At 60.2% G+C, this 54,253-nt stretch carries 65 protein-coding genes (1 of these 65 cut by a window edge); 32 read left to right on the top strand and 33 right to left on the bottom strand.

Annotated elements, in window-relative coordinates:
* The 12 genes from J2S73_RS21180 to J2S73_RS21125 all read left to right on the top strand — a co-directional run.
* Positions 1-561 carry the end of a bifunctional DNA primase/polymerase gene (locus J2S73_RS21180; protein ID WP_306887702.1) on the top strand. It extends 1,908 nt beyond the left edge of the window, so the window shows 561 of its 2,469 coding nt (coding positions 1,909-2,469); the start codon falls outside the window, past its left edge; it ends in the stop codon at positions 559-561.
* A gap of 23 nt (positions 562-584) precedes the next feature.
* Positions 585-1,256: a hypothetical protein gene (locus tag J2S73_RS21175; protein WP_306887700.1), complete on the top strand. Its 672-nt coding sequence runs from the start codon at positions 585-587 to the stop codon at positions 1,254-1,256.
* Positions 1,257-3,177: 1,921 nt separating this feature from the next.
* On the top strand, positions 3,178-3,306 hold the full coding sequence (locus J2S73_RS21170; protein ID WP_306887699.1) for a hypothetical protein: 129 nt from the start codon (positions 3,178-3,180) through the stop codon (positions 3,304-3,306).
* A 17-nt stretch (positions 3,307-3,323) separates the two neighbouring features.
* On the top strand, positions 3,324-3,605 hold the full coding sequence (locus J2S73_RS21165) for a hypothetical protein (protein WP_306887698.1): 282 nt from the start codon (positions 3,324-3,326) through the stop codon (positions 3,603-3,605).
* A 23-nt stretch (positions 3,606-3,628) separates the two neighbouring features.
* A complete protein-coding gene (locus J2S73_RS21160; RefSeq protein WP_306887697.1) occupies positions 3,629-3,961 on the top strand; it encodes a CCDC90 family protein in 333 nt (110 codons plus the stop codon).
* A 104-nt stretch (positions 3,962-4,065) separates the two neighbouring features.
* Positions 4,066-4,239: a hypothetical protein gene (locus J2S73_RS21155; protein ID WP_306887696.1), complete on the top strand. Its 174-nt coding sequence runs from the start codon at positions 4,066-4,068 to the stop codon at positions 4,237-4,239.
* A gap of 13 nt (positions 4,240-4,252) precedes the next feature.
* On the top strand, positions 4,253-4,714 hold the full coding sequence (locus J2S73_RS21150; protein ID WP_306887695.1) for a hypothetical protein: 462 nt from the start codon (positions 4,253-4,255) through the stop codon (positions 4,712-4,714).
* Positions 4,715-4,753: 39 nt separating this feature from the next.
* Positions 4,754-5,539 carry a hypothetical protein gene (locus tag J2S73_RS21145; RefSeq protein ID WP_306887694.1) on the top strand — a complete coding sequence of 262 codons (786 nt, stop codon included), beginning with the start codon at positions 4,754-4,756 and terminating at the stop codon, positions 5,537-5,539.
* A gap of 46 nt (positions 5,540-5,585) precedes the next feature.
* Entirely contained in the window at positions 5,586-6,242 is a 657-nt protein-coding gene (locus J2S73_RS21140) for an antirestriction protein ArdA (RefSeq protein ID WP_306887693.1), read from the top strand.
* Between the two features lie 37 nt (positions 6,243-6,279).
* Entirely contained in the window at positions 6,280-6,558 is a 279-nt protein-coding gene (locus J2S73_RS21135; RefSeq protein ID WP_306887692.1) for a hypothetical protein, read from the top strand.
* A 46-nt stretch (positions 6,559-6,604) separates the two neighbouring features.
* On the top strand, positions 6,605-7,432 hold the full coding sequence (locus tag J2S73_RS21130; RefSeq protein WP_306887691.1) for a hypothetical protein: 828 nt from the start codon (positions 6,605-6,607) through the stop codon (positions 7,430-7,432).
* A complete protein-coding gene (locus tag J2S73_RS21125) occupies positions 7,432-7,563 on the top strand; it encodes a hypothetical protein (RefSeq protein ID WP_306887690.1) in 132 nt (43 codons plus the stop codon). Before J2S73_RS21130 ends, J2S73_RS21125 begins: the two co-directional genes overlap by 1 nt.
* Before the next feature lie 79 nt (positions 7,564-7,642).
* On the opposite strand, the gene J2S73_RS21120 is transcribed toward J2S73_RS21125, so the two are convergent.
* A complete protein-coding gene (locus J2S73_RS21120; protein WP_306887689.1) occupies positions 7,643-8,167 on the bottom strand; it encodes a hypothetical protein in 525 nt (174 codons plus the stop codon).
* Between the two features lie 564 nt (positions 8,168-8,731).
* Positions 8,732-10,456: a flagellar hook-basal body complex protein gene (locus J2S73_RS21115; RefSeq protein WP_306887688.1), complete on the bottom strand. Its 1,725-nt coding sequence runs from the start codon at positions 10,454-10,456 to the stop codon at positions 8,732-8,734.
* 520 nt (positions 10,457-10,976) lie between these two features.
* On the opposite strand from J2S73_RS21115, the gene J2S73_RS21110 reads away from it, so the two are divergent.
* From J2S73_RS21110 to J2S73_RS21015, 20 genes are all read left to right on the top strand, one after another.
* Entirely contained in the window at positions 10,977-11,489 is a 513-nt protein-coding gene (locus tag J2S73_RS21110; RefSeq protein WP_306887687.1) for a nucleoside triphosphate pyrophosphohydrolase family protein, read from the top strand.
* Entirely contained in the window at positions 11,489-11,965 is a 477-nt protein-coding gene (locus J2S73_RS21105; protein WP_306887686.1) for a hypothetical protein, read from the top strand. Before J2S73_RS21110 ends, J2S73_RS21105 begins: the two co-directional genes overlap by 1 nt.
* Complete coding sequence (locus J2S73_RS21100; protein WP_306887685.1) at positions 11,966-12,190, top strand: hypothetical protein; 225 nt, start codon at positions 11,966-11,968, stop codon at positions 12,188-12,190.
* Positions 12,187-12,633, top strand: coding sequence for a hypothetical protein (locus tag J2S73_RS21095; protein WP_306887684.1), 447 nt, complete (start codon positions 12,187-12,189; stop codon positions 12,631-12,633). The genes J2S73_RS21100 and J2S73_RS21095 overlap by 4 nt, the downstream gene beginning before the upstream one ends.
* Positions 12,630-13,418: a hypothetical protein gene (locus tag J2S73_RS21090; RefSeq protein ID WP_306887683.1), complete on the top strand. Its 789-nt coding sequence runs from the start codon at positions 12,630-12,632 to the stop codon at positions 13,416-13,418. The genes J2S73_RS21095 and J2S73_RS21090 overlap by 4 nt, the downstream gene beginning before the upstream one ends.
* Positions 13,411-13,788: a hypothetical protein gene (locus tag J2S73_RS21085; protein ID WP_306887682.1), complete on the top strand. Its 378-nt coding sequence runs from the start codon at positions 13,411-13,413 to the stop codon at positions 13,786-13,788. Before J2S73_RS21090 ends, J2S73_RS21085 begins: the two co-directional genes overlap by 8 nt.
* 39 nt (positions 13,789-13,827) lie before the next feature.
* On the top strand, positions 13,828-14,685 hold the full coding sequence (locus J2S73_RS21080) for a hypothetical protein (protein ID WP_306887681.1): 858 nt from the start codon (positions 13,828-13,830) through the stop codon (positions 14,683-14,685).
* Positions 14,685-14,972 carry a hypothetical protein gene (locus J2S73_RS21075; RefSeq protein WP_306887680.1) on the top strand — a complete coding sequence of 96 codons (288 nt, stop codon included), beginning with the start codon at positions 14,685-14,687 and terminating at the stop codon, positions 14,970-14,972. Before J2S73_RS21080 ends, J2S73_RS21075 begins: the two co-directional genes overlap by 1 nt.
* On the top strand, positions 14,969-15,154 hold the full coding sequence (locus J2S73_RS21070; RefSeq protein WP_306887679.1) for a hypothetical protein: 186 nt from the start codon (positions 14,969-14,971) through the stop codon (positions 15,152-15,154). The genes J2S73_RS21075 and J2S73_RS21070 overlap by 4 nt, the downstream gene beginning before the upstream one ends.
* Positions 15,155-15,447: 293 nt before the next feature.
* Entirely contained in the window at positions 15,448-16,146 is a 699-nt protein-coding gene (locus J2S73_RS21065; RefSeq protein WP_306887678.1) for a DUF2786 domain-containing protein, read from the top strand.
* Positions 16,147-16,211: 65 nt separating this feature from the next.
* Positions 16,212-17,165 (top strand): ParB/RepB/Spo0J family partition protein, encoded by a 954-nt coding sequence (locus J2S73_RS21060; RefSeq protein ID WP_306887677.1) that lies wholly within the window; start codon positions 16,212-16,214, stop codon positions 17,163-17,165.
* A 54-nt stretch (positions 17,166-17,219) separates the two neighbouring features.
* The gene (locus J2S73_RS21055) at positions 17,220-17,423 is read left to right on the top strand and encodes a hypothetical protein (protein ID WP_306887676.1); all 204 of its coding nucleotides are present in this window, start codon (positions 17,220-17,222) and stop codon (positions 17,421-17,423) included.
* Entirely contained in the window at positions 17,420-17,911 is a 492-nt protein-coding gene (locus J2S73_RS21050) for a DUF3310 domain-containing protein (protein ID WP_306887675.1), read from the top strand. Before J2S73_RS21055 ends, J2S73_RS21050 begins: the two co-directional genes overlap by 4 nt.
* Positions 17,912-17,923: 12 nt before the next feature.
* Entirely contained in the window at positions 17,924-18,223 is a 300-nt protein-coding gene (locus J2S73_RS21045; protein ID WP_306887674.1) for a DUF2312 domain-containing protein, read from the top strand.
* A gap of 47 nt (positions 18,224-18,270) precedes the next feature.
* On the top strand, positions 18,271-18,420 hold the full coding sequence (locus J2S73_RS21040; protein ID WP_306887673.1) for a hypothetical protein: 150 nt from the start codon (positions 18,271-18,273) through the stop codon (positions 18,418-18,420).
* Complete coding sequence (locus J2S73_RS21035; protein WP_306887672.1) at positions 18,420-18,761, top strand: DUF7768 domain-containing protein; 342 nt, start codon at positions 18,420-18,422, stop codon at positions 18,759-18,761. The genes J2S73_RS21040 and J2S73_RS21035 overlap by 1 nt, the downstream gene beginning before the upstream one ends.
* Positions 18,758-18,979, top strand: coding sequence for a hypothetical protein (locus tag J2S73_RS21030; RefSeq protein WP_306887671.1), 222 nt, complete (start codon positions 18,758-18,760; stop codon positions 18,977-18,979). Before J2S73_RS21035 ends, J2S73_RS21030 begins: the two co-directional genes overlap by 4 nt.
* Entirely contained in the window at positions 18,963-19,268 is a 306-nt protein-coding gene (locus tag J2S73_RS21025; RefSeq protein WP_306887670.1) for a hypothetical protein, read from the top strand. The genes J2S73_RS21030 and J2S73_RS21025 overlap by 17 nt, the downstream gene beginning before the upstream one ends.
* 251 nt (positions 19,269-19,519) lie before the next feature.
* Positions 19,520-20,521 (top strand): DNA-methyltransferase, encoded by a 1,002-nt coding sequence (locus tag J2S73_RS21020; protein WP_306887669.1) that lies wholly within the window; start codon positions 19,520-19,522, stop codon positions 20,519-20,521.
* 23 nt (positions 20,522-20,544) lie between these two features.
* Positions 20,545-20,853 carry a hypothetical protein gene (locus tag J2S73_RS21015; protein ID WP_306887668.1) on the top strand — a complete coding sequence of 103 codons (309 nt, stop codon included), beginning with the start codon at positions 20,545-20,547 and terminating at the stop codon, positions 20,851-20,853.
* Here the strand turns inward: J2S73_RS21015 and J2S73_RS21010 are convergent.
* From J2S73_RS21010 to J2S73_RS20865, 31 genes are all read right to left on the bottom strand, one after another.
* Positions 20,831-21,217 (bottom strand): DUF1515 family protein, encoded by a 387-nt coding sequence (locus tag J2S73_RS21010; RefSeq protein ID WP_306887667.1) that lies wholly within the window; start codon positions 21,215-21,217, stop codon positions 20,831-20,833. The two genes, J2S73_RS21015 and J2S73_RS21010, sit on opposite strands and share 23 nt — an antisense overlap.
* A 159-nt stretch (positions 21,218-21,376) precedes the next feature.
* Complete coding sequence (locus tag J2S73_RS21005) at positions 21,377-21,673, bottom strand: hypothetical protein (RefSeq protein ID WP_306887666.1); 297 nt, start codon at positions 21,671-21,673, stop codon at positions 21,377-21,379.
* Positions 21,670-22,521: a glycoside hydrolase family 108 protein gene (locus tag J2S73_RS21000; protein WP_306887665.1), complete on the bottom strand. Its 852-nt coding sequence runs from the start codon at positions 22,519-22,521 to the stop codon at positions 21,670-21,672. The genes J2S73_RS21005 and J2S73_RS21000 overlap by 4 nt, the downstream gene beginning before the upstream one ends.
* A gap of 94 nt (positions 22,522-22,615) precedes the next feature.
* On the bottom strand, positions 22,616-22,891 hold the full coding sequence (locus J2S73_RS20995; RefSeq protein ID WP_306887664.1) for a hypothetical protein: 276 nt from the start codon (positions 22,889-22,891) through the stop codon (positions 22,616-22,618).
* Positions 22,891-25,086, bottom strand: a complete 2,196-nt coding sequence (locus tag J2S73_RS20990) for a TolB family protein (RefSeq protein ID WP_306887663.1) — start codon at positions 25,084-25,086, stop codon at positions 22,891-22,893. Before J2S73_RS20990 ends, J2S73_RS20995 begins: the two co-directional genes overlap by 1 nt.
* Positions 25,087-25,094: 8 nt before the next feature.
* Complete coding sequence (locus J2S73_RS20985) at positions 25,095-26,564, bottom strand: WD40 repeat domain-containing protein (RefSeq protein WP_306887662.1); 1,470 nt, start codon at positions 26,562-26,564, stop codon at positions 25,095-25,097.
* Between the two features lie 11 nt (positions 26,565-26,575).
* Positions 26,576-27,007, bottom strand: a complete 432-nt coding sequence (locus J2S73_RS20980) for a hypothetical protein (RefSeq protein ID WP_306887661.1) — start codon at positions 27,005-27,007, stop codon at positions 26,576-26,578.
* Between the two features lie 61 nt (positions 27,008-27,068).
* The gene (locus J2S73_RS20975; protein ID WP_306887660.1) at positions 27,069-30,143 is read right to left on the bottom strand and encodes a WD40 repeat domain-containing protein; all 3,075 of its coding nucleotides are present in this window, start codon (positions 30,141-30,143) and stop codon (positions 27,069-27,071) included.
* On the bottom strand, positions 30,140-30,940 hold the full coding sequence (locus J2S73_RS20970) for a hypothetical protein (protein ID WP_306887659.1): 801 nt from the start codon (positions 30,938-30,940) through the stop codon (positions 30,140-30,142). Before J2S73_RS20970 ends, J2S73_RS20975 begins: the two co-directional genes overlap by 4 nt.
* Before the next feature lie 7 nt (positions 30,941-30,947).
* The gene (locus J2S73_RS20965) at positions 30,948-31,649 is read right to left on the bottom strand and encodes a hypothetical protein (protein WP_306887658.1); all 702 of its coding nucleotides are present in this window, start codon (positions 31,647-31,649) and stop codon (positions 30,948-30,950) included.
* A gap of 3 nt (positions 31,650-31,652) precedes the next feature.
* Positions 31,653-34,043 carry a phage tail protein gene (locus J2S73_RS20960; RefSeq protein ID WP_306887657.1) on the bottom strand — a complete coding sequence of 797 codons (2,391 nt, stop codon included), beginning with the start codon at positions 34,041-34,043 and terminating at the stop codon, positions 31,653-31,655.
* 195 nt (positions 34,044-34,238) lie between these two features.
* On the bottom strand, positions 34,239-34,475 hold the full coding sequence (locus J2S73_RS20955) for a hypothetical protein (RefSeq protein ID WP_306887656.1): 237 nt from the start codon (positions 34,473-34,475) through the stop codon (positions 34,239-34,241).
* Positions 34,476-34,481: 6 nt separating this feature from the next.
* A complete protein-coding gene (locus J2S73_RS20950; RefSeq protein ID WP_306887655.1) occupies positions 34,482-35,297 on the bottom strand; it encodes a phage BR0599 family protein in 816 nt (271 codons plus the stop codon).
* A complete protein-coding gene (locus J2S73_RS20945) occupies positions 35,294-36,568 on the bottom strand; it encodes a hypothetical protein (protein WP_306887654.1) in 1,275 nt (424 codons plus the stop codon). The genes J2S73_RS20950 and J2S73_RS20945 overlap by 4 nt, the downstream gene beginning before the upstream one ends.
* Positions 36,568-41,361, bottom strand: coding sequence for a glycoside hydrolase family protein (locus J2S73_RS20940; RefSeq protein WP_306887653.1), 4,794 nt, complete (start codon positions 41,359-41,361; stop codon positions 36,568-36,570). The genes J2S73_RS20945 and J2S73_RS20940 overlap by 1 nt, the downstream gene beginning before the upstream one ends.
* A 264-nt stretch (positions 41,362-41,625) precedes the next feature.
* Complete coding sequence (locus tag J2S73_RS20935) at positions 41,626-42,129, bottom strand: phage pre-tape measure protein (protein ID WP_306887652.1); 504 nt, start codon at positions 42,127-42,129, stop codon at positions 41,626-41,628.
* A 24-nt stretch (positions 42,130-42,153) separates the two neighbouring features.
* Positions 42,154-42,945 carry a phage tail tube protein gene (locus J2S73_RS20930; RefSeq protein WP_306887651.1) on the bottom strand — a complete coding sequence of 264 codons (792 nt, stop codon included), beginning with the start codon at positions 42,943-42,945 and terminating at the stop codon, positions 42,154-42,156.
* A gap of 67 nt (positions 42,946-43,012) precedes the next feature.
* The gene (locus J2S73_RS20925) at positions 43,013-43,528 is read right to left on the bottom strand and encodes a hypothetical protein (RefSeq protein WP_306887650.1); all 516 of its coding nucleotides are present in this window, start codon (positions 43,526-43,528) and stop codon (positions 43,013-43,015) included.
* An 8-nt stretch (positions 43,529-43,536) separates the two neighbouring features.
* On the bottom strand, positions 43,537-44,112 hold the full coding sequence (locus J2S73_RS20920) for a hypothetical protein (protein WP_306887649.1): 576 nt from the start codon (positions 44,110-44,112) through the stop codon (positions 43,537-43,539).
* Entirely contained in the window at positions 44,109-44,537 is a 429-nt protein-coding gene (locus J2S73_RS20915) for a hypothetical protein (RefSeq protein WP_306887648.1), read from the bottom strand. The genes J2S73_RS20920 and J2S73_RS20915 overlap by 4 nt, the downstream gene beginning before the upstream one ends.
* The gene (locus tag J2S73_RS20910; protein ID WP_306887647.1) at positions 44,537-44,836 is read right to left on the bottom strand and encodes a hypothetical protein; all 300 of its coding nucleotides are present in this window, start codon (positions 44,834-44,836) and stop codon (positions 44,537-44,539) included. The genes J2S73_RS20915 and J2S73_RS20910 overlap by 1 nt, the downstream gene beginning before the upstream one ends.
* An 83-nt stretch (positions 44,837-44,919) precedes the next feature.
* On the bottom strand, positions 44,920-46,008 hold the full coding sequence (locus J2S73_RS20905) for a major capsid protein (RefSeq protein ID WP_306887646.1): 1,089 nt from the start codon (positions 46,006-46,008) through the stop codon (positions 44,920-44,922).
* A gap of 31 nt (positions 46,009-46,039) precedes the next feature.
* Positions 46,040-46,447 carry a hypothetical protein gene (locus J2S73_RS20900; RefSeq protein ID WP_306887645.1) on the bottom strand — a complete coding sequence of 136 codons (408 nt, stop codon included), beginning with the start codon at positions 46,445-46,447 and terminating at the stop codon, positions 46,040-46,042.
* A gap of 54 nt (positions 46,448-46,501) precedes the next feature.
* A complete protein-coding gene (locus J2S73_RS20895) occupies positions 46,502-47,821 on the bottom strand; it encodes a S49 family peptidase (protein ID WP_306887644.1) in 1,320 nt (439 codons plus the stop codon).
* The gene (locus J2S73_RS20890; RefSeq protein ID WP_306887643.1) at positions 47,821-49,500 is read right to left on the bottom strand and encodes a phage portal protein; all 1,680 of its coding nucleotides are present in this window, start codon (positions 49,498-49,500) and stop codon (positions 47,821-47,823) included. Before J2S73_RS20890 ends, J2S73_RS20895 begins: the two co-directional genes overlap by 1 nt.
* Positions 49,500-49,742 carry a gpW family head-tail joining protein gene (gpW, locus tag J2S73_RS20885; protein ID WP_306887642.1) on the bottom strand — a complete coding sequence of 81 codons (243 nt, stop codon included), beginning with the start codon at positions 49,740-49,742 and terminating at the stop codon, positions 49,500-49,502. The genes J2S73_RS20890 and gpW overlap by 1 nt, the downstream gene beginning before the upstream one ends.
* 64 nt (positions 49,743-49,806) lie before the next feature.
* Positions 49,807-51,885, bottom strand: coding sequence for a phage terminase large subunit family protein (locus J2S73_RS20880; RefSeq protein WP_306887641.1), 2,079 nt, complete (start codon positions 51,883-51,885; stop codon positions 49,807-49,809).
* Positions 51,882-52,490, bottom strand: coding sequence for a DUF1441 family protein (locus J2S73_RS20875; RefSeq protein WP_306887640.1), 609 nt, complete (start codon positions 52,488-52,490; stop codon positions 51,882-51,884). The genes J2S73_RS20880 and J2S73_RS20875 overlap by 4 nt, the downstream gene beginning before the upstream one ends.
* Positions 52,491-52,507: 17 nt before the next feature.
* The gene (locus tag J2S73_RS21675) at positions 52,508-52,753 is read right to left on the bottom strand and encodes a helix-turn-helix transcriptional regulator (RefSeq protein WP_370874483.1); all 246 of its coding nucleotides are present in this window, start codon (positions 52,751-52,753) and stop codon (positions 52,508-52,510) included.
* A gap of 73 nt (positions 52,754-52,826) precedes the next feature.
* Positions 52,827-54,014 carry a tyrosine-type recombinase/integrase gene (locus tag J2S73_RS20870; protein WP_306887639.1) on the bottom strand — a complete coding sequence of 396 codons (1,188 nt, stop codon included), beginning with the start codon at positions 54,012-54,014 and terminating at the stop codon, positions 52,827-52,829.
* Positions 54,015-54,045: 31 nt separating this feature from the next.
* Positions 54,046-54,253: hypothetical protein (locus tag J2S73_RS20865; protein WP_306887638.1), on the bottom strand; the 208-nt coding region annotated here is incomplete at its 5' end.

Here is a 54,253-nt window from a genome sequence, read left to right as displayed (position 1 = left end):
ATCGACTTCACGCTCCTGAACGACCCCACCACGGCGCCCGAGCCCAATGTGATCCCGTTCAGTGATGAGTGTCAGCTACTCCTCGACGAGATGGATGACGAGGTCAATGAGCGGATGGATCGGTTGGAAGCAAGCGGCATGGATGCTCTCTATGCCCGCACCCGCGAGATCGCGATGCGCGTGGCCGTGATCGTCGCGATTAGCTGCGAAAGCGACCAGATCGAGCTGGAGCACCTGAAGTGGGCGAGGGATTACGTCTTCTTCTACCACGATCGCATGGCGAAGCTGTTCATCGACAATCTCGGCAAGGACGCGACCGAGCGAGCCGGCGACTCCGTCGTGCACTACCTGGAAAAGAAGGGTGATGAGGGGGCGCCTGAGCACAAGATCAGGGACGCTCTACGACCGTACTTCAGTGGCATGAACCTCCAGCAGCGCCGGGAGGTCTTCGATCGGCTTATAGCCGATCGACGGATCAGACCCGTCGAGAAGACAGGCTCCAGGGGAAAGAAGGGCAACCGGTTCGCGATCATACGAAGGCCGGGTCAAAAACGCACGTAGATCATCAACCAAGGAGAAATCTGATGAATAAGCTGCAAGATTGGGCCAAAAACATCAATCTAACGAAAGAGATCAAACGGATCTTGAAATATTGGATCTCTGACGGAACGATCGATTGGCGTGAGTACCCGAACACTCTTCGAAAAACTGCAACCCTCGATAAGCGCGGCCTCATTTTTATCGATTTTCGTATGCATTTCGATAGGGAGTATCAGCCGAGCGAAGAATTCGAGCCCGATGTTTTCGGCAAGATCTACGGGGGTTTCGAGATAACCCATGATGAGTCCGAGGATTATATCCGCGGCGGCTTCGAGTGGTTCGCGCATCCGGAAAAGAAGGTCATGTTGTCCCTCCATACACTCTCACTGGAGTACGCAAGGCCGCTTGCTGACTGCAAGATGGTGCGCAGTATGACGGGCGCTGATGAAGTTGATCCGGAAATGATCGCGCGCGTAAAGGCGACTGGCGATGAAGTGGTGAAATACCTTCATCAGAAGGGCAGCGACGCTTCCCGCGGGGAGATCAAGAGAGCCCTTAGATCCTTCTTTTTTGTGAACCTGCCCTACTCAAAGCACGAAGAAGTTTTCGGTCGGCTGATTGTGGACCGCCGCATCAAGGAAACCGGGCGGGATTCATCGGACGGTCGCCACTACGCTCTCGGGGAAATGGAAGACGCCGCCCTCGTCGACGCGTGACCAACCCGACAATCTGACCTGACCGAAGAGCCCCGCCATTGAGCGGGGCTTTTCTTTTGTGGGCCACACAGGAGCCTACTGAGCGCCTTTGAGGGTTGAGGGCTCTCTGATGCCGGATTGCCGCTGAAGCTCACAGGTGGGCTCCCCTGCGCCGGGAAACGGCATTCTAGGCTGCCGGGTGTCCCGTGGCGCGCAGATACCTCGCCAACACCCCCTCAGATCAACACAGAGGCCCGTGTGTGGCCATCGCGGGCGCCGGGCGACCGGTGACGGGTCCGAGGCTCGACGCGCCTGGGCGGCCTCCCTGTGATGGAGGCGAGAACTGGAGGGGTGCGGTTCCAGCGACCGGTGGCAGGGGTGAGAGGCAAGCGTGCGATCGCCGGAACCGCAGTGGGTCAAGAGCACAGCCTAGCGGCCGGTGTCAAAATCCCGGTGGGGTCTACACGACAGGGGGCGACCGGCTGCGGCCCTGCTATCTGAAGAACGGGGGCGCGCGGTTCATCTTGGCTGACAATCGCGCGGCCCCGTCGCCCGCTCCGCCCCGAAGGCTGACGCCTCTGAAGGTCCGATGGACCATCTTCGCGAGCCAGTATCCAAGGGTGCGGTCCCGGTAAGCCGGGGCTGCGTGGGGCTGTGGCAACTACCGGGACCGCGGGTAGTGAAGTGCACAAACCGACAATTTCAGCCAATTTATAATCAGCTAATCGACGTTCTGTGCCCCTAAACGGTCGTTCAGTCGGATCAAGATGTCAATCTCGGCGCCGCGCGACGGGCTGACGATTAATTCGGCGGCCCGCATTTAATTTTCGAGCGCATTTTCCGGAAATTCGGTTGATCTGCGAGTGATTAAATCGGTGAGACGAACTGGGACTACGACCAACGATTTCTGCGATTTCGGCCTGTTTTCACCCCCGAATTGGCTTCACCCGGCAATTACCCGGGGTACCCGGCAGTTTACCCGGCAATTTACCCGGCAATTTTAGAGGGTTAAGTTATTGAAATCGTTGAGTTATTAGAGAAATTGCCGGGCGTTTTTGCGCACCCCCCGTTCCCCTGGGGGGAGTGAACCCCTCACGACGAGAGGGACCCGGTAATATGATACCGTTTCACCACAGGGTCTCCGAAGTTACCCGGCAATTACAGATAAGAGATAGAAAACTCTTTATATTCATATACTTAACTCTCGAAAATTGCCGGGTAAATTGCCGGGTAAATTGCCGGGTAATTGCCGGGTGGCGCCCGGCAATTTCGCCCATCGAAAATCATCGGAATTTTTTCTGAAAACTCTCAAGCTCCGGGGTCGGTGCTCCCCCGCGGTACACCCGAATCCCAGGAAGGACCCCGAGCCACCCGGTCACCCGGCACATCCGAACGCCCATCCAATGCCAACCCGTGCCGCCCGGTCCCGCTGCGTCCCACCTAATCCCGCCACGTCTCAGCCGCGCACCTGATCCAACGCGATGGTCATGTCCCGACCCGTCCGCATTACTCCCGGACAGTCCCGTCCCGTGCCACCCGATGACTGCAACAACCTGCACACCGGCCACCGCTATGCACGGTTGAATATAGCGGTGAGCGGAGCAATTCCCGCCGCATCCCGTACCGTCCTGTTTCGTGTCACCTAAAGCCAAGCCGTGCCAGCCAACAGAGCGCCGACCGGTATGCACGCTCGAATATAGCGCTCGATACAAGGCGCTATGCGCGCTCGAATATAGCGGTTTTCCCGACTAGTCCCGTCAGATCCCGCCACGTCTCGACCGCTCGACCGATGCGACGCGCTGACCGGGTCCCGTCAGATCCCGCTAGATTTCAGGTGGTCCCGATCCGTCGCTTTTCTTCGTAAAAAGACTCTTTTTGGTTGCTAAGACTCGCAAAAAGAGTCTATAAAGTAATGGTCAAGACGAGATGAGGGATTGAGCAAATGACGCACCTCACCAAATCAGCCGCGCGGGCGCTCTTGAGTGACCTTAACGAGGTCAAGCGCCATTCGGAATTGCAGGCGCTCAAGTCGGCCGGTGTGCGCGTCGTGCGCATGTCTGACATAAAGTAGCTTTCGAGGGTAGGGCGATGAAAATCGGCAGCGTCGAAATCACGCCAACGTCTAAAGGCTGGACGATTCACGGCATCGGCGGACGGACCATCGCCAACTTCCGGCATGATCGCACGCTAGAAAGAGCGGTCGCCCTGTCGTCGAATGGTTGGGACTTCGTCACGGTCGACCCGTCAGACGACTTGTTCGCCGCTATCGAGACACGCGGGCGCGCGTTGCTCCGGCATTCAAAGTCGCTTTCGAGGGGAACGACGAGGGCCTACGCGCTCGAACCATTCGCCGCGTTCCTCCGGCATTGAAAGTAACTTTCGAGGGTATGACGATGGTTTACGCATTCGACTCGCTGTCCTACGCAAGGCGCCTTGAAGCGTCCGGCATTCCGCGCGACACTGCAAACGCCCATGCTGAAGCGGTGCGCGATTACATCATGTCGGACCTTGTCACCAAGTCGGACCTAAACGCCACGGCGGACATGTTGCGTCGGGATATGGATCAATTGCGCCTCGACATGGTTGCAGCAACAGACCGCTTGCGCGCCGACGTGGCTCACAAGTCCGACAAGCTCGCCCTGCAACTGACGGTCCGCCTTGGCGGGATGATCATTGCCGGGGTTGCGGCTTTGGGCTTCGTGCTCGCCTACCTCGATAAGGTCTGACCGGGCCGACTTTCTAAGCCGATATGCCACTTTATAGTTGTCATTCGGCCGGTCATGTGAGACATTCACACTTAGAAAGTGACTTACACCTAAGAGGTAAGGCAATGGGCAATTTCACGATTGGCGACAGTGTCCAGGTTGATCCGGGGACGGATCTATGGATGAGCGGCGACCGGTTCGGCGACGTGGTCAAAATCGGCCGCAAATGGGTTCACGTCCGGATGTATTGGAGCGGCCGAACGCTCCGGATCGCACCCGACTTGCTGACGCTGAATTAAGAGGGCCGAACCGATGCCGAAATATACTGTCACCATTGGCGCGGATCTTCGCTGCTATCACGAGACCGAAGTTAAAGCGGACTCCCCTGAAGCGGCTAAGACTGCGGCTATCATGGAAATGCAAGACGAAGGGGATTTAGCCGCGACCAATTGGAATTGGAGTCCGGAATGCGTTCAAGGCGAGATTTCGCTGTCTGTTGATGATGGCGATTTCGTCGACGTGCCAAGCTGGCATGGTCCCGGCTTCAATGACCTTATCGCCTTGGTCCGTGAACTCGCGAAGGCCAGCACCACGGCAGACGAATTCGAAGCGGCGCGCAAGGCATCTTCTGACGGCATTGCGTGGATTAATGGCGTCGGCTGCGAAGATCTGGACGGCTACCGCTCCGAAATCGGCGACGAACGGCTAGGCGCGGCGCTTGCCGAATTCGAGACCATGATTCAGCGCGCCCGCGACTTGGTCGCGGATCGCTAAGCACCTTTCCGGTGCAAGTAACTTTCGGAGATTGGGAAAATGGGCGTTGACCTGAAAACCACTTACGGCTGGCACCGTCAGAACGGCAAAGCCGCTCGTGAGGCTATCGAGCGCGCACGGCGGGACGTTATCGACGGCGCGTCGCGTTATCCGTCACGGGGTGGCGTGATCAACCCGCCGTTCAAGCTTGGATCGCGGACTCTCCGATGGATCGAAAAGCCAAGCGCGGCGGGATTGCGGTTTGTCGGGTATGCCGACGACGTTTGCCGCTCAATCCGGCATACCGGATGGTTCACGGATAACGACCAATCGGAAACCGTCCGGGGCGTGGTCTACCGGATACCGGCTCGCAATGGCGTTGAGTGCTTCGTTGCCGGCTATGACAACGACATCAACGGCAGCGCGGACGCGGACGGTCCCGCCTGTATCGAGTTTGACGTTACAGACGAGGAATACACCGCCGCGCGATGGGCTGACGGTCTGGCGGAGATGATCGCCGAACGTGAGCGGGATCATAGCTCCGCCTGGAGCGCTGGCTTGCGTGTTGCGGAAAACCGCGCCGAAATCGCCGACATGCGCGAGACCGTCAAGGCACTGCTGGCCGAACGTCGCGAGATCCGCGCGACCGTCGACCCGGTCAAGGTCCCGACCATTTGCGCGAGCCTGAAAGAGCGCGTTTCGCGGTTGCTCGACGATATTCGGGACAAGCGGGAAGAAAACGAGCGGCTGGCCGATGGTGACCACGTCGACGACGGTTGCCCCGGCTTCTATTCCGGAGACGAAAGCTTGCGCGCATCGTTCGCCGAAGGACTCGGCGCGTCTTAATCAGCGACGCACCTTTGCAGTGAAAATAACTTTAGAGGCTAAACCAATGCGCATTTATGTTGCCGATCTTGCGGCCTACAACAACGGAATCCTGCACGGCAAATGGATCAACGCGACAGACGATGTTGCGGACATGTCGCGGGAAATTTCCGACATGCTCAAGGCGTCGCCCTGCCCGAACGTCATGCGGGAAGATTGGATTTGCGACGATTGCGGCGAGACCAAGCGGCGCACCCTGTCAGACTTCGGCCCTAACCCGGTTCCGGAATGTCCGGAGTGCGGCGACCCGATGCGCCTTGTCGAGCGCTTCCGGTCGGCTGAGGAATACGCGATTCACGATCACGAGGGACTCGGCAAGCTTGGCGAATATGCCGGGCTCGACGAAGTCGCGCGACGCGCCACGATCGCCGAAGCGGCCGAAGATGCGCGGATTCCGGTTTCCGTCCTTATCGAGGCAATGAACGATTATGCCGATGATGATGAAGACGCGGAAGATTTCATAAGCGACCGTTACCGCGGTTGTTTCGATAGCTGGCGCGACATGGCGCAAGAATTCACCGAGGAAACGCACGATATGTCGGAGATTCCGGAATGGCTTCAAGGCCATATTGATTGGGACTCGGTCGCGCGTGACTTCCAGTGCGCTGGCGACGTCGTGGCCTATGTCGATGATTATCATCATTATTTCTTCTGGACGCATTGACACCTAAAAGGTGCAAGTAACTTTCGGAGCAAGCGCAATGTCGCAAGGCTACTTTATCCCGGATCTGGAGCCGGGCGAGCCGTCAGACGGACCACGGAATCCCGGTGAGCCGTGGCACCCCGGACTCATGGTCACCCGGAAACGCGCCGCGCGCGTCGCCGCGAAATTGTTTCCGACCGATATGGCAGACGGCACCGATTGCCGCGCTGAAGAGGGGCGGGAAGGTGAGCCTTGCCGGATCTGCGAACACAATAATGAGCAATGGGCGCAACGGGTTCGGCAGGTGCGCCGCGCCATGCTGACCGCGTTTTCCTGATCAATTAAGCACCTAAAAGGTGCAAGTAACTTTCGGAGTTATGGCAATGTCCGACTCGCTTATCGTCAAAATCCCGTTCTCCGGCTTTTATGAGTCGCTCTGGTCTGGCGAAATCGATTTGCAAGAGGAACAATTCGCCGAATACGAAGCAGAGTCCGACGACAGGCAAGAGGGGATCGCGCCTGAGTTGCGGCTTGACGCTGAGGAAATCGCCGAAATCTTGCTGAGGGTGACCGGTTATCCCGCCGCATTCGACGCGCTCGCAAAAGACTATGTGACCGCATTCGACGCATGGGCGGGTGATCAAATCGGCATGACCAAGCCAGCGACGCGGCAGCGCTATAATTGGGAAACGCGGGAATTCGAGACGGAAGATTATCGCGCCGACTCGCTTGGTCTGACCTTCGAGTCCATGTCGTCGCCGCAATTCTACAATTTCGAGACTGATCGGATTTTCTGTCACGTTCCCACCGACACCGTGAAAGCGCTCTTTCTCTTGAGCAAACGGGACGGCCACGAAAAGCTAAAGGCGACGATTGAGGAACGGTGCACGAGCCGGAGCGGCTTTATCTCGTTCTATTCGAGTGACCTTGCCGACTGGCTGGCAAAGCCGGTCGAGCAATGGGACCATAACGAATTGAGCATTTTGCTTGTCGCGGTGTGTGGCGAGCCGGACGATATGGACATTTATCACATGCTGCCCGACGAGGCGGGTTATCACGCATGGGAATCCGCCGTCGATTGGGTGGAATATGACCTGCGCGTTGCGGCGATCCGTGAGGAAAAGATTGCCAAGCTTCGCGAAAGCAACCCGGAATATGATCCACCTTATCGTTGTCCGGCAACTCCGGATCTTTTCGAGGGTGCACGCTAATGGAACGCTTCGTTATTATCGGCGTGTCGCTCGTGTTCTATGTGATACCAGAGATGATCCGCGATTTTTCGGTCGGCCCGCTTGTCGTGTATGCGGTCGGCATGTGGTTTATCTGGCCATGGTTCCGCTAACCGGCTGACCGGCTGAAACGAAATAACCCCGCTCTAGCGTTAGAGCGGGGTTTTCTGTGTCTGGAGTATCGCGGCGACCCTATGCGGCTTCTAGGGCGCGCTCCAGTGCCTCGATGCGCGCCACGCAACCGGCCAGCACGTCGACCAGCGCGGCGGGTTGATCGGCGAACCGGGAAAGGAATTTCCGCGTTTCGTCGAATGTCTCCAGATAAGCGGTGTCGAGGTTGACCGGCTCACGTTCCGGCTTGCGGCGACGGTGCGCCTTGACCTCGACAAGCTGGCCGCGCCGATAGGCAATGAACACGTCCACAATGGCTTTGCGGATTTGCGCGGCGCGGTCGGTGCGCGAAAGAGCGGCGATCACGAGCGCTTGCCCCTCGTTCAGATAGTAGGATTTTCCGGGCCGTCCGCGCCTGCCGGTATTTTGCTGCGTCGTGCAGCAAATTCCGCCATGTAACTCTAGCTCTGCCAGATTGCGCGCGATCAGCGTCCGGATTTCACGCGGGCGGGACCACTGGAGCCGGTCGGCAAGGTCGAGATCGCGGATTCGCGGCTCGCCTTCCACTTCGGCGACGGCAGAAACGGGAATGCGGATATCAGTCATTTGGGGATGTTCCTTGGTTGATGCGCCACGCTGCTAATCGTGGCGGTTCGGCAACGGCGGGTTAGCAGACCGCAAGGAACAAAGCGGCAAGCCGTGAGGCTTCCCGCCGCGCCGAACCATAGGGAACGCGATTGCGTCCTTAGTCCCCATAGCATGACGCGCCTTTATCTTTCGAGCGGTCATCAACCCGCGACGCATCAAGAGCGATGCGACGACTCGCAATGTGCCGAAGATAAAACGCGCGGTCAATCAGTAACACAAAGAAAATATAACGCAACAGAAAAGTGCAATCGGCTAATATCGCACTTTTTATCAAATTATTTCCGAATATTCGGAAGTATTAATGTTTTCGCATCGTTCGAGGTTGCTTTTTTTTGCCAGGATTGGCCGGCTTTGTCAATCTCCATATCCCGATAATGACAGATCTGTTACCTCAAAACTTGAGAATCAAAACTGGCATTCCCGTTACCTCAGGACTCCAGAATCAAAACGCGGAAATCAATTACCTTGGATCTTGAGAATCAAAACCGATCGCCGCGTTACCTTCGAACTCCAGAATCAATTCTATCGTTTGAGGTTCATCAGGACTTCCAGCAACTCGTTTCCGGTCTGAAAGACCTTCGAGTTGCTGGTGTAGCTCCGCTGGGCGACGATCATCTCCGTGAACTCGGTCGCGAGGTCGACGTTGGACTGTTCCAGGGCGCCCGAGATGATCTCGCCGTTGCTCCCCTCGGTCGGAAAGCCGACCATGATGTCGCCCGAGTTGAGCGTCGTCTGGAACACGTTGCCAGCCATCTGTTCGAGCTTGTCGGGGCTCGGCACGTCGGCGAGCGGGATGCGATAGACCGGGATCTTCGAGCCGTTGTCGTAGACGGCCTGGACGGTGCCGTCAGCACCGATCTCGACGTCAGAGACGGTGCTGGCCGCGTTGCCGTTCACATCGGCCTCCAGGGGCGTGTAGTCGCTCTTGAGCTGCGTGAGGTCCGCGATGTCGAGCGTCATCGGTTGCCCGCCAGGGATCGGGAGCGTCATCGTGGTCGCGGGCGATGTCAGGCCGGTGTTCGGGTCGATGTCACCGGTCAACTCGCCCGTTGTCGCATCGAACGTCACCGTCTGCGTGGCGAGCGGATCGGTAGAGTAGGGAAAGCCTCCGGTCACCGGGTCGGCGTCGGCCTTGTTGAAGGTGGTGATCTCCCATTGCTCCTCGGTCACCTTCGTCATGTAGACGTCGACGAGCACCGTGCCGCCCAGATTGTCGTAGGTCTCGATCGAGGATTTCGTCGTGTAGGCCGAGTTGATGGCGTTGTTGCTCGGCAGGTTGCCGTTAATCTCCGCCGACAGTGCCGTGGTTGGATCGGCGGTCTGCGTGATTCCAGTGATGTCGAACTCGACGACCTGCTCAACAGCTCCGGCATTGTAGAACTCAAAGCCAATGAAATCCGGTGAGTTCAGGTCCCCTGTCACCGGATCAAAGCTGAGAATCACGTTGTCCAGATGATCGGGGTCACCGGGAGCGAGCTTGTCGGCACGTGTATATGGGAAACCGCCTGCCGTACCATCGGCGTCGTTGAACGTGGTCATTTCCCAGGTATTGGGGCCGAGTTTGTTGAAGTAGATATCCAAAGTAATCGGATTGCCGAGGTTGTCCTCGATCGTTACGGAGGTGGTGGAATTGTAGGTCGAGGCGGCTGAGTTGGCGCTTGCGGTGACGCCGGCCATTATTGGCTCGCCCCCACTGAGGTTCCCGATCAAAGAGGCCAGGGACGGCTTACGGGCGTCGAGGTTCGCGGTGAACGTGCCCTCTGTCGTCGGCGTTGCCTGCATATTCATGGCCGTCAGGTCGACTGGGACCATGTTGGCAAAGCCGTTTAGGACCGCGTTTGGGTTCTGCCCGCCGCTCACGTCGTAACCCATGAGGGTGAAGCCGGCTTGGTTCTTCAGAAGGCCGGTCGCACCGTCGACCTGGAAACCACCAGCGCGGGTCATGAAGGGCTGCCCCGAGGGGTCCTGGACAACGAAGAAACCGCTGCCGTTGATCGCGAGGTCGGTCGGCGACGTGGTGTAGATCCGCGGCCCTTCTTGGTTGATGGCGTAGCGGACATTGGTGACGACCGAGCCCGAGTTGTAGCTAGTCTTTGAGTTCTGCATCAGCAGGGAAGAGAATTCGGTCGAGGCGCGTTTGTATCCGGTGGTGTCGGCGTTGGCGATGTTGTCGCCGACCGTCGAGAGTTTCGTGGACTGCGCGTTCATCCCCGACACGCCTGTCCGCAGCATCCCGTATAGGCTCATAATAGGCTCCCGCTTATTCCCTGGGGAGTAAGCTCCCCGGGGCTTGCGCGGGGCTGGCCTTTAGCCGTCTAGCTCTTACCTTAGAACTTTATAATCAATTGAAATCAGGCGGCTTTTCCACCTGGGATTAACCGGAGGCCGCCACCGGGTGGCAGGTCTGGCGGCCTTGGCCCAACCACGTCGGGGAAGTGAGCCCCACATCCTTCGCCCTGGCGAGCTTTGCGTTTCACTGCGGGGTCGCGCCAGGGGCAGTCACGCGCCAGCGCCTCCAGGAGCCGATCGAGCGGGATATCCGAGCCGTGCTTATCGGCAAGGCGCGCGAGGCGGTATGACCCGTGCCGCCGACAGACGTGGCACGAGACCCGGACAACGACATACGGGTATTCCCAGAGGCGCATCTCCATGCTGTGGAGAAAGAGAACAAAAGCAGAATATGGTCAAGGGTCACGATTTTCACTTTTTCAGTTTGCATAGCACTTAAAAAGTGGTATTGACCGCATAATTGATTGGAGGACAGGCCATGCACACAGATGAGATGACGGATCAGGAGTTCTTGGCATACCGCGGGCTCCAGGCCGCCCAGAACCTCGCTCACGATACGGCCGTTGAAGCTGGGTGGTATCAGGACCCGGCCACCGGCCTGCCGATCGAGCGAAATTTCGGCGAGGTGATCGCGCTTATGCACTCCGAGCTTTCCGAGGCTCTGGAGGCCGACCGGAAGAGCCTCAAGGACGACAAGCTCACAGAACGCGACGGCCGCGAAGTGGAGTATGCCGACTTCGCGATCCGCGTCCTCGACACCGCGGCGGCGCGCAACTGTCGGGTGCCGTCAGCATTCATTGCGGTCACTCGGCTCCTGCAAGATTTCTCGCTTCAGGAAGTCCGGTTCGCCCTGGCGATCTTTCACATGCTGGACTCGTCAGGCAGTCGCGACCTCGACGTTGCGGGCGCCACCATCGAGAAGAACCGGTTCAATCAGGGCCGGGCCGATCACAAGCCCGAAAACCGGGCAAATGGTGGGAAGGCGTACTGATGGTCGCCTCTGCTGAAACCCGATGCAGTATATGCCCCGACCCGAAGCCGGCAGGTTGCCCCAACAAGGCCGGCTGCACCGCATACCTGAGCAAGCTCGGCTACGATGTGCGGGCCCTGACCGCGGCCGCCGTTCGCCGATGCGAGGGGCCGCGTCAGAAAGCGGCTGATCAGAAGCGTGAGGCGTTGGCTCGCCTCGCTAGCGCCCCGCTCAAAGCCTTCGCCGAGGGCATCCCGCCGGGTTTCCCCGAAATAACGCTGCGGCAGCTTTGTGTGCTGCGGTTGATCTTCCTGATGCAGGGAGAGAAGGGCGAGGGCGTGGTGGAATCCGAGATCGCAGCCAACGTCCGCTACCACGTTCATGCGCTCTCCTGGAAGAAGTACATCCGCGTGTCCGCGATCGGTGGATCGGCCAACAACGCCCGGATGTGGGAGGTCACGGACCTCGGACGTCAACTCGTCAAGGACCCGGAGTGAATGTACCTACCCCTTCGCCCCGGCAGCCCTCAATGGCGCGAGGAAGAAAAACGAAGAGAAGAGGCCGTCGAGCGGGATCGCGTTAGGGCGATGGAGCGCGTCGACCGGCTGGACGTTGCCCTGACATCGCTCTTGGAAGTTGCCGATCGGAGCGGCCAGGAGAAAACCCGCAAGCTGCGACGGGCCATTCGACTGGTGACCGAGCTTAGGATTGAATACGGATGACCGATACAATCGAAGACGTAACCACTACCGAAACCTCCGGGCCGCCCCGGTATTCCGTCCAATGGGCTGATATCGACGTCGGCGACGAGAAGACCCTCGGCGACTTGAAGACGGTCGAGGAGTGCGACGACGCACTGGCGCGTCTGACCCAGGCCATCATCACGATCGAGGGTCAGATCGAATTGTCTGTCAACGGCGTTGAGGACCGCTCCATTGCGTGGCGGGCCAAGGCCCGAAAAGCGCTCCAGTGGAAGAAGCACGCCCGTAAGTCTGTGGAGCAGCTTCGCGCCGAGTTGCGGTTCGAGCGGAAAGTGGCGGCCATCAACAACCGGGATCATCTCATCCTGGAAGAGTTCCGGGCGCTGCTGCCGGAAGACCAGTTCCTCAAGGTCCTGCGATCGGCCGCGGCCAAGAACCCCACGGCATTTGAGGTGCGGCGATGATCGAGCAAGAGCCCAGTGCCTATCTCTGGTCCGATGGAATGCTGACCCGCCATGACGTGCCGACGGCGCATGCGACCAAGGGCAAGCCTGAGCCCCTGTACCGGGCCGTGTCGACGGCTGTGATGTGGGCTGAGCCGTCGCCCGAAGACCTCGCGAAGCTTGAGGAAGTGATGCGGGAAGACTCGAAAGGACTCTACCTTGAGCCCGCTTCGTCGATGCCCACCGAGCCAGACGCCTACGCGCGTATCAAGGAGAGGTTGGGGGCGCAGCGCGACGAGTGCGAGAAGGAATGCGAGGACTGTCGGATGAAGGGCCTCACCGACATCGCCCACTCATTCTCGCAGAAATCGGAGACCTATAGGGACGCCCTCCGCATCGTAGACGAGGAATTTAAGGCGGATCGCACGGCAAATCGGGAGTGCGACACGCCGATCAAAAACAACCCCGTTGAATGGGTGAGGCTGCTTGAGGAAGAGCTGCGTGCCGGCGGGGCAGATACCTACAATGGATTCGCTGAAAGAATCTACAATACCGAGTTGATCAAAGCACGTTGTGACTTGGCGAGGGCCTGGACCAAAAAATGGGAGTGGACCCCAACGCTACACGGGTTCCGCGGCCCCTTCGGCTATCGGATCAGCGAAAATGAGGGTGTGTTCTGGCTGAGCCAACGCAACCCGGCCAAGCCCATGGGCACTGAGGTGATCTCAACCCATGACTCATTCGAACTCGCTGAGGAATGGGCGAAGCGTCACCACGCGGCGCGAAAGGGAGGTAATCATGCCTGATCGCGGTACCGGCCGAACGACGCAGCTCCTCCGCGAGGGCCTTCGTCACATTGTGGAGGGCCACAATGTCACCTTCATAGTCCCGAACCAAGTCGTCGGCGACTACGTGTTCGAGCTGGCTCAGCATCTGGCCTGGGAGGAAGGACCTCGGCTCCCGCTCCACGTCCCCTCGCGGACGGTCCTGATCGCGGATAACGGGGCGAAGCTTCGCGTCCTCAGTGCGCAACAGAACCCGATGGGGCGCCTGCATCCCGACTATCGAGTGGTCATTTTCGATCATTCCATGGATGAGTTCGTCAGCTTGGCGCCCTGGCTGCGCCGCATGCGGGAAGCGGCCCAGGACGCAGGGTTCACCGTTTATCTTTCCTAATAAGGCACCTTTTAGGTGAAAATAACTGGAGAATGTGCGATGCAGTTTCGGCCTATGCTCGCGGAAACGGCTGACCTATCGAAGCTCGTCTTCCCTCTGATCGCTCAGCCCAAATTCGACGGCATCCGGTGCGTCGTTCTGCCGGGCCTCGGGCCGGTAACGCGCACGCTAAAGCCGATCCCGAACCTCGAAATACGCGCGGCTCTCAGTCACCCGGACTTCCTGCACCACGACGGGGAGATCGTCACCTATACCGACGGCGCCCCTGACGAGCTGAACACCGTCCAGTCGAAGGTCATGTCGGCCGGAGGTGAATGGGACTTTTGTTTCCATACCTTCGACCATGTCGAGCATCCGGGCGATCCTTACCGGAGTCGATGGAGGCGTGTCACCGCAGGCCGTCGTGCGGAATGCGAACTGGTCGTCGACGCGGCCGAGCTGATCCAGTTCGAGGAAAATCTTGTGTCGGCGGGCTGGGAAGGTGTGATCGTCCGTCGCTCCGATGCGCCCTACAAGTTTGGCCGGTCGACGCTCAAAGAGGGCGCGCTCCTCAAGATCAAACGCTTCGTCGACGACGAGGCCGAGGTTATCGCCTTCGTCGAGCGCCGGCACAACACCAATGAACAGACCCGTGACGAGCGGGGCTACGCAAAGCGATCGACCGCGAAGGCAGGGATGGTCGGAACGGAGATGCTGGGCGCCCTGGTTCTTCGCTGGAAGGACGGCATCGAGTTCGAGCTGGGGACCGGGTTCACCCAGGCGCAGAGGTTGATCATTTGGGCCAACCAGCGCCGCTACCTGGGTCGTAAAGTGACTTTCAAGTACCAACGCACCGGCCCGAAGGGGGCACCCCTCCTGCCGGTCTTCAAGGCATTCCGATCTGTGGAGGACATCTGATGGAATATCCGCCGGGAATAGTTCCCCGCCAAGCCCCTCGGGAGAAGCTTGATCCCGAAGTCACTCCATATCCGCGGAAGTCGATGCTCGTCCGCATCGCCCCGAACCGCGACGACATGGAGCCCAACCTTCACTCGCCGGATGCCAAGTGGATTCGCATCGAAGGCATATCGATCCGCGAGTTTCGGAAGGTCAAGAGTGTGGCCGACCGCTACCTCCTTATCCGGGACAAGATCCCGGCGGGTTGGCATCCGATCGGCTTCGAGAGGAAGGGAGGGGCAAGATGACCCGTCGAGAGCTGAAGATCGTCCCGAAGTCGAACCCGAACGGAGAGGGGCGCTGGATCGACGCATCCGATGAATTGTCGGCGTCGATTGGCAGAGGAGAAAAGCTCTTCACGCGGCGCCCGCCCGAGATCCCCGATGATCATTTCCTTGTCGCGGTTCGGAGGAAGCAGGATGCTATCTGATGCCGTCGTTGCGGTCAGTTTCTTCTTGTCCGGTGTGTCGGCGAATTACTGCTGGCGGATGCTCAAGCGACGCACCCGCTACATCGTGAGCTATCGGGAGTACATCCGGGAGACTCCGGAGGAGCTATATAGGATGATCAAACGTCTTCGGACAGAGAACCAGTTGCTGCGGGGACGGATCGAGACCCTTGAGGGCCGCGGGGTCAGTCGGCGACCGATTGCAGCAGGAAACGTCACCCCTACGACAACACCCATTGTGCATCGGAAGAAGCCCCCGAAGAAGTGAGTTCTCCATGGTCGACAAGGGGAAGATCGCCGCCCGGATAAGGGCGCTCCTGGCCAAGACAACCGAGAACGGCTGCACCGAGGACGAGGCGGTTTCGGCGGCGGCCAAGGCGGCTGAAATGCTTTCCCGCTACAACCTCACCCTCGACGAGGTCCAGGTGCGCGAAAGTTCCTTTCGTCGTCATCGGGAGATCTACAACGACCCGGTGGGTGAGAGGCTTTGGAAAGTGGCTTCGGCAATCGCGGATCTGACCGGCTGTCGATATTGGAAAAGCCCGCGGGGCTCCAGCCGCGAGACAATCGACTTCTTCGGTTTCGATCACGAGGTCGACGTCGCTCGGTATCTTCTGGAGATATGCCGCAATGCGATGCTCCGCTCCCAGGCGCAAGTGAACCGGCGGTACGGCCTGCTGCGCGAGGGCGCTCGGCGACGCAAGGTTAACCCGTTCCTCGACGGGATGGCCGACCGGTTGGCTCAGCGGATACGCGCCCTCAAGACGGCGGAGCCAACCGGCAAAGGACTAGTGGTTCTGAAGGGTCAACTCATCGACGAGGCCCTGGCTGACGCCGGCATCGGGATCAAGCAGGCACGTGCGAGGCCCAGCCGTAAAGCCGAGGACACCTATGTAGACGGAGTTCGGGCAGGAGACGAGGTAGCCCTAAACCCCGGCGTTCGGGGCGACCAGTCGATAAAATTGATCCGATAGTCACTTTCTAATTGCTTTCACACATTTTAGAGAGTAATTGTTCGCTATCGGAAAGGGAGACACCAATGGCTGGAATCAAAGATATTGCGAAGGGGCGGAGTGACCTTTTTCGGGTTCACACCTCGGACCTCCACATCAAGGAAGGCTGGAACAGCCGGGACTTTGACGACCCGGAGAACAAGGAACACGTCGACAAGCTCGCCCAGTCGATCGCGGCCGTCGGCGTCAAACAGCCTCTGACCGCTTATCTGGAGGGCGGGAAGCTTTACATCGAAGACGGCGAGTCGCGCTTCCGCGGTGCACTTCGGGCGATCGAGGAGTACGAGGCAGACCCGGACATGCTCCTCAGCGTCCGGATGAGCGATAAGGAAGCGTCGGACGCCGATCGCGTCCTTTCCCAGATCGTCCGCAACTCGGGGAAGCCCTTCTCGCCGTTGGAGACGGCGACTGTATACAAGCGGCTCAAGGAACTGGGCCTGAGCGACTCGGAGATCGCACGGCAGACCGGGGTCAGTCGGGTGTACGTTGCGCAGTTGGTCGGTCTCGCTGACATGCGCGACGAGATCAAGGATCTGGTTCGGAAGGGCCGCATCTCCGCCACCCTGGCAATCGAGACGGTTCAGGGCTGCGGAGGTGATGAGGACGCGGCTCTGAAGGTGCTGCGTGATGCCGTCGCGGCGGCGAACGAAGCCGGAAAAGAACGTGCGACAGCGAAGCATGTTCGCAGCGCCAAAGAGCCCAGGGGTTCCGATGAAGGGGGAGGTGGTGAAGGTGACTTGCCTGCGCCGAGCCCGAAGGCTCCCAAGGCCCCAACGAAGGCAGAGAAAACCAGCGCGCGCGTTGAAGAGCTGCAACGCTGTTTTAAGCGCATGAAGTCCGACCACGATGGGTGGGTTCGCATCCCCGTCGAGGACTACGAGGCGATCGCCGGGCTCCTGGACCTCCCCTTCGATCTGCCGGCTCACCTGGGCGCTCCCCCTGCTCCTTCGACTGAAATCGAGGACGAAGACGTTTGTTGATTGGCACATATTAGGTGCTATGGTACTGACAGGTGCCCCTTGGGTGAGGTTGTCATGATCAAGGTGAAGCTCAGCGCACCCCGAGCCCATGGTTGGTTCGACAAGATTGTTCAAGTTGTGGGTGGGGCGCCTAGCGGGGACGCGAAGGTGATGGCGACATCAGTCGGGACTTTCCTTCTGGGGAAGGACGGGACTTGGCGGCATGCCGCCGATCCCAAGGTGACAATCGAGCATTTTTCGCTGCGAGGATTGGCGTGACAAACCAGAAGACGAACGCACTCGACCGGCAGGTATCCGGCGGTCACTACAAGAGATTTCCCATCCAACCGGTCGAAGTAATCGCCGCGAATGGATACGACTTCTTCCTGGGCAACATCCTCGAATACGTCATTCGAGCCCCGTTCAAAGGCGGGAAGTCGGATCTTGAGAAAGCCCTGCATCACGCCGAGCTTCGCCGGGATGTGTTGAAAGCCAAGCCGAAACGCCTCGCAGTTCGGAAGGCCAACGGCTTCCTGAACTGGGCCTGGGCTCTGAAGCTCAAGTGGACCGGCCCGGACGCATCGGACGCCACGCCGATCCCGATGTCAGAGTTCATCCAGGTCAACCACATTCCCGAGTATGACGACCACGTCCTCTACGCCCTCGACGAGTGGCACCAGGGTCGCATCTCCGCCGACTACTTTATCACGACGCTCCGGATCTATGTCCGGAACCGGTTTCCTGACGACCAACAGGCACTTTTTTAGTGAGAAACACCTATGGCGAAGAACTACGATGACGATGATGTCGTTGGCGGGGACGACCTCTCCGGCGGCTCGAATGCCGGCGGCGTCGCCGCTGATCAACTCCGCCAGTTCGTCGAGCGCATCGAGAACCTGGAGGAGGAGAAGAAGACCATCTCCGACGACATCAAGGACGTTTACGCCGAAGCCAAGGCGAACGGCTACGACACGAAGACGATGCGGAAGGTGGTCGCCCTTCGGAAGAAGGAAAAAGAGGAGCGCCAGGAGGAGGAAGCCCTTCTCGACCTTTATCTCCACGCGCTCGGGATGATCTGACAATGGGGCGCACGGCAGGTCAGCGAACGATCTACTGCGAAGTCACCATGACCACAGATGACGCCGTCCTGGTCGATCATCAGGACGAAGAGTTCTGGGTCCCCCGGTCGGTGTGCCTCGACGGCCAGTCGATCGAGGAGGGGGACTCCGATCTTGTTGTGGCGGACTGGTGGCTTCGGGACAGGGGCATCTTCTGATGAAGCGCGTCGTGATCGAGAGCCCATTTGCCGGTGGCGCCGCGCAGCGAAAGCGAAATATGGCGTACCTCCGCGCCGCCATGGCCGACTGTCTGTCGCGGGACGAGGCGCCCTTCGCCTCCCATGCGCTCTACACGCAACCCGGCGTCCTCAACGATCTTATCCCCGCCGAGCGCCACAAGGGCATCATGGCCGGGTTCGAGTGGGGCAGGTTGGCTGATGCAACCGTTGTCTACGCGGACCTGGGAGTGTCCGAGGGGATGTCAGCGGGGATCGCCAATGCGGTCAGTGAGGGTAGGCCAGTCGAGTACCGGAGCTTGCCTGGTTGGGGCGCGGAATGAAGCTCGATTTCCTCATCCGCTGGGCAGAGCGTCACCGCGGGCTGCGAAGCATATCGATTGCCAGGGCTCCGGACGGGGACGCTTGGCAGGTTGGTTGCCTCGTCCAGGGCGAATACGCAGCGCGCTACAACGAGGGGCGCGACCCGATCGAGGCGATGGAAAAAGCCCTGAGGAGCTTGCCGAGAAAGGAGAACGGTGAGGATGACGACGTTGTCTGATGGCGAACGGCTGGGGGCGTTTCTCACGGCGCGCAACGCGATCGATCAGATGGTCGAGCTTCAGACCAAGCTGAAGGCCATCAACAACGGCCGGTTCGATGCGATCGTTCAGGGGCAGTATTTTGAGGGTCGGTTGGACCCGGAACGACGGGCGGCGCTCAAAGCCATGCTCCGCGAGCAAATTCACGAGGAGATGAGCGATGCCGCCAAGAAGCTCGAGTCGGTCGAGAAAGACCTCGGAGGCTGGGCGCCTCGAAGCGATGTTGAGGAGACTCGCCAGGGCGGGTGAACTCAATCACTTGACGCTCTGGGCGAACGCGCGCGGCCTCTTCGAGGCTCGATTCCGCGAGGTCTCAGGTCATGGGCCTCTGAAGTCTGGGGTGTCCAAAGACCCTGTTGATGCGATCAGCGAGGCGTTGGCGTACCGGTCACAGTCCGCCCCGAAGGCGAGGTTGTCCGACGATGACATCCTCTAACGCGTTGGTTCGAGCGCTGATCAGAATTCAGCCCGTCGGCGTCTGAAGTATCAGGAGCTTTTTAGTGATCGAGCTACATCGGGGTGACTCAAGAAAAGTTATTGAGCAACTGGCAAAAGATTGTATACAGGTTCACGCAGTCGTCACTGATCCTCCATACCATCTTCTTTCGGTTGTGAGGCGCTTTGGTAAACAAAGTTCAAAGAAAGCAAAGGTCGGAAGGGACGGTCGTTTCTCCCGGCAATCAGATCGTTTCGTTGGTAAATCTTGGGACAGTGGTGAAAGTGGAAGCCTAATCGCCCAAGATGCGCAATTCTGGGCTTTGTTGGCGGAGATAATACTACCTGGGGGGTATGTTGCCGCCTTTTCGTCAGCTCGGACTGGGCATCTCCAGGCGGCTGCGATGGAACAAGCCGGTTTCGTCATGCACCCGTTTATCTGCTGGGTCTACGGGACCGGCATGACGAAAGCAAAGTGTGCTGTGCGCGCACTCGGGGCCAATGAGCAGGCCAACAATTGGGGTGGGTGGTACTACGGGACGGCCAGTCGGAAGGTTGCCGTGGAGCCCATCTATATCGCGCAGAAGCCGTTCTCGGAGAAGAACGCCCGCGAGAACATCCTGAAGCACGGTGTAGGCCCTGTGAATATCGAGGGGTGTAGACCTGCGTCGGGACGTTGGCCGGCAAATTTCATCCACGACGGTTCTCGGGAAGCCCTGGCTCTATTGCCGGAGGGGGCGGGTGAGTTCTTTGAGAGCTATGCCAACCCGTTTCCCGATCCCGTCATCTACCACAGGAAGGCAAACAAGGAGGATCGATCCGGGTCTACACACCCAACCGTCAAGCCAGTTGCCCTCATTCGATCGCTTATTCGCCATGTCACGCCACCGGGTGGGATCGTCCTCGATCCCTTCGCGGGGTCGGGCACAACCGGAGAAGCGGCACGCCAAGAGGGCGTAGATTGCATCCTCATTGAACAAGAGGATGAATACGTCGATGGGATGATGTCGCGTCTGAATCTGAGGGATGGGGCCGACGTCTATCTTGAATTGTTGGGGCGCAAATGAGTAAGCGCCCAAGGGAGTCGCGTATGTATTTTGAAACGAACGTGGAAACCGGCCGAGACTTGCCCAACCTTCCCTTCATCGACGCAGGTGGTGGGTTCCCCTACTGGTCGGTCGAGGGGAGCGATGACTGGAGCCGCGATGTTAAGCGCGGTGCCGAGTACGCCCGGTTGGCCGTTCGCGAGGTGCGAGATCGCGACGACCCGGGACTGCTCGGGAAGATCCTGCGTGACATGATGCATCGGGAGGCTATCGAGGGAGAAGCCAGTGGTGCCGGGGTCGGCTTCATCACTGAAATCTCCCGGATGTCGATCAGAGGTTCTGCAAGAACTTGATCATCTTATCCCAGTAAATGTACAGGGTCGTGGCTGCGACTGACCCGATGCCTGTACCCGCAATGCCAGCCGCGGCGAGAAACCCAACGCCGCGCTGGCGAAGCGACCGGACGAATTCGATGGTCGGCTTCACGTCTTCCTCGTAGGAGGTGTCCAGGGATTTGAGCGACGCCTCGACCTCCGCCATTCGTCTCGCGGAAGTGTCCAGGCGCTCGTAAACCCGGCTGAGACCCGCGTTTGACCTCTCCTCCATCCGCTTGACATCGGCCCGCGTGGCTTCGACGCTTGCCGTCAATCGCCCCACTGCCTCGTAGAGCCGGGCGACCTCAGAGGGCGGTAGTGGGCTCCCACTCGTTGGGCTCATCAGTACCCTCCTTTCGGAGACCAGCCACACCATTTGGTGCCAAAGCTGTTGTGGGAATCCATCTCGATCTTTCGAGCTAGGCTGAACGCCCCGTACTCGGCCGCCGTCGGCCGCATGGGCTGGTTTGTCTGGCACCACGCGTTGGAGCCCGCATCGGGATCAGTCGCGCAGCCAGCGATTGTTGCGGCGATCAAGCTCAGACTCAGAACGAGCGCGGGAACGCTTCTCGTGGTCGCGATAGTCATCGACGAAATCCTCTTCCCGTCGCTTTTGAAGGTCGTCCCGGGCTTCCCAGCCAGCCTGCCGGGCTCGGCGATCGACGACCGCTAGAAAGACGGCGACTGCTAATGCAGTCGCCGCTTTACGCCCTAGGTAGACCCAGGCGACGACGGTGAGGGCTCCGCCGCCAATTGCCAGGGTCCACCAGGGGATCGAGTTGTTGAACCAATCGGTCATGCCGTCGCCACATCGAGCGACTCCTCAAGAGCCGCCTGCTTGCGCTTCGCCCAGATCCGATAGGCGATGCCGCCGAGGGTGAATGCGATGCCCGCGATCGTCAGGCCGACCAGGATCGAGTCCACGAGGCCGCCGTCGCCCGCCAGGGGGACAAGCGTGGTTTTGGCCTCCGCGATCGCTTGGGCGCCACCACCGGCACCAAGGCCCCCGCCAATGAGCGCGTCTGCGACGCCCGTCGGCGGTGCTTTCTTGGCGTCTTCGATTTCGGCCTTGGCGCTGCCGCCCTCATGCCAGTGGATGGCCGGGCCGACCGAGCCCCGAGCCCACGCCTGACCGGTTGCGCGCACATCATTGACGCGAGCGGTCCAACCGCGGCCGAAATATTTCCAGGTCGAAAGGGCTTTCAGAAAGGCCCTGCGGAGCTGGAGGATCTTGACAATGAGGAGGTCGTGATCATTGACCGCCCGGAGGGCGTCCATGGTCATGATCCCAATGAGGCCATCCACGCGACCCGTGTAAGCCGATCCCAGGGCACGCTGGAGCCACTTCACGGAGCGGGACGGTCCCGAGTTCACGGCGCCGTCGAAGACGACGTAGGCGACGCCCGGCGGAAGCTCATCGCCGTGAATGACATTCCAGTATTGGCGCCGGTAGATGGCGTCGCGCTCGCCGTTGGTGATGTTCCAGACATCCCGTTTTCCGAGGCCCAAGCGCGAGCGATAGGCGTCATAGGTGCGCTGCGTGATGCCCTGGTTGGTGCGGCCACCGGGATCATTCGGGTGGTCTGCCTTGCCGCCCTCATGGACGAGGACCTTAGCGAGGGCATTCGAGAAGTTCGACTGGGTCATTTTCCCGCTCTCCAGAAGTGAAATACACTTATAAAGTGATTTGCACACTACTACTGGAGAGCCCCGATTTCAACGGCTTGCCGTCGCAAAATCCTCAATAAGCCAATGCCGTTATATCGAGGGTGTCCGCGCTCATGGCGCGCACCCAAACCCCGGCATTTTCGGGGAGGTTCGAGGCGGTAAACGTCAGCGGCAACTCGTCGACGTCGCTCCCGATGATAAGACCCGCGGCAGAGAGCTGGGGCTCTGAGTCGCCGACGTGGACACGGATCTGTCCGTTGCTGACCATTTGGATTGCGACCGTGGTGGCGCCTTGCCCGACGCGGGTCCATTCGGTGTTCCGCAATGTGATCTGATCGGTGCTTGCCATTATCCAATCCTCAAACTTGGGGTGCCCCAGAGGGTCACGCCCGATCCAATGGTGACACCGCGATCGGTCAACCCAAGGGCCACCCCGCCGAGGCTGAGTGATTGATAGTCCCGCCCCCTAACTCGGAATGCAGGGAAAGTTGCGTCCATGGTGATGTGATCGCGATAGTTGAGCTTCCCCGATGCGCGGAACGCTGGGAGCGAGATCGGCCCCATGATTTGAACGGGGTGCCCAGCAAGGCCGTCGATCACCAGGGCGGGAAAGCGGCCATTCGCGTCGATGCGATAGGGGACAGACAGGAAAGCGTCGAACCCGAAGGTCGGCAATGTGACCGCGGCAATGGCAGCGAGCGGGACATTCACCTCCCCCTGAGCAGCGAACAAGGGGAAGCGAATCTCCGCAGGTCCGCCAGGGGGGGCAAGCCCCTCGCCGAGGATCTGGAATTGAGGGAACCGCGCCGCCGACCGGACAGTGTAGTCGTCGGGGATGTGAACCTCGATCTCACCCCGGAGGTGGAACGGAGGCGCATCGAGCGCCCCGGCACCTTCAATGGGGTAACCCCCTAGACTGCCGACGGACAAACCGGGGAAATTGAGTTCGACGAAGGCCCCCAGAGGCACGTTCACCGAGCCTTCGACCGAGAACGCCTGGAAGCCCCCTTCTCCTTCAATGACGATCGGAACGCCAACCTCACCATCTGCCTCAAACGTCGGGAAGGAAAGCTCGACTGCACCACCGTTCGGGACCAGCGCCTCACCGGCTGCCGAGAGGACGGGGAAAGTTACTTTCGCATCAACTGTGACGATGCGCGCCTCGGCCTCGCCCTCCGCTTTGAAGCGGGGGAGACTAGCCCCACCGCTCAGCAGGAGGTCCCATTCGAGGGAGCCGTCGCTCTGGAGTCGCGGGAAGATGACTTCGCTCTGGATCTTATTGCCAAGTCTGGCTTCCGCCGCGGCCGTCAGGGCGGGGAACGTCGTCCAGGCGTACAGATACGGATTCGCCGGGGGACCCTGGTCCAGGCTCATTCCCATGGACTCGACCGTGAGATAGGCGGCCTGGACCTCTACCGGGGGAAGAATGGGAGGAGGGGTTTGATCCGTCGACAGGGCGAAGTTCGTCGCGGCCGACGGGAAGGTCACCTCACCGGAGACCTCAATCGGAAGGAGGTCGACTTCTGCGTCTAGGGTGAATGTTGGATAGCTGAGCGCACCAGAGGATTTCGGGCTTCGAAAGACCGCGATAGAGTCCGTCGGAAACCCGTTCGCCATTGCGATTGTCTTGCGATCTTCCGTGATGTCGGCCCGGCCTTGGCCAACATCGTATCCACCAAAATCGACGTCCTGATTGAATGAGAGTGTGGAACCGTCGAAGTTGAATAGGGGACTGGGATCACCCCCGCCATAGAGGACCAGGAGCGAGTCGATCGACAGGAAGAAACTGGCTTCTACCCTCGGCGGTGACCCGCTCACATCGCGTGCTGCGACAAGGGTGACCGCCGAGGGGGTCACCTCATATACGTGAAGGCCCGGATCAACCGAGAACGAGGCCGCCAGATGACTGCTATCAGGGGACCAGTTCAGATGGTGGCAGTATGATGTCGGGGCGACGTCAGGGGCGGGAAGTCGCGTATAGGTGTCCCCGGATCTGCGGTAGACAATGAGATTGCTGCCACCATTGTATCCGACGGCCAGATACTGACCATCAGGTGAATAGGCAACGTAGTAGGCGGTTGTTCCGGGCTTATCACCCGCAGACATCGGGATTTGACTGAACGAGCTACCGTTCTTCTTAAGTAGGTAAAGGCCCCCGCCCGATGTGTTCGTTGCGACAGCAATATGGAGGTCATCCGGGCTCACAGCGACCCTGCGGGGAAGACCTGCGGCAGAGGTGTTGAAGCGTAAGATGGAGTAGGTGCCGCCGTCCCGCTCATAGATGACGAGGTTCGATCCGATGCCTGCGTACAGAAAATCTCCGCCGGGATGAATCCGAGCTGAGTAGCCGTAGTCCCCAGAGAGGGAGGAGGTGAAAGAAAGGGACCGGTTGAACTCGGCGTTGGACAGGGTGAACGCCTGGACGTGTTGCCCCGCCGAAGTGACGCTGACCGCCGTCGAAAGGTGCGTGCCATCTGGTGTGATGGAAACGTCGTTGACGTTGTCCGACGATGCGCCGCTGAGAGGGATGCGCTCGAAGATCACTGCCCCTCCTAAGTTGAGAAGATCAGGAGTGAATCGTACTCGAACGTCAACCTGAGTTCGGCGCCTTCCGGTGTGGTGTAATCGACCGGAAACTCGACGAAGACGATCGGCGTCTGATCGGTCGCGTCGTAGATCACGACGTGTCGGTGACTCAGCGCCTCTTCCACTGCGATGTGCGTGCAGGGATCGGCGGTCAGCGACGCCAGACCGCCGGTCAGAGGGGCGAACTGGACGCCGGTCAGAACCTTGCCTCCAGCGGGCCAGCCCGCGTCTGTGACCTCGAACGCCCCCTCGGAGGTGACGTCGCCGATCGATGCGTCATCCGGGTTGAACTCCGCGGCCTCGGAGAGGAGCGTCAAGCGGGTGTTGCTGAGGTCAACTTCGCGCAGCGCAACAGAGCCGACAGCACCCCGATAGAGATGAGCCCGGCCCGAGAGGTTCAAAACGTGGCTGCTGACAGCCTGTGACCGAACACCGCTGGCGACGTTGTCCATGGCGCCAGAGAGAAGAGCGAAGGACAGGTCGGGTTGGCGCTTGAAGGCGACGCGCGAGATGGCGTCGATGAGGTAGGTGCCGCCACCGCTGAAGGTGAGCGCCTGACCAATACCCGATAGGACCTGCTCTTCAGCGAGGTAGGGGCCGGTGCGCTCATAGAGGACGGTGGAGAAAACCCCCTCCTCCTCAAAGGAAATCGCAATCGTTCGGGAGTCGGGCGATGCCACGATCGCTGTGGGCGCTCCGCGCGTCGTCTGATGGACCCATTCCAGGATCAGGTTGTCATCGACGCGGCGGTAGCCTTGGATGTAGCCATCACCGCCCACACCGAACATGAAGTCACCGTTCGAAGCCCAGGCCAGCCCGTCGATCGGCGCGCGCACCTCAAGCTCATACGCCGGCTGGAGGTCTCCTGCCTGGGGGTCCCCATAAATCGGGTGGCCATCCTCATGATAGCTGTGGCGGACCCAGACATTGGATCGGGTGCCAATCGCCTGAGCACCGACGAGGAGCTTGCCGTCAGGGGAAATCGCGGCCGCCGTGAGTTCCGTTGGGGCCGGGTAGCCGACGTCACCCCCAAGGATAAGCTGGCCGTCCGAGTCGACTATCGTCTGGGCGGCTCGGGACCGAGGGTCATCGTCCGGGGACATGAAGATGTAATCCCCGTCGGCTGCGTTGAAGAGATCGGAGCCGCCAGCCAGGATATTGGCAGACGCCGCGGGCCGGTTCTGCGTGGAGATAATCGGGTCGCTGACGTAGGGAAGCGCAAGCGTCCGGATCGTCGCGGCCGAAGAATACGTCCCAGCCCTGACAAGAAGATGCTCGCTGTCATTCACAAAGCGGAGGTACGGCGCAGGGCTTGACGCATTGTTTGCGAAGCCACCCCGGGAGTCGATTTGGACGAAGACGTCATTCGATATCTCATAGAGCCGAACGACTTCGTCAATGCTCCAGGTGGCGAGCTGTGGGTTCCCCTGCGCCATATCAGACGAACCTACGCCGCGCTCTTGGGCATCGTGGTCGTAAGCGAGACGACGGTGACGTCGATCCCGGCAACCACAGCCGTCGAGGAGAGCTTCAGATCGCCGTTCCCGGCAGTGTCGGTGACATCGCCGTCGATGACCGCGTCACCATCGCCGTCGAAGATGCGGAAGAACTGGGCCGTACCAGAGGCACCTGCCTGAACGGGGTCCACCGGGTTCGCCGTGGCGTGCCCACCGGCAGTGGTATCGACGGCAGCGGCAAACGCCGGGTCGCCGAGGGTCAGGGTGACCAGGGCCGTCTGCGCGCCAATGGCAGTCGCCACGGATGCGGGGCGGGTGCCCTCGTAGATGACCAGGGTGCCGGCAGAAGCGCCGGCATCGATAAAGCCGTTGATGGCGTCACAAGCGGCCATGGCCGCGGCGGCTGCAATGCTGACAGTCATGGGGAGATCTCCGGTTCACATATAAGGTGATATCTACTTTAAACGTGATATTCTGGCAAGGCTACTCCCGATAGAAGACGTTCACGGCGACGTAGGGGATGTAGGTCCTCGGGGTGAGAACGCCCCCGTCCCATCCGTAGCCTCCGCCACCACCATCGCCAGGGCCGCCACCTCCACCGGGTTCCCCGGGGCGGACATAGAAGTTGTCGTCACCCTCGTATTGATCGAGGCGATCGCCACCCCGGTCGTCCCGGTCGACTTCATCGGTGATGGCCCAGTCCCCAGTCTCGCCGTCGCTCTCATAGTTGATGACCTCATCCTCAGTGAGGAGCACGAGGTTGTCGCAATCAGCGAATTTGACATCGAGGATTAGACCCTCGGTTTCCCAATCAATCTGCGGGATCTCTTTCTCGATCAGGGTGTCCGTTTCAAGGTCGACGTCGAATACCGAGAATGGTTGTTCGCCGCCGTGGGCAACGACGATCGAGGCACACCCTGAGAAATCGACCGGCCCAAACTCGACCGTCTTCCGGTCGGTCTCCTCGTAGTTCAGATCGCCGTCCATGAACTTGTAGAGGACGACGTAATGACCACCGTCATCCCGTTGATAGGTTGCTGCAAAGTGACTTTCACTTGGTGAGAAGGCCAAGAACGACGCGAGCATGTCCTCGTCATACTCGGTTCCCTTGAAGAAGTAGGCGTCTTCCAAGGCGGTGTTGTAGACCTGCCGCCCCTCATCGGAAACGAAATAGGAGAAGGCCACTGGGCTCTGTGAGAAGACCATGTCGGTGACTACCGCCCCCTCCGCATGCACCTCGTAGCCCTTTTCGCGGAGGACATAGTCCTCGCGATCAATCTCGTAGACCGTAACGAAGGTTCCGGTCAGCCGTTCGACCTCAATGAAGGTGTCGTCGGGCCTTCGAACGGCGAGGGCAACCCCGTCCGGGTTCTCCCAGAGGACGTGGTTGCCTGAGTTGCTGTACTGGACGTCGGTGACCTGATCAGCGGGGTAGGTGTGCTCGAAGGAGAGGTGGGTCAGCGGTGTTCCCAGATCGTCGACGGCCCGATGCTCGCCGGTCGTGTGGACTATCTCACCGTTCGGAGAGAAGCCATCGTTTGCCGCGCCACCAACGCCCGGGCCGCTAAGGAAGGCGTAGCTGTAGAGGGTGTAGGGATCACTGGCTTTGTAGAAGCCACCATCGACGCGGAGCGCTCCACTGACGAAGTCCAACCCCGAAATTGAACCGGGGGTCGCGCCAGGGACGCCGATGAGTGAAATGCGACCTTCCAGCTCCAGGGTGTCACCGACGAGCGAGAATAACTCTAACTCGTAGTAGGTATCTACTAAGACTCGATCTCCCCCGGGGGAGAATGTGACCAGGTTGCCGTCAACCGGTGCTGATGAGACATCGCCAAATCGCTCGTCAACGATGCTATATGTCGATCCACTTGGCACCATCAGTACGAGATAAGGCGTGCTGCCCGTTGATCCGAAGTTAACGAGCACTCGCGAACGATCATAAGAAGGAGCGACTGCGCCGATCTGGCTCGATGGGCCCAATGGGTCGAACCAAGTGGGCATTGGAAGGTTGGGTAGGCGGGTGGCAGCCGCCTCGCCAAGTTCGAATATGTAACAAGCCTTATTCGTCGCCACAAAAAGCTTACCATCAGAGGTGGCGGACCTAGATTTTATGTATTCTCCCGAGAAAAATGCAAACGAGATATCGTAGGGCCGGGTAAATACACTCCCATCAAAGTTTAGTATGGTAACCCCGCCATTTGAAAAGCCACAGATCAACCGGTCGTCGGCGTACCATGACAACCAGTCGAACGTACCCCCTCCGCCTACAATGGATGAAGGAAGGGTGTTCTGGATGTAAGATTCCAGGTTCCCATCCCACTTCCACACTTCGACTTGCTGGTCATTTGCTTCGCCGGGGAGCCGCGATTCCATCGCCAGGGCACTCCCGTCGGAAGACCATGCAAAGCGAGTACCCATGGCGCCGGGGACAGCGGTTTGGGACTGCTGGATCGTAGTCAGGGTTTCCCCATCCCATGATGCGATCGTGAAACCCGCCTCTGAGCCGGTGCTGTAGGCGAACCGAGTTCCGTCGGGCGAGAATGCACCGTCGACGATGGTGAACTCAGCAGCGAACGGAAGAATTTCTTCGGACGTTTTCCCGTAAAGACCTTGGCGATTGTACATCATCGAGCCGTCCCGCGAAAACGCGACGTCGCCAGGATTGCCGATACCACCCGAACGCACCCAGCCATCTTCCGGATAAAGATGGTAGATCTGGAGATATCCCCCCGCTGTCGCCGTTAGGACGTCCCCCTCCGGGTCGAAAGTTGCTTTCCGATTGTTGCCGTCGGACGACTGGAGGGTTCCGAATGGCGTGAAGGTCAACCCATCACGCAAGTAGACGGTTAGCGGGTCGGTCGTGTCCCCGTCATCAACCACGAAGAAGCGCGAGTCCGGGGACACAGCAAGGATGCGCCCGGTAGACGGAAACCCCACGTCGGAAAAGACGTCCTCGTCCGTGGAGAACAGGGTGCTCTCCTGGTCAGTCCGGCAGTGAAGGAACGCAAAGTCCGGGGTGAAGGACAACTCCTCGACCGTGCCGACCGGCGCATCAAGCTCCATAGGATCGTCCAACCCCTCGTGGGGGCGAAAGTTCTCATCCTCATCCCGGATCTGGATCTCGATCGTGCCCGGGTTGTTTGTGGCAATCATCGCCAGGAGTCGGCTGTGATCGGCGAAGGCCGCGAATGACAGAACTCCGGGGAACTCGATCGTCTCGTTGCGCCTCATATATGTCGGCCCCGCCCGTCGCATCAGGAGCGGCCCGCCCTCGGAGTCACCACCGAAAAGCAGGAAGCGGTCGTCGTCGGAGAAAACCCGGATGCCGTCCTGCGGAATCGGGACAATGTCACTGCCGAACAGCTCCGAACCCTCGACCCGGAGGTCGTTGACCAGGGCTGCTTGGTTCCGCTTGTAGGAGAACTCAGCCCCCTCCAGCGCCGCGGCAAGAGGCGGCTCGACGTCAAAGGTGACCGGGTCCTCCCCATAAGTTCCGCTCTCGATGACTTCGATGAAGGGGAAGGTGTTGAGTTTCTTCGCGATGATCTTGGTCATAGGCGCTTCCCAAAGAAAGAAATAGCGACGTCGCGCATGGGGCCGTCGACGCTGAGGACGTCCCCGGCGTTGAATGTCTGCTCTTCATCCAGGATGATCCCTGAACTCGGCAGCTCCAGGTCTGAGAAGGCGACCCCGATCTGCTGCCCGTTTTTGCGAACGGGGCGCTCGCCGCGCGGGCTATAGTGCCTGCCGTGGTCGACGATGTTGCGAGCGTGAGAAAAATGCAGATGACCGCTGGGCAGCCAGAACGCCTCGGTTGCTGTGTAAGAAACCTCCTCGCTCGGCGACAGGGCCGACGCATAGAAGGCAATTTCCATGCGGGGCTTCCAGATGGGCGTCTCGCAGAACGCCTTCCATTCGGACCCGTTGAAACCGACGTTCAGGTAGTCGGCTTTGATGTAGGCTTTGGCGCCCGTGTAGGGATAGACCTCGGTGTCGACCGTCGCCCCCTTGAAGTAGGTGGCGTGGTTCCCATCCCTCTTCACATAGGAGTAGTTTGGGGTCGGCAGCGGCCAGATCCCCCACGGCTCCCGATAGAACTCGTTCACCATCGCGGACCAGCGGTTCATGAACACGAAGTTGAGGTTCATGTCCGCATCCCAGAGGTGTTCGCCTGCCTGCCAACCCGCCCTAACGCCCTGGCGGAGGGAGATCGACGAGTCCTGCCGCACGATGTCTTCGTACATCGGCCGTGGGAACCCAGCAGTCGGTTTGCCGGTGTCGTAGTTCCAGGAGAGGGTCCGGTTCGCATATCGGACCATCGTCGACTCGATCCAGCCGTTCTCAAGCGTCATGACGACCTCAACTCTCGTAGGGCGGGCGGGCGACGCCAGCCAGGGTGACGGAGAGGTCCATCGCATCGTAGGTTTCGCCCGACCGGAGGGTGAACGTGTCAGTCTGGGCAAACGGACCCTCAGGCCCTTCGAAGAACCGATAGACCGCGTCCTCGGGCTGTGAAAACACCCCTTCAGTGGAACCGGAAGCAAAAGTGATTGTCAGTCCGTTGTTCCCAGTCAGGACTATCGAGCCCCCAACCGGGGGGACCCGGAGACGTGCATGGGAACCCGGTGCCCCGGCCCTCAGAGTGAATTCCTCGGCCGTGACATAGTTGAAGATGGTGGCGTTCGGCCTGATGTAGCCAGGGGCGTAGAACGACAGGGTCTTCGGGATGTCGGGGAGGCTGTAGTTCAGGGGGAAGGCGAGGGTCCAATCGCTGACCAGGGGGTTCCATCGGAAGTAAGCCTGTTCGTCCTCAACAAATACCAGGACGCCGGTCGGTATTGGCATGATGTGCCAATCGTCCATGGTCCAGAACGCGAGCTGGTTCGTGTCGGGGATGATGTAGGCTTCGTCCTCCTGACCGATCGCCGGGAGCGCTGTCGTCTTGCTGCTCGCACGGGGATTTAGGGTCTGGGACATCTTGACGAGATTTTCCGTCATCATCTCTTCCCAGCCGTGCTGCGGGAAGCTCGTATGAAGTTGAAAGGAGTGCACCACTGTCATAAGTCATTCTCCGCTTTGGCCGGGGGTTCCGACCGTGAAACCAAGCCAAGGATCGTCAGGGGCGCCGGGGTTCGGCCATCCACCGTAGAAATACCCCCAGTCCGAGCCGTAGCCCTTTTTGTAAAGGCGGACATTTTCTTCGATGCCCTGGAGTGATTCCATTTCGCTCCGCATTGATACGACTTTGAGGGGGAATGCCTCGACTTGCCCGGTGCCGTAGATGTCGATTGAGTAGGACGAGCCGGTCAGCCCCCTCACGCGGCGCTCAAGCTCCTCGTACCCCCCAGGTTCCGCAGCCCAGAAACAAACCTCGGTCGTTTGTCCCGTCTCGGGGGTCACGTCCCCTTCATCCCAACGTCGATAGACGGCGTCTTCCATCTTCCGGTGACGGGTCGACCATGTGATCAACATGGCCCAGTCGCGTGGGTTGTAGTTTTCGCTGTAGTCCGGGCCAGCAAACATCAATCCGTCCATGCGGACGTTTGCCGGTCGGAACGGAAGGTAGGGTCGGGCGGGACGGCTGGTGCTGGTGACCGGCGTCAGATTGATGTCCTGGAGGCCGAGGCTGGTCCTCGGCTGAAGCTTGTAGGAGACCTGCGACCAAGCGGGCTCGGCGGTCGGATCGAGTGCATCGAAGCTGTCGTCAATGAAACGGATCGTGCTCCCGGCAGGCCATCTGTGGGGTATGGTGTCGAAAACGCCCCGAGCGACGCGCCAGAGGTTGTTTCCGAGGTCTGCGAGGAAGAGAACCAGCTCCTCTTGCCCTTCGCTCATGTAAAGTCCGTCGCCGCCTCCCAGGGTGTTGTCGATGTGGCCGACGCGGCCGACCTGCGGGCGGGACACACCTCGGACATTCTCCATATCGATCAGGACATCGCTGACGACCTCCCGATCCAAACCCTCCACAATGCCGGTCATGCCCACGGTGTTCTTCTCGCCAGCCCCTATCCAACCGGCAGCCCCGGTCGGGTCGGACGTCGGCTCGTTCAAGACGAAGGACTGAAGATCCGTCTGCTCGCGCGTCGGCGTGACGAGGGCGGCAATAATGATGAAGGGGAAGTCCCCATCGTCAACGTTCTCAGCGCCCACCATTGTCGAGACAAAGGGGTAGGGGATCGCGACGAATTTGGCGTCCAGGCCGATGAACTCGGGGCTGTTCGGGTCCTGGTCTGGAGGGGTCCATTCGGTTTCCGGGATCGAGATATACTGGGCATAGTCGGTGCCGAAGACATCCTCGACCAGGGTCACTTTGATCTGTGAATTGTCAGGCTTTCCGTAGTCGACCTCCATGACCCGCATCAGGATTCGGTCGATGCTGTGGGCGGGCCAGTTGATGCGGACCATGTCGCCGGGCTCGATCGCCCACTGGCGTCGATCGAGAAGCATCTCGGCCGATGCCAATGGCGTCGCCGCTGCAACGATGTCTCGGTTGCCCACCTTGACAGCGAGTTCCGGCGACCGAATTCCATGATAGTTGCGCGTCTCGCTGACAACCTCGCCCTGCATCGCGATATTTGCGAGATCCTGGAACGCGACGGTTTCTTCCTCCTCGGTCTCTGGATTTGTCCAGGAGACGACGACCTCGTTCACCGTCTCACCCCAGAGCTTCCGGCGGAACGTCTTGAGAACGCCATCCTCTGGTCCCAGCTCGGGGAGGGCGTTCGGATCGTAGTCCTTCCGGAGGAGTTTCAGGGTCAGGAGTCCGCTGGAGGGGCTGAAGTAGAGGAGCCCTTGGATGTGGTCCAGGATCTCCTGAACGAACGACTCGATCGTCGCCTGTTGAGCCCAGCGGAGGGACAACCCGAAGTCTTCGTCCGACAGCGTCGACGCGGCCCGGACGAACGACGCTTCGTCCAGCATCCCAGGCTCGGCGCCCATGCCCCATTCGCCGTTGGTAATGACTTCGTGCAGGATGTGTGCCGGGTTGCAGTCCCAGTAGCCATAGGAATTCACGATGATCGGCCGCACCGCCGGGAGCGTGTAAGAGCCCCGGCGAAATCGGGCCTTGATCACTGGGACTTGGGGGTAGTTGGCCGAGATCTTGAAGCCGTCGTTCTGGGTGGGTCCGAGGAAGGCAAGGCTGGCGACGCCACGGAAGCCGGGTGCGGTCTCAGGAGTTAAGCCAAAGCGCGCGGCCAGCTCGGGAGGGAGCGTCTGATCTTCCGCCCCCGTGAGCACATAGACATCCCCTTGCAAGCCGCCCTCTCGATCGATGCCCCCGAAGAGGTTCGGATTGTCGACTGCGATTTTTCCGCCCGACGCGCTGCCGCGGAAAAACTCCCGATCATTTGCGAATAGCGCGGTCAGTTCATCGACCGGCCCTATGCAATAACCGAGGTGGAAAGAGAGATAGTATTCGACCCAAGTTTGGGTTGAGCCTTTCTTACTGCCCATCACCCTCGCTCCGCTTCACTTTCAGGATATGCTCGACGATTGGGTCGCCAAGGTTCTCGACGTCGGAAGCTGGAACCCCCCTTCGGACAAGATCACGAAAGGAGATTTCGCGCAGATTGCACCACTCCCTCGCGCCACTTATGCAATAACCGGCCCTGCGAACGTCTTGTATTGAGATCATCTCACGATCAGAATTCATTTCTTTCCAGTCCTACGGCTTCTTTTGACGTGGTATTTATTGCCCCACCAGAGGAAGTTCGGACTCTTGATCGTGACTTCGCCGAATATGACCATGATCGGTCGACCGGCCTCGGCGGTTGGCCCCTCCAGCTCTGTGACAGCAGGCGGCTTCGGACCCTTCGGCTTCGGCATCAGAACGTAGCCGATGATCATCAATGCGAGGCCGAGAAGTAGACCTACAAAAGCAGCCATTATTGCTCACCAGAATGGGTGGTATCGAACTGGGTTTTTCGTCGGAATCCAGGGCATCCCGCCGAAATTGTGGATGTTGTTGTGTAAATTCTGGCAGTCATCAGTGCGGCGATTGCATCCGAGGAAAATATCGACGGTCTCTCCGACAGATAATCCCCGCAGAGGGCCGACAATATTCAATGAGTTCTCTGTAACATTATGGATCGTGCGGTATTCGGTCCCAGTATTACCCTGCCACCGCATCATCCCGCCGTTGAACTTGTGAGGCTCTACGCCCTCAGCCCAGTTCCCCGTGAGCTGGACCGAGCCCTGGCCGACGGCCGTGACCGTCGCCTGACGCGGCTCTGTTTCCGCCTTGCACTGCGGCCCGTATAGCTGGAATGGGCAAGCCAACTGCCAGTTCCGCCGCAACCCAACCCGCTTCATGGAGACGAGTGTGCTGTCGCAGGTAAGCGTGATCTGATTGTCTTGCTTGGCGACCGAAAGAACGCGGCCGGTCCAAATGACAAGCGGGTTCTCCGGGTCGGCCCGATGCCCCGCCCGAACTACGGCGCGGACGACCTGAGTCGGCGGGAAGCCGGTGAACAGAGCCGCGATGTCACTGTCGACCGGCATCTTGATATCGAGGGTGGTCTTGTCGACCTTACCGGAGGACCGATAGCTCTCACGCGAGATCGGGCGTGCAAGCCACACCACGCCGTTCCATTCGACGTCATGATCGTAGTTCGTGTAGCGATAGGCGGCACTGTCGCCATACTGAAACTCGTAGAGTTCGAACGGCGCACCACCCTCTTCGCTAACCTCGTATTCGGCGAAGCTCATATCGTCAGGTCCTCCAAGGTCTGGAAGGTCAAAGCGACCTGCGCGGAGGAACCGGTCACCCAATCGACGTCGAGGCGATCGCTGCCGAAGCGAACCGGCAGAACCCATGAGATACCCTGAAGCGTCGCGGGAGAGATTTCCTCGATAGGCATTCGCTCGACGGTCGTAATCACCGACGAGCCGGTCTCGGGGAGCGAGGTAATTGACTCGATTTTGAAGTACAGGAGGCGACCGTCCGTCATCCGCAGGAGAATTCGGCGGAAGACAGTCGATCCCGTGTAGATCGCGCCGAACGTCGGGTCGGCTATTACGATTTGACGCCCGTTGCCGCCGATCGCTTGATACGGAACATCATCTTCCCAGGTCGGCACGAGAAAAGAGTTCCGACGGCCGCGCTTCCGCATAAAGAAGTCGGTGATGTACTTCACCTCCCCGGGGTCCCGGGCGAGGTATTCGTACTTCATGATGCGGGCGGGAAAGTCATACGGGATGTGGTTCCCGATGCGACCGTAGCCGTAGTCGATGACCTCGCGTGGAAAGCTGTAGGTCATAGACGGGGATGAGGCCCAATTCGGCTTGATCTCCAGAACCTCAAGGCCGTCCAGCGTGAAGCCCGGCGCTGTGGGCTCAAAGATCTCGCTACCAGGGATCACCTCGAAAGTTACTGGCAGGCTGGCGACGCGGTTCGAATATCGCACCGACCGAGGCTCCACCCGACAATGACCAAATAGAACCGGGTGGACGGTGCTGTATGCCGGGAATGCTGACCCATCTTCGTCACTGAAGAAGATGTCGTTCGCGCTGAAGCCGCCGATGGTTCGCGGTTCCATCTGGTAGCCGGTGTAGGGGGTGGCCACCATCACAGTGTCACCGACCTCCAGCCACGCCGGGGGCGTCTCGGTTGTCGTGTCTGAGACGTACTCGGCCGCCTCGAAGGTGTATGGGCCATCCGGCGGGTTCTCCTGGTACGGAGCAACCAGCTCTTCCGTGAGAACGATGTGACGGGTGGGGTCCGGGATCACGACTGGGTACGGCAAGGCACCGGCCATGAAGTAGTCGGCAACGATTCGCTCCTGCCAACCCAGGAGCGCCGTGAATTCAATGACCCGCCGCGGGTTGTCGCGGACGGCCCGACGCTGCTCGCTGCCGACGCCTGCGGTGATAATGTCGGTCTTGTATTCAATCGACGCCCGGACGCGCTCATCCCAGTTGGGTGCAATGGGAAAAAGACGTGCCTCCGCAGGGGCCGGGATCATGTCACTCTGGGGCATCAGCGAATCCCCAGGGTGTCGCGAATCGTACTGGCGTTCGACCGCACGATATTCAAGAAGGTCTGCTCACCCGTTGCGGAGTTCAGCCCTTCACTCACGACCTGGGCGCTGTCGAAGGCGTTCACCACCTTGACAACCGGAGGGGCCGCGGGCGCAGAGGCTCCGCCGTTATTTCGGTGCCGCGGGTCGTTCTCGGTCAGCACCTCCTCACCGTTGCGGAGGATAGCGGGGACCTCGTCAGGACGAAGGCCGGCAATGCCGCCCGAGTGGTAACGGGTGGCACCAGCGAACCAGCTTGGCGCTGCCGCGCGCATGGTGGTCGCCGAGCCCGCGATGCCGCCATCGTGGAACATCCCGACGCCCATGACAGCGTTCATCCCGCCCGAGACCCATCCGCCAAACGGGGCCAGCAAGCGCAGAAGAGCCGCCTGGACGAGCATACGGCCGATCTGGATGAGGAAGTCGGACGCGAACTGTAGGAAGGCGTCACGGAGCGCCACGATGGCGTTCTCGCCGTTCGCTATCGCCTGGGCAAACTTGTCGAAGGCGTTCGTCCCAGCACCGGCCATCAGCTCGGTTATTTCCTTGGACGACCAACCGGCTGTATCACCCGTCCTGCGAAGCTGCATTTCCAGTGTGTCGAGGCGGGCCAGGGCCGCCTCGGCCTCCGGACCACCGACCGACTGCCAGAACTCGCGCGCCCGCTGGATGGCGACGAGGAGTTGCTGGTTGACCCGGTCCAGCTTCTCGTCGGTCCTCTCGAGTCCCTTGATGTCGCCGCGCTCGGCCTGCAACTCCCGGAGTTGCTGGAGAGCGGTGCGCTTCTCTTCCAGGAGGGAAATGCGCTCCTGGATCTTGGCGATGCGCTCCTTCTGCTGCTCTTCCTTCGTGAGCGCGTTGTTCAGCTTGTACATCTCTTCGGCCTGCCGACGAACGGCGGCCAGTTCCTGCTCAGTGATGTACGGGTTCTGCTGACGGGCCTCCCTCAGCTCCGCCTCGATAAACGCCTCGCGCTCTTTCCCATCGAGCTTTCGCTGTTGCTGCTCAATCTCGAACTCGTTGTCGGCGATCTGGGTTTTCGTCGCTTCGGCCGCGTCAGCGCGCGTCTTGGCCAGCTCTCGCTCAAGCTGCACCTTCTGGGCGAGGACTTCCGGTGAATCCAAGCCTTCGCCGAACATCGCCGCTTCCTTTTCGCGACGATTGCGCAGCCCCTGAACGTACTGGCCGTTGGACGTGTCGACGCCGTTGCGGATCGCCTCCTGAGCCCCGGCATAGTCACCGCGGTTGAGCGGATCGAGGATACCGTCGCGCTCCAATGAGCCGATGCCGGCGTTGTAGGCGTAGGAGACCAGGGATGTGAGCTGGCTATCCGACAGAGGTACATCGACCATCGCGTCAATCTGGGCGATCAGCCGTTCCATATCCGCTTGGGCCTGCCGCATGGCGTCAACGCGGCTGATGCTGTCACCGGCCTGAACGGGGCGACCGTTGATGCGCGTTGAGCCGTAGCCAATCGTCATCGTGCCGTAGCCGTCGTCATAGGCGTCGGTGCGGAAACTCTCATGGCCGTGGATGACGTCGAACATGCGGGGGGTGACCCGGCTGCCCTCAGCCAAGACTTCGAACTTCGCCATGTCGCGCAGACGGGCCGCTTCGATGATCTTCCGGCTGGCACCTCGCTCTTGGCCGACTGACTGAACAACCGAGGCGTAGGCTTGGTCGATCGCGGCGAGGTCCTGCATTTGCTTCATCTCGCCCTTCAGGGACGAGACTTGGCCGCGGAGCTGAGAGAGGGCGTCCTGGTACTGCTTGGCAGCCCTCACCGCCGCATCAAAAGCGCTCTCGGTCTGGTTGGTCGCACCGGTCAGATCCTCCATTGAGGTGCCGGTTTTTGCGAGGACAGCATCGACTTCTTCGAGTGTGCTATCAAATGCTTCCGCGGCGACCGCGGCATCTCCGGTCCTGATCGCGGCATCGGCCACTGCCGTAGCGTAGTCCCGAAGCTCCGAAAGAGCCTTCTTTGCGTCGATGTCGTTGATCTCGTCATTCAGCTCTTCGAACTGCTTGAGAACTTTGTCCATCTCATAGGGATCAAAGTTAGAGTACAGTTCGCGGGCAAATCTGCGGACCTTTCGCTGGTCTTCGTTGCTGAAGAACGTATCAGCGAAGCTCCCCTGAATGAGATCATTCTTGATTTTATTCTTGAATTCATCCTGGGCCTTCTCAAGAAGGTCCAGTTGCTTTGTGAAGTTTTTCTCCACATCGAAGATGCTCACATCCTCGACGGACTTTACCCAGTCACTAGCTTTGTTCTTAGCGCTCTCATAAGCGCTGACGACGGCTTCCATCACACGTCGGTGTTCATCCACCGCTTGGGTCACGTCGTCGACGCCACCAATCCAGTTCTGGATAATCTGATCGACGGCGACGGCTGCCACCGAGAACAACAGCACGACCGGGATTCGCCGCAAGGAAAGCGCTAGGACCTCTGTCGCCGATCGCGCGGCCCGGAACGCAGCCGCCGTTGAAATCGCTCCAGTGCGAAGGCCGCGAAGAGTACCCAGAGCGGCGACGCCCGCAGCCTGCATCAAGCGAAGGGAACGACGGACACCACGGACACTGAACTTGTAGAGATCCCATGCGCTTCGGCTGGCCAGCGTGGCTCGCTGCACCCCGGTAAGCCCCGAGATGATGTTCAGCGTCACCCCGTAGAGCTTCAGTGCGATGAAGCCCTTCGTTGCCAGGATTAGGAGATCCATGTTTCGAATAAAGAACGTGAGGACGTCGGTAGCCCGCCCAAGGGCAGCCCCGAGGGAGAGGAAGAAGTCTCGGCCCTCTCGGCTGCGAAAGTAACTTATCATCTCCCGGAGGGCTTCATTGAACGACTCGATGAAGCCGCCATCTCCGACGCGGAGACGAGCTTGGAAAATCTCGTTCGAGAACTTCCCAAGGAGAGTTGTCGTAGTCTTGAGAGAGCTCTGTAGCTGCGGGCCGAACCTGTCGTTCAACTGATCGGCGAACGCGATTAGGTTGCTCTCGTCGGCAAGGACATCTCCTGCCTTCATCATCGCATCGAGTTCAGCCGTCGATACGCCAATTGCGTCCGCGAAGATGTTGAACGCACCCGGCAGCCGATCGCCGAGCTGACGACGCAGTTCTTCCGAGGTCACCTTGCCCTTGGAGATCATCTGCGTCAGCGCCAGGAAGACACCCGAGGTCTGTTCCATCGAGAGTTTGTTGACCCGGGCGGCCTCCGCCACCGACAGGAAAATTTTCCGGGTGCTGTCACCCTGGAAATTCGCTGCGCTGGCCGCGACGGAGAACTTGGAGTACTCGTCCGCCAGCGTGCCAAACTCGATGCCAAGGCGACTCGCTTGGCGCTCCAACCAGCGAAGCTCCTTTCGGATCGCCGACTGGTTTTGCTCCATGACCGCCCCGAGGCGACTCGTGGTGGCCTCCAGCTTCTGGTAGGCGGAAATGACCGAGCCGACCTGATTGGCGGCGGCGTAGAGCCCGAAGTAGGCGGTCGTGAGCGAGAGCACTTCGCCGCGAAGGCGTTGCGTCAGCGACATTGCTTTGCGCGAGGCGCCGTAGACAGACTCGAACGCACCGGCCCCACTCCGCACGCGATTGTACGCGCCCGGCATCTGTTGCAGGATCGCCCGCTGTTGTTTCAGCTCCTTACCGGCGGCTGCCGCGGCGGCCTGCACCTCCCTCAAAGCGCGCGTCTGGCGATCGGTCGGGGCGACCGTGCCGTCCAAGGCAGCCGAGAGCCGCTTGGCCTCAGCGTCGAGGGTGCGGTACGCCTCTTGCGCCCGTTCCACCTCGGCCCGCTGGCGACGGAATGCGGCGGCGCTCTCGGGGTCGGTGAATCCACCGCCGCCGTCCGAATATCGGGCCATCGCCTCTTGTAGGGCTTTGGTCCGGCCGAGGGCGGCGTTTGCCTCGGCCGTGGCTTGAGTGATCTTCTCCTGGCTGATCGCGACGCCGCCAAGTTTGGATGCGGCTTCCGACGCGACGCCCTGGATTTCCTTCAGCTCCTGCTTGCCGCGGGTGACGGCATCGGCGCTCTTCTGCGACGCCTCGGCAAGCTTCTGGGTCTTGTCGGTTAGATCCTGCTCGTGCTTCGCAGCGTTGCGCAGCTCGGTTCCGGTGCTCTTGAGATCCTGGCCGAGCGTTTTCAGCTCACCGCTCAGTCGCTGATAAGCTTTGGTTGCCTCATCGGCATTCTGCCGGGCCGACTCTACTGCCCCCTCTGCGAGGGTCTGGGCAGACGCGGCCGCATTGGACCAGGGCGTGGACGACTGGTGCTTCTTGGAGGCCGTCGCCACACGTTCGAGGGCCTTCTCAGCGGCCTTCAGCTCGCGGTTGGCCTCCTGCATTTCCTTCTTGGAGGCGGCCACCGATGTTTTGAGATTCGTCTGAGTCGCTGTGAGCTGGGACTGCTTCTGACGAAGCGACTCAGTGGCCCTGGCGGCGGCCTGGGCTTCCTTGCTGACGCGCTCGAACTCAGCGCTCGCGTCGTGGGCCTCCTTCTGGAGCCGGTCCATCGCGCCCGCGGCCCGCTCCATCTGAGCGGAGACCTTGCCCAGGGCAGAGAGCCCGGAGACCTCGGCAGAGAGTTTCTTGAACTCTCTGCCGAGCTTCCCGATTACCGTGTCGACCTTGTCGGCCGACTCCTCGGTTTTCCCGTTGATCGCGACCAGTTCTTTGAGCGCGTCAGAAACCGAGTTGATCGCTCGGTTGGCCTCGTTCTTCGCCCGTATGACGAGCCTGATATCCTTGTCGGCCATCCGAACGCCTCTTAAAAGCACCTAAGAAGTGCTTTGTATCCCATAAAGGTGCCTATGCCTAGTCCTCGGCAAAGATCGCCTTCATGGTTTTGTCGAAGTGCTTCCCCGCCTTTTTGTTGAGTAGGGAGGAGACCGCCATCTGGTTGAGAGCCGCCAAGCTCGCGGCCTCTCGTGTGACCCGGGTCGTAACCAGATCGCTCTCGACAAGGACCATCCCAACTGGATAGTGCTGCGCCAAGGGATGGCCGTGATCGAGGAGCTGACTTACTCGGCGGCGGATGCCAAAGAGCCAGCCTTCGAAGTCCGCATTTCTCCGAAGAGACCCTGCGCGCCGCGAAGAAGATTGACGACGATCTCCAGCACTTTTTTTGAGCCGCCCTCCATCTCGAAGGTCAGCCGACCGATCTTATCCAAGGCGTCGAGCTGGATCGCGACCGGCAGTTGCCCGACGACCTTGAGATCTTCCGGCTCAAGGGCGGCGGTTTCCTCGCACGACATGGCGATGATCATAGAGACGAGTTTGGGAGCGGTGCCCAGTGCACGGGCGCCCACCTCCATCAAGCCACCTTCGATGGTCATGCCCTCGTCGGAGACTCCCTCACCACCGCCTTCAACCAAGTTCTCGAAATGGCGGTAGAGGGCGTTCAGCTCAGGGCCGAAGTCGCGAGCAAGGGCGCTGATATCGACGAAGGAGAGCCCGCGGACGGCGAACTCGCCGCCCGCGAACTGTACTGTCTCCGTCGGCAGTCTGAGGTCCTTGAGACCCATGATGCCGTTCTCCTGGTCGGAAGGTTACGCGTTGATTTTCGGCTGGCCGTCGACGTAGATCGCCTCGACGCCGGCCTTGCGCAGGATCTCCACGTTGAAGGGGATCTGCTGCCACTCGTCGCCCTTGAGGGCGTAGTCGCCGTTGGGGCGAAGCTTGACCCAGGGCATGTACCAGACCGGCTGACTACCGACCGGGTTGCGGGAGATGAAGCGGAGTGCACCCTCGATCGGGGTGCGACCGGAGATCACCCGCGTGCGGGTGCTGGCGAGGGTGGTGTAGTCGAGCGAGATGTCGCCGTCGGGCGTCACGGCCCCGCCCTCCAGGATCTTGAGGCGGGCCTGATCGAAGTCGATCTCATAATCCTCGCCGGCCGTCAGTTCGCTGCCACCCTGGCTGGCCGTGAACCCGGTTGAACTGATCGCGCGGACGCCGACCGGGTTCGTCTCCGACATGCCGATCTGGTAAATCATCCCCGGCTGCACCCCGGAGATCACCTCGCCGGTCACAGCGCCACCCGCGTCGGTGAGGACTTCCGAGCTTCCGTAGAAGAAGAGCTGGATATTATTGACGTGGATGTTGTCGGTGATGAACGACGCGGTACGATTGACCTGGAGCGGGATCGAGGCGTCCTTCTCATTGATGCCGCGATCCGAATTGTAGTGATCGAGGTTTTCCGTCTCGATCGTGGCGTTGAACTCCGGCGTGTTGCCGAGATAGCGCTCGCCACCCGGTGTCCGGGTTCCCGGGAGGTACTGGGCGAAGTACAGCTCGCCGCGGCCCAGTACGTAATTATTTTCGTAGTCGTCGACCAGCATGTTCGGTCTCCTGCTGCTTGTGCACAATCAAGGTGATATACACGAGAAAGGTGATATTTAAAACAGGCTATGAGTACGGATCGTCCAGTTTCTCCACGAGGCGGAGGCGCAGCGGGAGCCAGAAGAAGCCGAAGTAGGAGGGATGCTCGTCTGACGGGCGCACGGTCCCGACGCCGATGGACATCTCTAGGACCTGGCTCCCATTGCGGCGTGTCACTGAGCCGAGGCCCAGCGGGTTCCGACCGCCCTCACGCGTCCTCTCCGCGGAGAGGACCGTCTCAACTTCGGCCTTCAGCCGATAAGATGCGTCGGAAGGATGAACCATGTCGTCCTTGGTGAATCCCTGCACCAAGAGGTGCCACTCCCGGGTCGCCATCGGGTTGTCCGACTGAGTATCGGCGGGAACTGGGGGGTCGGGGTGCTCCAGGATCGAGACCATCGGCAGGGGGTCGTTGTCACCGTACACACTGCGCCCGCGAAACACTGAGCCACGAAGATCGTGCTGAAACCCAGCGTCCGGGTTGACACCTTCAATGACCGTCGTGAGCGCCTGGAGTACGGTGAGGCGGAAGGGATCTGCCATTGTCCAACCTATAATTTGAGATCGAGAAGGCGTTCGAACTCGGCGCCCAGGAATTGCTCGATGCGCCCGTAGGCCCGGTCCTCCTGCTCAATCATCCCCCGAAAGACCTGATCTACGGACGGCCCGTAGAGAAGCCACAGCCCACGGCCGAGGGACTTCGGTTTGAAGGCTTTTGCCGGCGGCTGGCCGCCCTTGGTTCGAACCGCCAGACCTTCGTTCCCGGAGCGGAGGTTCATGATGAACGCGTTGCTCATTTTCCGAGTGCGCCCGGGCTTGACCTGAACGTGAATGCCGTTCTTTCGGGACCCGGTTGAGAATCGAGCAAGAGAGGTCGGCCGACGGCGACCGGCGATCGATGACTCCAAGTCCGCGTCAGTCGCATTCCTCTCGACCCGGAGTCGCCCGGTTGATGGGGCTAGGTAGTTCCCAGGGAATGCGACCTGATCGAGCATGTCCCGAGCGAACCATCCACGGCCGCGCTCGGCCGCCTTATTGATCGCCATTCGGGCCGCCCGGTTGATTTCGTTCGGGAGCTTTTCGAGGTCGGTGTCAGTGACGTTCTCCAGTGCCAGAAGGTACATCATCCACCTCGCATGGCCGGAAATGTCAGAGAGCCCCGGATGAATGCAGGGAGCCACCCGTCTCCGTAGGGTGTCGGCAAACCCGCTATGTCAACCGGACGCTGGCGGGTTACCTCCGCCATCACATCGACGGAGCCGGACGGGAGCTTGTGATCGACCACATATCCGACGCCCGGCCCTGTGGTGACATAAAAGCCGCGCTGCGGCTGCTCGACCTCCGACAGAAGAAAGCTGATGCGGGGGGAGTCTTCCTCAACCTCGGCCGCATGAAAGTTACTTTGACCGCCGACGCGCACGTAGTTCTCATGCACACGCACGGTGACCGCCTGGACGTGGGTCAGGGCGGCATCAAAATAGAGGGCGGGGACGCTCATGTGCTCATGAAGCGTCCGCCGCCCTCTATCCATATGAGCGCGAAAGCGGCTCATCAGATGTCCTCGTCACCCTCGTCGCCAGAGGGAGCCGTGGGCTGCTTGACGCGCGTGGTCTTGGAGGTGTCCCCGCCTTCGGTCTTCTCGGTCTTCCCGGTCTTCGGCGCCGACGGCTTGGACTTGGAAGAGCGGAACTCCTCCAACTCGACCTCTTCGCTGGTCAGATCACGGGAGGCGCCGACCGCCTTGAGGTCCCCGGCGGTCTTGTCGTCGATGTCGAAGGTCGAGCCCGGCTTGGCGACTTTCTTGATGCCATTCTCGGCGTAGTGGACGGTGTGCACCGCAAACTGTTTCATCTCGTTTCTCCGATGGATGATTGTGTTGTTTGAAGGTCGACCGGTCGGCGAGATAACCGCCGACCGGATTGATTGGGACGCGCTTACGCGGCCGGGACCACGGTGGCGCGCAGCGTCGCGTTGGTGTTCACCGGCACCATGAGCGGGGCCGACTGGTGGAGCATGTATTCGACCGCCGGATCACCGGTCTCCATCCAGTTGCGCGGGAAGATTTCCAGCGCCTGATACTCCGCGTAGGGGTCGATGATTGCGCCGAAGCACTGGTGACCCATGATCCGCTCGCCGGTCGCCGTGAGGACGATGTCCGTCGAAGCCATGAACGGAACCTCGGTGCCGTTGTCGTCTTCGAAGGTGTCTTGGTAGAGCCAGATGCCGATGGAGGCACCCGAGCCGCCGCCGACCGTCATCTCACCGACCTTCACGACCTTCTCGGCGCTGATAAGGCCCCGCTCGATGGTCGCCGCCGGGCCGCGGTAGTTGTTGTCCATGTGCTTCATGAACTCCTCGTCCTGCCGAAGCACGGCCCAGACGCGAGACCCGATGGTGATGCGCGTCGGGAACCCGCCGAACTGCGCATTGAACATCGTGTCGACCATCCGCTGGAGGTCGTCGAAGATGGAGACGCCCGTGTCGCCCCAGTAGGTGCCAGGGGTCTTGACGATGTAGTGGGCCGGGTCGCGACGGAAATCGAGTTCCGTCTTCGGGTAATTCTCGCCCTCGATCGTCACTTTCGCGTCGATGATCGCACGGGCACACATCCACTCCCAGCGACGCTCGATCGCCTGGATGTGCTGAGCCGTGATGGCCATCTTCAGTAGCTCCCGGCGCTGCATGGGCGTCAGCTCGCCCTGGCTCAACATGGAGCGGTCGACGCCCGGACGCTTCACGAGGGGCGCCGTCGGATCGATCGGATCAAGGGCCTTGACGTAGGCCGGTTTGAACCGGAAGGAGCCCGAGGAGTCGTCGTACAGCGGCTTGCCGGCGGCGAGCGGACGAACGAACGGCGCGAGGCGACGGCCGACCTTCATCAGCTTCTCGAAGTCGATCCATTCGTCAGTGGAGGTGATCGAGTACGGAAAGAAGAGCTGGCGCCAGTAGCTGTAGGTCGGCTCGACGTCCCGGTAGACGCCGAGGGACTTCCGGGTGTCCCAGACTTTGTAGGGTGCAGACATTGATCGAGGTCCTTTCTTTGTTTCCGCTCGATCAGCCGCGAGCGCGAATGAGGATCTGGGTGGGAGACGGCGCACCCTCGAAGGCGGCGCGCTTGTCCTCGTCGGTCGCGTAGGAGGCGTCCCAGACCAGCGCGTCCGGGTTGAAGCAGCCCGCGTAGAAGAACGGCGCCGTCGTCGTGCCGTCCGTGGCACCCGTGACCGCCTGGGTGCAGATCAGCGACGCCTGAACGGTGTCTTTGACGGCGGGCACGACGTCGCCGTTGGAGTCACGCCCGCAGACCTGGAACTTCTTAAGCTCCTCGTCGGCCTTCACGGGAAGCGGATAGCCCGGCGACAGAATCGGCCAACTTCCCGAGATCAGGAGGTCCGAGTGATAGTCGTCGAGCTGTTCGAAGGCGGCCTGGCCTGCCTCCGGGTACGGTACTTTCTCGTTCGCCATAGCAGGCTCCTTCGCGTTGGTGTATTGCACTTATAAAGTGCTTTTATGTGGAAGTTAAGTGGTCTGTCGGCTCTTGAATCCGGAAAGACCGAAGTTGGCGGCGAGGGCGGTGACGTCGTCTTCCGTGCCCTTGCCGCTCTCGTCGTCACCAGCCCCGACGTCGGGGTTGTCGGCGCTCATGGCCGCGTCGAAGTTCTGGGCGTTCCGTTCAGCCTGGGACCCGGTGTTGCTTCCGGTCGAGGCTTCAGCCTTCTCCTCGGGGAGATCGGCGATGAATGCGGTGACCTGCTCAGCCGTCATGTCGGTCTTCAGCGCGGCCGAAAGAGCGGCCTTCGGACGCGCCTTGCCCTCTTCCGAGCTGAGGATCGCATTGATGCGTCCGCGCTCAGCCGACACACCCTCGGCGAAGCCCTTCGCTTCGGCGTTGGCGACGGCCGTCTGATGGGTCGATGCGTCAACAGACGTATCGTCGGTCTGTTTGCTCTTCTCAGTCATTTCGGTTCCTTTCTCAGTGGAGTTCGCCGCGAACGCGGCCAGGGCCTCATCGAACGGTGCCACCTCATCGGCGAGCCCGTTGGAAAGAGCTTGGGTTGCTGTGAATGTCAGGGCCTTCGTCTCCCTAACGGCGTCTTCGGTCATCCCGCGACCGTTGGCCACGGTGGAGACGAAGGTCTGGTAAGACTCGTCGACGCGGGCCTGCATGCGCGCCCGGGTTTCGTCGCCCAGCGGCTCATAGGGGTTCCCGTCGGTCTTGTGACCGCCCTCGGGTGCGGAAACGAAAGTGACTTTCACCCCCGCCGCGTCCATGGCCTTGCTGAAGTCGACGTGCATCATGACGCAACCGATCGACCCGACGCCGCCCGTCCGGGACATAACGATCGAATCGGCAGAGGCTGCGATCGCGTAGGCGGCCGAAAACGCCATCTCATAGGCGAACGCGCCAACGGGCTTCTGCCCCTTTGCCGCTTGAATGCGGTCGGTGAGGTCAAAGCACTCCGCAGTGTTTCCACCCGGCGAGTTGATGACGAAGGCGATGCTTGACACCTCGGGGTCAGCCAAGCCGCGTTGAAACGCGCGCGAGATGTACTGGTAACCGGTCGCCCACCCCCCGATCTGCCATGGGAAGTTATTCAGGAGCACCCCGGCAACGGGGATCTGGAGCACCCCGCCGCGGACAATGTACGGGCGACGGGCCGCGAGGAAGGGGTCCTTCGGGTCCCAGAACTCGTCGCCATCTTCGGCTTTCGCGTCCAGAAGAGCAGACAGATCCGGGCTCTGGGACAGAGCGTGAAGACACCCCTCGAAATACTTAATCTGGCTTTCCGACACCAAGCTCGGCGAGTCGGAGAAGCGGGACAAAAGCGCCTTGTACATTAAGCTGCATCCTCTTCCTGGTCTCGGGGTGCCCCGGACGCGGCGTTCATCATGTTGCTCTTCTCGTCGAGGTTCAGCCCAAGGCGTTCGATCTCCTTCTTCTCCCGGGCGAGCTGACTGAGGACGCGCCGCCAATCCTTACCGAGGCGCGCGTGCTCTTCCTCACGGGTCGATAGACCGGCACGCATGCGCAGGACGGCAGCCTGGGTTTCCTTCAGCTCGTCGATCTGGCCGCGGGAAGCGCCGATCCACTCGCACGCCCCGTAAGCCTCACGGTTCAAGCCATCCCAGTAGTTCGGGGCGCGGCGGGGCAGGGAGAAGATCTCACCGAAGGCGATTGCCTCCTCCAGCCACATCCAGAATATGTGGGTCGCGAAACGGTCGGCCGTCGAGCGCTTGCGGGCGCGCATGCCCTTCTCGGTCTCATTGAGGGCGCCCTTCATCGACGAGTAGTTTGTCTTCGAGAAGTCGCGGGAAAGCTGCTCGTATGAGACCCCGAGGTTGGCCGCCAGATAGCGAAGAAGGGATGCCTCAAACTCGGTCCCCAGGGGGCCGCCCTGACCGGCAGGCTGAAGACGGAGCTTCGAGCCAGGGAAGAGATGAGGGATGCGGACGCCGTTCAGGTCGGCATTTTTTGCGTTCTCCATGTATTTGGAGAGCGCGCCGAGATAACCACCCGCATACTTGTTGAATTGCTTGGGCCAATCATCGCCACCTCGCCCGCCGCCAAGGGCTTCGAACACTTTCTCCGTATCGAGGTCGGACTCGATGGTCGCCGCATAAGTCGCGTTGACCACGGCATTCTGGAGCATCACGTCGCGGAATTTCTTGGCGATCCGCGTCTCTTTCAGAGCTGAGACCATGGCGGCGACGCCCCGGCTCTGGTCCGGGCGGAACGTCTCGTAGATGTGGATGACCTGCTGACGCCCCCATGGCTTGCGGGTCGGCACATAGCGCCACTGATGCGCCTCCAGGCGCGTACGGTGATCGGTCGGGTGTGCCTTTCGGATGTAGTATCCGACCGGCTGCCCCTTTCGGTTCCTACGGATACCCCCGCGGACATTGTCGTTGCTGAACACGGTCGGGGGCGTCGACAGCCGATCGGTGTCGACCATCTGGACCGCCGTCTTGAATGGGCGAGGCTGGTCCTTCTCCCACTCTCCGACGGCCAGGACCTCTCCTGCCATCATGTCCAACCCGACAGCGAGGCGGACGAGATCCGTAAAGTTGTTCCGGCGGGAGGCGTCGACCCAGTTGTTGATGCTCTCGGCCCACAGCGTGAACTTCGCTTCGACCTCCTGCTGAAACTCCTCTGCCCAGACTTCGTCGAGGCCGAGCACTTCCGCATTCGGCTTTGCGTTGAGCATGTAGAGGGAGCCGACGATGTTGTCCTTGCGGATGTCGGCACCGGCTCGCGTGTAGGCGTCGTTGCGGATCGCATCGCGCGACCGGGCGTCCAGGACCTCCTTATCGTCGAGGATGTCGAAGTCGGCCGAACCCATGGAAGGTGACCAGAGCGCCAGCCCACGATCGAACAAGCTCGCGCTCTCGTAGGCACCACCAACGACGGCGTCGGGTGCGCCCGCATCGGCCGGGAGAACGGGAGAGTGATCAGCCGATGCGGGCGCGTTCTCCGGGTTGGGCTCGCCCGGAGAATTGGTTTCCAGATCCTCACCCATCACCAGACGAACCTCAGCGGGCCGTTGGACTTGACGCGTCCTGAAAGGCAAGCGTCGAGTGCCTTACGTAGCTCGCTCACATAGGCCGAAAGCTGGGCCTTGTTCCCAACCTGATACTCGATGCGAGACCCATCATGGTCCACGAGAACCCGGACTGCGCGGCCCGTTTGCAGGTCGTGCAAAGCAGCCTCGGCCTCGTCGAGTTTTTGCTTCAGATGCTGGCAGTTGGGCGGCACGGCCATTCCAGGTCCTCCGTTTATCGGGGGATAGCACTAACATAAGTGTATAGCAAATTAAAAGTGAGATTTAGCCTAAACTAGCGCCGAGTTTTCCCAGGTCATAGTCCTCCTCCTCTTCAAACGGGCGCTCCTCATCGGGCGAGAAGACGAAGTCGTTTTTGTCCCAGGGCATGGCAAAGCTGGGGGGCGCACCCCAGTCGATGTTCTCGATGTTGATGTGCCTGGAAAGGCAAATGGCTAGGCAGTAGCAAAGCAAGTCCCAAGCCTCGTTTGAGACGCGCCGCGGGTTTTCCCAGCCCTTGTTGGGCATCCGCACCTCAGCCGTCAGCTCAGCGTAGAACCATCTCGGCAGCCATTCGGGGAACAGGACCATCCCACCCCCGGGCTCCGTGCGGCCCAACATTCCGTAGACTTGATCCTTGATCATGTTGGAGTTGATTTCGAGGACGGGGATTTCGCCGCGAGCCTCCGCCCGCCGGTCCTTCCGCTCTGAGTCGGGATAAGCGATTTTCACGCGCGGAGCGTGGGGCGAGGAAGCCCCTTTGATGAGCTGGAACCGCAAATGATGGCCACCAGGGCATTCATCCCTGAGCCAGCGCCAAAAGTTATAGGCGGCAGCCGTCACGCCCGCGGCCCCACCAGAGTCGCAACCCGTCGCCTTGATGGCCATATGGCGTCCGCTGTCGTCGTCCAACGGATAAGTCCGCTCGATCACCTCCTCAACCAGGACATGCCAGTCCTCCAGATGCGTCCCCGGTGAAACCCGCAACATCTGACCCGGCGCGTCCGGGTCTTCGCGGCGCGAGTATTTGATCTTGAAGCGGTCAATGATAGTGACGTCCCCGCCGAGTCCGACCCCCTGGACCTGAACCTCGAACCGGCTGATCTGGACGTCGATGGTCGCGACAAGGAACAGGACGTCGCGGGGGACGACGCGTTGAGGGAGGGGCTTCGCGCGATCCCGATAAAGCTCGGGGGTACGGTCGGAGACGAGAGTAGGTGGGATGAACGCCAACCCCTGGTCCGTGTTGACCGTCGTCTTCCACGCCCCATAGTTGCCGGTCTTTTCGAATTCCTCGATCGCCTTCAGGTACTTGAAGACAAGGGTTTTCCAGTCGACGAAGGCTGCCGCAACGCCTTTGAGCCAGAACGAGGCTACGTCCGACCGCAGCGGATTTCCGACGATCGTCCTATCCGGCAGCCAAAGCTGCCCCTCCCTGATCCAACGCCCCTCGTAGTTCAGCTCGTTCTTCCCAGGTTGGCCAGGGCCAGCCTCATGGGTGTGCGAGTACCCGCAGTTAGGACAGTCCAGGGTGGCGGCCTCGGCCGCCTCCAGGTGGTCCGCAGAGTCGGGGTAGGAGATGTGCTTGAAGTCCCCTTCAAAGGGCTCTTTACAGTGGGCGCAGCGCCAGTAGAAGCGACGCCGGTCACCGCGATTGTAGAGGGCGAGGACACCCTGCGTCGGAGGGGCCTCATGCGGCGTCGACGGTTGCCAATCAGCCTTATCGATCTCATAGCCCGGGGACGACTCCGCGACGGTCATTCCATGACGGCCGTATGTCTGGGTCCGCTTTCGCCCGAGGTCGAAGGGTGGCCCCTCCTTGTCGATGTCACCATCCATGCGGTCGTAGTCAGTGAACCAGACGCGCGGGATGGTTTTCCCCGACAGCTCGTTGATCGTTGGCCATTTAACCAAAAGACGAGTGCCTGCCAGGAACCGGATGTCGTGAACGTTCATGTTCTGACGTCCGGGGAGTACCTTCTCACCCAGCGCGGGCGTGTATCGGAAGACGCGCCGTAGATCACTCATCGACCAGTCGCGGGCCGTACCCTGGCTCATGTGCACGAGCATCATGTCGGCCGGGTCGCAGATCGATGTGTGGGTTAGCCAGTTGAAGAAGATGTCCGTCTTACCGCAACGGGCGGGACCCGCGAAGATCATCGCGGTATGGTCGAGGGACGTGAGTACGTCCATCGGCTCAATCAGATACGGCGCGAAGTCGTTATCCCAGGGGCCGACGTAGGAGCCGGGGTTGTAGATCTTCCGGTACTTGGCGGCAGCGTCGGACACCGTAAGGCGCTCCGGGGGGCGGACTGCCTCTGCCACTCTGAGGAGGATATCTTCCAGGCGCTCGTAGTGGCTCACAGGATGTCCTCATAGTCGTCGACAGGGCTGAGGTCGTCCTGATCCCGATCGCCCTCCGCTTCCTCCTCCTCTTCCAAGAGACGGTTCACAGTCCGTCCGCTGGCGGCGACCTCAACGATCTGCTTGTGGATGTCGTCCTGAATGGTGTCGACGATGCTGGTGACCGTGGTCAGGTGCTCATTCGAGAGGCCGATCGCCCGATCCAGCGAGTCAGGTAGGAGCTGGAGCTTCGTTCGGATGTCCTGAAGTACCTCAGAGAGGAGGGCGATCACCTTCTCGGAGCGCCAGAGGTCCCCCGCCTTCTCCTCATAGCGGAGCTGCTTGAACTTAGCGTTCCAGTATGTCTCTCGAAGGCGGTCGGGAAGTTGCTCGGGTTTCAGATCGCGGAGTAATTTTGCAGCGTCGACCTTGGGTTCGATCAGGCAGGCTGCCGCGTCGGCGAGGTCATAAAGGGCGGCATTGCTTCGGTCGAAGCCAAGCGGGCGGAGGCGCCGAATGCGCGTCTGCACCCGGTAGCGCGACATGCGAAACGCGTCCGAGAGGAAAGTTACTGTCACCCCGTCCACGGCCGGGTTGTGAACCAATCGCCTAGCGGCTCCACTCATTGCGGTCCTCTTGGCGATCAAATGATGTCGTCGTCGTTGCGCCGAGGGGCGGCTGAGGCATCTTTGCGCTTGCGCATCCCGCCCGCCCAACGACGGACCTCGTCATAGGCCCACATCCGAGAGTGGCCAAACTTGCAAGGTGTCGGGAATTGCCCTTGCGACATCATCCGATACAGCGTGGACCGGCCAACGGGGACCAACTCCAGGACCTGCTCCAGGCGGAGAAATCCGACTTCTTCTCGGTGTTTCTCAGTGAGTGTCATGGCGCTCCACTTCCCGGCGAGAGATCGTTCGGAAAGTGGATAGCACCTATAAGGTGATATTAAAAGGGTGATTTTACCCCGTCCTGAGGTCGTCGAGGATTCTCGCCCAGTCCCGCATCATCTCAACCCGTTCGTCCCAGTACCGGGCGCGGTTATAGGCCCGTCGAACCTCATCCTCCTCCTCATGGGCGAGCTGGAGTTCGATTGCCTCTTTGCGATAACCGCGTTCATTTAGAATGGAGGACGCGGTCGAGCGGAAGCCATGGGGCGTCATCTGCCCACGATACCCAATAAGGCCCATCATGCGGCTCAGGCTTCCCCTGGCGATTGGCTTGGATGATGAGCGGATGGAAGGGAAGATGTAGCCCTCGCTGTGCGCGCGAAGTGCCCTCGCGTCCCGGAGGATCTTTCGGGTGGACGAGGTAAGTGGAACTTCGTGTGGGCGGCGCATTTTCATGCGCTCAGGATGAATCCTCCAAACATCGTCCTCGTAGTCAATTTCGTCCCATGTGGAGAGTCGCACTTCCCCTGGACGTGTAAATGTATATGCAAGAAATAAAGTGGTTAGGCGCATTGTGGGGTGCCCTCTGTAATCGTCAATAGTTTTCAAGAGGGTTCTAAGCGGGGCGATATCAACGATCGCCGGATGATGTTTTGCTTTTCTTGTTTTGAGTAGGCCCTTGACGGCGTCGGCTGGGTTCCTTTCTGCCCTATCGGTCGTTATTGCCAATCGAAATACCGCACTCATTGCGTGACGCGCGCGATGGGCGGTCTCGATGCGCCCGCTGCTTTCGATCTTGCGCAGCACCTCTAGGACCTCGGCGGCGCGGATCTCTGACACCGGCCGTTTAAGGATCTTTGGACCGATCACGTCCATCAACACCCATTGCTGGAGTCTTATGGTGTCTGTCGTTCGACCGCGGTGCTTGAGTGATTCAAGGTACTCTTCCGCAACGGCCTCAAAAAGGTTCCCTTCCGCGAGCTTGGTCTGCTCGGCGGCTCTCTGTTTGCGTGCGATGGGGTCGAAGCCATCGGCGAGGTCGCGGCGAGCTTGAGCGCATTTGGACCTTGCTTCCGCGAGGCTGACGCTCGGGTATTTCCCGAACGATGCCGTCTTCTGTTTCCGGTCGAAGGTGTAGTTCATCCGCCATAGCTTCGATCCGTTCTTTCGGACAAGCAGGTAGAGGCCGTCCTTGTCCGTGACCTTATAATCGCGGTCCCCAGGGCTCATGTTGCGAATAGCGACGTCGGTTAACGCCATTTCACACTCCAATCCCAAACAGATATGCAACCTATGCGAAAGTTTGTTTCACAGTACCATGAACGCGGTGGCGATGCTGATACCATGGTTGATACCATGATGCCAACCTGGATGCAGGGAAACCAAATTGGACGAATTGGGACAATAATTTATTCAAAATCAATTGGATGTGGGTTTTAGCGGGACTGCCTGGGAAGAGCTGAGAAGGCTTGAGACTTCCACCCCCTGAAACGCCACCG

It is taken from the genome of Amorphus orientalis, from assembly GCF_030814015.1.
GTDB lineage: Bacteria > Pseudomonadota > Alphaproteobacteria > Rhizobiales > Amorphaceae > Amorphus > Amorphus orientalis.
Note: the sequence above shows the minus strand (reverse complement) of the source record. Positions and strands in the feature narration are given on the sequence as shown.

Bases quoted from the DNA above. Each gene is read 5' to 3' on its own strand.
- J2S73_RS21175 (WP_306887700.1), top strand. From the start codon at position 585: ATGAATAAGCTGCAAGATTGGGCCAAAAACATCAATCTAACGAAAGAG.
- J2S73_RS21170 (WP_306887699.1), top strand. From the start codon at position 3,178: ATGACGCACCTCACCAAATCAGCCGCGCGGGCGCTCTTGAGTGACCTT.
- J2S73_RS21165 (WP_306887698.1), top strand. From the start codon at position 3,324: ATGAAAATCGGCAGCGTCGAAATCACGCCAACGTCTAAAGGCTGGACG.
- J2S73_RS21160 (WP_306887697.1), top strand. From the start codon at position 3,629: ATGGTTTACGCATTCGACTCGCTGTCCTACGCAAGGCGCCTTGAAGCG.
- J2S73_RS21155 (WP_306887696.1), top strand. From the start codon at position 4,066: ATGGGCAATTTCACGATTGGCGACAGTGTCCAGGTTGATCCGGGGACG.
- J2S73_RS21150 (WP_306887695.1), top strand. From the start codon at position 4,253: ATGCCGAAATATACTGTCACCATTGGCGCGGATCTTCGCTGCTATCAC.
- J2S73_RS21145 (WP_306887694.1), top strand. From the start codon at position 4,754: ATGGGCGTTGACCTGAAAACCACTTACGGCTGGCACCGTCAGAACGGC.
- J2S73_RS21140 (WP_306887693.1), top strand. From the start codon at position 5,586: ATGCGCATTTATGTTGCCGATCTTGCGGCCTACAACAACGGAATCCTG.
- J2S73_RS21135 (WP_306887692.1), top strand. From the start codon at position 6,280: ATGTCGCAAGGCTACTTTATCCCGGATCTGGAGCCGGGCGAGCCGTCA.
- J2S73_RS21130 (WP_306887691.1), top strand. From the start codon at position 6,605: ATGTCCGACTCGCTTATCGTCAAAATCCCGTTCTCCGGCTTTTATGAG.
- J2S73_RS21125 (WP_306887690.1), top strand. From the start codon at position 7,432: ATGGAACGCTTCGTTATTATCGGCGTGTCGCTCGTGTTCTATGTGATA.
- J2S73_RS21120 (WP_306887689.1), bottom strand. From the start codon at position 8,167: ATGACTGATATCCGCATTCCCGTTTCTGCCGTCGCCGAAGTGGAAGGC.
- J2S73_RS21115 (WP_306887688.1), bottom strand. From the start codon at position 10,456: ATGAGCCTATACGGGATGCTGCGGACAGGCGTGTCGGGGATGAACGCG.
- J2S73_RS21110 (WP_306887687.1), top strand. From the start codon at position 10,977: ATGCACACAGATGAGATGACGGATCAGGAGTTCTTGGCATACCGCGGG.
- J2S73_RS21105 (WP_306887686.1), top strand. From the start codon at position 11,489: ATGGTCGCCTCTGCTGAAACCCGATGCAGTATATGCCCCGACCCGAAG.
- J2S73_RS21100 (WP_306887685.1), top strand. From the start codon at position 11,966: ATGTACCTACCCCTTCGCCCCGGCAGCCCTCAATGGCGCGAGGAAGAA.
- J2S73_RS21095 (WP_306887684.1), top strand. From the start codon at position 12,187: ATGACCGATACAATCGAAGACGTAACCACTACCGAAACCTCCGGGCCG.
- J2S73_RS21090 (WP_306887683.1), top strand. From the start codon at position 12,630: ATGATCGAGCAAGAGCCCAGTGCCTATCTCTGGTCCGATGGAATGCTG.
- J2S73_RS21085 (WP_306887682.1), top strand. From the start codon at position 13,411: ATGCCTGATCGCGGTACCGGCCGAACGACGCAGCTCCTCCGCGAGGGC.
- J2S73_RS21080 (WP_306887681.1), top strand. From the start codon at position 13,828: ATGCAGTTTCGGCCTATGCTCGCGGAAACGGCTGACCTATCGAAGCTC.
- J2S73_RS21075 (WP_306887680.1), top strand. From the start codon at position 14,685: ATGGAATATCCGCCGGGAATAGTTCCCCGCCAAGCCCCTCGGGAGAAG.
- J2S73_RS21070 (WP_306887679.1), top strand. From the start codon at position 14,969: ATGACCCGTCGAGAGCTGAAGATCGTCCCGAAGTCGAACCCGAACGGA.
- J2S73_RS21065 (WP_306887678.1), top strand. From the start codon at position 15,448: ATGGTCGACAAGGGGAAGATCGCCGCCCGGATAAGGGCGCTCCTGGCC.
- J2S73_RS21060 (WP_306887677.1), top strand. From the start codon at position 16,212: ATGGCTGGAATCAAAGATATTGCGAAGGGGCGGAGTGACCTTTTTCGG.
- J2S73_RS21055 (WP_306887676.1), top strand. From the start codon at position 17,220: ATGATCAAGGTGAAGCTCAGCGCACCCCGAGCCCATGGTTGGTTCGAC.
- J2S73_RS21045 (WP_306887674.1), top strand. From the start codon at position 17,924: ATGGCGAAGAACTACGATGACGATGATGTCGTTGGCGGGGACGACCTC.
- J2S73_RS21040 (WP_306887673.1), top strand. From the start codon at position 18,271: ATGACCACAGATGACGCCGTCCTGGTCGATCATCAGGACGAAGAGTTC.
- J2S73_RS21035 (WP_306887672.1), top strand. From the start codon at position 18,420: ATGAAGCGCGTCGTGATCGAGAGCCCATTTGCCGGTGGCGCCGCGCAG.
- J2S73_RS21030 (WP_306887671.1), top strand. From the start codon at position 18,758: ATGAAGCTCGATTTCCTCATCCGCTGGGCAGAGCGTCACCGCGGGCTG.
- J2S73_RS21025 (WP_306887670.1), top strand. From the start codon at position 18,963: ATGACGACGTTGTCTGATGGCGAACGGCTGGGGGCGTTTCTCACGGCG.
- J2S73_RS21015 (WP_306887668.1), top strand. From the start codon at position 20,545: ATGTATTTTGAAACGAACGTGGAAACCGGCCGAGACTTGCCCAACCTT.
- J2S73_RS21010 (WP_306887667.1), bottom strand. From the start codon at position 21,217: ATGAGCCCAACGAGTGGGAGCCCACTACCGCCCTCTGAGGTCGCCCGG.
- J2S73_RS21005 (WP_306887666.1), bottom strand. From the start codon at position 21,673: ATGACCGATTGGTTCAACAACTCGATCCCCTGGTGGACCCTGGCAATT.
- J2S73_RS21000 (WP_306887665.1), bottom strand. From the start codon at position 22,521: ATGACCCAGTCGAACTTCTCGAATGCCCTCGCTAAGGTCCTCGTCCAT.
- J2S73_RS20995 (WP_306887664.1), bottom strand. From the start codon at position 22,891: ATGGCAAGCACCGATCAGATCACATTGCGGAACACCGAATGGACCCGC.
- J2S73_RS20985 (WP_306887662.1), bottom strand. From the start codon at position 26,564: ATGGCGCAGGGGAACCCACAGCTCGCCACCTGGAGCATTGACGAAGTC.
- J2S73_RS20980 (WP_306887661.1), bottom strand. From the start codon at position 27,007: ATGACTGTCAGCATTGCAGCCGCCGCGGCCATGGCCGCTTGTGACGCC.
- J2S73_RS20975 (WP_306887660.1), bottom strand. From the start codon at position 30,143: ATGACCAAGATCATCGCGAAGAAACTCAACACCTTCCCCTTCATCGAA.
- J2S73_RS20970 (WP_306887659.1), bottom strand. From the start codon at position 30,940: ATGACGCTTGAGAACGGCTGGATCGAGTCGACGATGGTCCGATATGCG.
- J2S73_RS20965 (WP_306887658.1), bottom strand. From the start codon at position 31,649: ATGACAGTGGTGCACTCCTTTCAACTTCATACGAGCTTCCCGCAGCAC.
- J2S73_RS20960 (WP_306887657.1), bottom strand. From the start codon at position 34,043: ATGGGCAGTAAGAAAGGCTCAACCCAAACTTGGGTCGAATACTATCTC.
- J2S73_RS20955 (WP_306887656.1), bottom strand. From the start codon at position 34,475: ATGGCTGCTTTTGTAGGTCTACTTCTCGGCCTCGCATTGATGATCATC.
- J2S73_RS20950 (WP_306887655.1), bottom strand. From the start codon at position 35,297: ATGAGCTTCGCCGAATACGAGGTTAGCGAAGAGGGTGGTGCGCCGTTC.
- J2S73_RS20945 (WP_306887654.1), bottom strand. From the start codon at position 36,568: ATGCCCCAGAGTGACATGATCCCGGCCCCTGCGGAGGCACGTCTTTTT.
- J2S73_RS20940 (WP_306887653.1), bottom strand. From the start codon at position 41,361: ATGGCCGACAAGGATATCAGGCTCGTCATACGGGCGAAGAACGAGGCC.
- J2S73_RS20935 (WP_306887652.1), bottom strand. From the start codon at position 42,129: ATGGGTCTCAAGGACCTCAGACTGCCGACGGAGACAGTACAGTTCGCG.
- J2S73_RS20930 (WP_306887651.1), bottom strand. From the start codon at position 42,945: ATGCTGGTCGACGACTACGAAAATAATTACGTACTGGGCCGCGGCGAG.
- J2S73_RS20925 (WP_306887650.1), bottom strand. From the start codon at position 43,528: ATGGCAGATCCCTTCCGCCTCACCGTACTCCAGGCGCTCACGACGGTC.
- J2S73_RS20920 (WP_306887649.1), bottom strand. From the start codon at position 44,112: ATGATGTACCTTCTGGCACTGGAGAACGTCACTGACACCGACCTCGAA.
- J2S73_RS20915 (WP_306887648.1), bottom strand. From the start codon at position 44,537: ATGAGCCGCTTTCGCGCTCATATGGATAGAGGGCGGCGGACGCTTCAT.
- J2S73_RS20910 (WP_306887647.1), bottom strand. From the start codon at position 44,836: ATGAAACAGTTTGCGGTGCACACCGTCCACTACGCCGAGAATGGCATC.
- J2S73_RS20905 (WP_306887646.1), bottom strand. From the start codon at position 46,008: ATGTCTGCACCCTACAAAGTCTGGGACACCCGGAAGTCCCTCGGCGTC.
- J2S73_RS20900 (WP_306887645.1), bottom strand. From the start codon at position 46,447: ATGGCGAACGAGAAAGTACCGTACCCGGAGGCAGGCCAGGCCGCCTTC.
- J2S73_RS20895 (WP_306887644.1), bottom strand. From the start codon at position 47,821: ATGTACAAGGCGCTTTTGTCCCGCTTCTCCGACTCGCCGAGCTTGGTG.
- J2S73_RS20890 (WP_306887643.1), bottom strand. From the start codon at position 49,500: ATGGGTGAGGATCTGGAAACCAATTCTCCGGGCGAGCCCAACCCGGAG.
- gpW (WP_306887642.1), bottom strand. From the start codon at position 49,742: ATGGCCGTGCCGCCCAACTGCCAGCATCTGAAGCAAAAACTCGACGAG.
- J2S73_RS20875 (WP_306887640.1), bottom strand. From the start codon at position 52,490: ATGAGTGGAGCCGCTAGGCGATTGGTTCACAACCCGGCCGTGGACGGG.
- J2S73_RS21675 (WP_370874483.1), bottom strand. From the start codon at position 52,753: ATGACACTCACTGAGAAACACCGAGAAGAAGTCGGATTTCTCCGCCTG.
- J2S73_RS20870 (WP_306887639.1), bottom strand. From the start codon at position 54,014: ATGGCGTTAACCGACGTCGCTATTCGCAACATGAGCCCTGGGGACCGC.